Origin of the sequence: Paraburkholderia sp. UCT2 (genome assembly GCF_014397665.1) — a bacterium.
Lineage (GTDB): Bacteria > Pseudomonadota > Gammaproteobacteria > Burkholderiales > Burkholderiaceae > Paraburkholderia > Paraburkholderia tuberum.
The window spans coordinates 1-57,671 of record NZ_VZQO01000035.1 but is presented as its reverse complement, the minus strand read 5'-3'; the positions used below and the strand labels follow the sequence as shown (position 1 = coordinate 57,671).

General features: G+C 62.4%; 50 protein-coding genes and 2 pseudogenes (1 of these 52 running past the window's edge). 42 read left to right on the top strand and 10 right to left on the bottom strand.

The features are described 5' to 3' along the window. Nucleotides 1-369: the beginning of an SMP-30/gluconolactonase/LRE family protein gene (locus tag F6X39_RS25315; RefSeq protein ID WP_187618598.1), read on the bottom strand. Its footprint begins 786 nt before the window's first position; the window shows 369 of its 1,155 coding nt (coding positions 1-369); the start codon lies at nt 367-369; the stop codon falls past the left edge of the window. Nucleotides 370-719: 350 nt separating this feature from the next. On the opposite strand from F6X39_RS25315, the gene F6X39_RS25310 reads away from it, so the two are divergent. After that, entirely contained in the window at nt 720-2,405 is a 1,686-nt protein-coding gene (locus F6X39_RS25310; protein WP_187618597.1) for an FAD-dependent oxidoreductase, read from the top strand. Nucleotides 2,406-2,410: 5 nt separating this feature from the next. After that, nucleotides 2,411-2,602: a DUF2783 domain-containing protein gene (locus tag F6X39_RS25305; protein ID WP_013094246.1), complete on the top strand. Its 192-nt coding sequence runs from the start codon at nt 2,411-2,413 to the stop codon at nt 2,600-2,602. A gap of 10 nt (nt 2,603-2,612) precedes the next feature. On the opposite strand, the gene F6X39_RS25300 is transcribed toward F6X39_RS25305, so the two are convergent. Together F6X39_RS25300 and F6X39_RS25295 are read right to left on the bottom strand one after the other, a co-directional pair. After that, a complete protein-coding gene (locus F6X39_RS25300) occupies nt 2,613-3,467 on the bottom strand; it encodes an IclR family transcriptional regulator (protein ID WP_184073859.1) in 855 nt (284 codons plus the stop codon). A 5-nt stretch (nt 3,468-3,472) separates the two neighbouring features. Further along, complete coding sequence (locus F6X39_RS25295; protein WP_187618596.1) at nt 3,473-4,276, bottom strand: IclR family transcriptional regulator; 804 nt, start codon at nt 4,274-4,276, stop codon at nt 3,473-3,475. 204 nt (nt 4,277-4,480) lie between these two features. On the opposite strand from F6X39_RS25295, the gene F6X39_RS25290 reads away from it, so the two are divergent. Together F6X39_RS25290 and F6X39_RS25285 are read left to right on the top strand one after the other, a co-directional pair. After that, nucleotides 4,481-5,440 (top strand): MBL fold metallo-hydrolase, encoded by a 960-nt coding sequence (locus tag F6X39_RS25290; RefSeq protein WP_187618595.1) that lies wholly within the window; start codon nt 4,481-4,483, stop codon nt 5,438-5,440. Between the two features lie 87 nt (nt 5,441-5,527). Continuing rightward, entirely contained in the window at nt 5,528-5,680 is a 153-nt protein-coding gene (locus tag F6X39_RS25285; protein ID WP_187618623.1) for a hypothetical protein, read from the top strand. Here F6X39_RS25285 and F6X39_RS25280 read toward each other — a convergent pair. Further along, nucleotides 5,677-6,720, bottom strand: a complete 1,044-nt coding sequence (locus F6X39_RS25280; RefSeq protein ID WP_187618594.1) for a hypothetical protein — start codon at nt 6,718-6,720, stop codon at nt 5,677-5,679. The two genes, F6X39_RS25285 and F6X39_RS25280, sit on opposite strands and share 4 nt — an antisense overlap. A 661-nt stretch (nt 6,721-7,381) precedes the next feature. Further along, the gene (locus F6X39_RS25275) at nt 7,382-21,574 is read right to left on the bottom strand and encodes a LysM peptidoglycan-binding domain-containing protein (protein ID WP_187618593.1); all 14,193 of its coding nucleotides are present in this window, start codon (nt 21,572-21,574) and stop codon (nt 7,382-7,384) included. A gap of 284 nt (nt 21,575-21,858) precedes the next feature. On the opposite strand from F6X39_RS25275, the gene F6X39_RS25270 reads away from it, so the two are divergent. The 33 genes and pseudogenes from F6X39_RS25270 to F6X39_RS25110 all read left to right on the top strand — a co-directional run. Then, entirely contained in the window at nt 21,859-23,037 is a 1,179-nt protein-coding gene (locus tag F6X39_RS25270) for a tetratricopeptide repeat protein (protein WP_187618592.1), read from the top strand. A gap of 259 nt (nt 23,038-23,296) precedes the next feature. Next, a complete protein-coding gene (locus F6X39_RS25265) occupies nt 23,297-23,539 on the top strand; it encodes a flagellar biosynthetic protein FliQ (RefSeq protein WP_260321071.1) in 243 nt (80 codons plus the stop codon). 4 nt (nt 23,540-23,543) lie between these two features. Next, a complete protein-coding gene (locus F6X39_RS25260) occupies nt 23,544-24,296 on the top strand; it encodes a flagellar biosynthetic protein FliR (RefSeq protein WP_187618591.1) in 753 nt (250 codons plus the stop codon). Between the two features lie 2 nt (nt 24,297-24,298). Further along, nucleotides 24,299-25,369: a flagellar biosynthesis protein FlhB gene (locus F6X39_RS25255; protein WP_187618590.1), complete on the top strand. Its 1,071-nt coding sequence runs from the start codon at nt 24,299-24,301 to the stop codon at nt 25,367-25,369. Further along, nucleotides 25,366-27,468: a flagellar biosynthesis protein FlhA gene (locus tag F6X39_RS25250; RefSeq protein WP_187618589.1), complete on the top strand. Its 2,103-nt coding sequence runs from the start codon at nt 25,366-25,368 to the stop codon at nt 27,466-27,468. Before F6X39_RS25255 ends, F6X39_RS25250 begins: the two co-directional genes overlap by 4 nt. A gap of 47 nt (nt 27,469-27,515) precedes the next feature. Next, on the top strand, nt 27,516-28,238 hold the full coding sequence (locus F6X39_RS25245; RefSeq protein ID WP_187618588.1) for a flagellar hook-basal body protein: 723 nt from the start codon (nt 27,516-27,518) through the stop codon (nt 28,236-28,238). 2 nt (nt 28,239-28,240) lie between these two features. Continuing rightward, a complete protein-coding gene (locus tag F6X39_RS37415) occupies nt 28,241-29,014 on the top strand; it encodes a flagellar hook-basal body protein (protein ID WP_187618587.1) in 774 nt (257 codons plus the stop codon). 57 nt (nt 29,015-29,071) lie between these two features. Continuing rightward, a complete protein-coding gene (locus F6X39_RS25235) occupies nt 29,072-30,253 on the top strand; it encodes a transferrin-binding protein-like solute binding protein (protein WP_187618586.1) in 1,182 nt (393 codons plus the stop codon). A gap of 90 nt (nt 30,254-30,343) precedes the next feature. After that, a complete protein-coding gene (locus F6X39_RS25230; RefSeq protein WP_187618585.1) occupies nt 30,344-31,045 on the top strand; it encodes a hypothetical protein in 702 nt (233 codons plus the stop codon). A 7-nt stretch (nt 31,046-31,052) separates the two neighbouring features. Next, nucleotides 31,053-31,640 carry a flagellar basal body L-ring protein FlgH gene (locus F6X39_RS25225; RefSeq protein WP_184058964.1) on the top strand — a complete coding sequence of 196 codons (588 nt, stop codon included), beginning with the start codon at nt 31,053-31,055 and terminating at the stop codon, nt 31,638-31,640. Then, entirely contained in the window at nt 31,640-32,782 is a 1,143-nt protein-coding gene (locus tag F6X39_RS25220; RefSeq protein WP_262414810.1) for a flagellar basal body P-ring protein FlgI, read from the top strand. Before F6X39_RS25225 ends, F6X39_RS25220 begins: the two co-directional genes overlap by 1 nt. A gap of 14 nt (nt 32,783-32,796) precedes the next feature. Next, a complete protein-coding gene (locus F6X39_RS25215; protein ID WP_184058966.1) occupies nt 32,797-33,162 on the top strand; it encodes a flagellar basal body rod protein FlgB in 366 nt (121 codons plus the stop codon). Nucleotides 33,163-33,166: 4 nt separating this feature from the next. Continuing rightward, nucleotides 33,167-33,640, top strand: coding sequence for a flagellar basal body rod protein FlgC (gene flgC, locus F6X39_RS25210; protein ID WP_187618584.1), 474 nt, complete (start codon nt 33,167-33,169; stop codon nt 33,638-33,640). Next, the gene (gene fliE / locus F6X39_RS25205; RefSeq protein WP_187618583.1) at nt 33,640-33,975 is read left to right on the top strand and encodes a flagellar hook-basal body complex protein FliE; all 336 of its coding nucleotides are present in this window, start codon (nt 33,640-33,642) and stop codon (nt 33,973-33,975) included. The genes flgC and fliE overlap by 1 nt, the downstream gene beginning before the upstream one ends. A gap of 13 nt (nt 33,976-33,988) precedes the next feature. Further along, nucleotides 33,989-35,533 carry a flagellar basal-body MS-ring/collar protein FliF gene (fliF, locus tag F6X39_RS25200; protein ID WP_262414809.1) on the top strand — a complete coding sequence of 515 codons (1,545 nt, stop codon included), beginning with the start codon at nt 33,989-33,991 and terminating at the stop codon, nt 35,531-35,533. Continuing rightward, nucleotides 35,520-36,086 (top strand): hypothetical protein, encoded by a 567-nt coding sequence (locus tag F6X39_RS25195; protein ID WP_187618581.1) that lies wholly within the window; start codon nt 35,520-35,522, stop codon nt 36,084-36,086. Before fliF ends, F6X39_RS25195 begins: the two co-directional genes overlap by 14 nt. Beyond that, nucleotides 36,083-36,796, top strand: coding sequence for a FliH/SctL family protein (locus F6X39_RS25190; RefSeq protein WP_187618580.1), 714 nt, complete (start codon nt 36,083-36,085; stop codon nt 36,794-36,796). The genes F6X39_RS25195 and F6X39_RS25190 overlap by 4 nt, the downstream gene beginning before the upstream one ends. Then, nucleotides 36,789-38,117, top strand: a complete 1,329-nt coding sequence (locus F6X39_RS25185; RefSeq protein ID WP_184058978.1) for a FliI/YscN family ATPase — start codon at nt 36,789-36,791, stop codon at nt 38,115-38,117. Before F6X39_RS25190 ends, F6X39_RS25185 begins: the two co-directional genes overlap by 8 nt. After that, complete coding sequence (locus tag F6X39_RS25180) at nt 38,053-38,580, top strand: hypothetical protein (protein ID WP_187618579.1); 528 nt, start codon at nt 38,053-38,055, stop codon at nt 38,578-38,580. The genes F6X39_RS25185 and F6X39_RS25180 overlap by 65 nt, the downstream gene beginning before the upstream one ends. Beyond that, entirely contained in the window at nt 38,577-39,341 is a 765-nt protein-coding gene (locus F6X39_RS25175) for a hypothetical protein (RefSeq protein ID WP_187618578.1), read from the top strand. The genes F6X39_RS25180 and F6X39_RS25175 overlap by 4 nt, the downstream gene beginning before the upstream one ends. Further along, nucleotides 39,331-39,753, top strand: coding sequence for a flagellar hook assembly protein FlgD (locus F6X39_RS25170; RefSeq protein WP_187618577.1), 423 nt, complete (start codon nt 39,331-39,333; stop codon nt 39,751-39,753). The genes F6X39_RS25175 and F6X39_RS25170 overlap by 11 nt, the downstream gene beginning before the upstream one ends. A 12-nt stretch (nt 39,754-39,765) precedes the next feature. Further along, the gene (locus F6X39_RS25165) at nt 39,766-40,959 is read left to right on the top strand and encodes a flagellar hook protein FlgE (protein ID WP_187618576.1); all 1,194 of its coding nucleotides are present in this window, start codon (nt 39,766-39,768) and stop codon (nt 40,957-40,959) included. 134 nt (nt 40,960-41,093) lie between these two features. Further along, nucleotides 41,094-41,786, top strand: a complete 693-nt coding sequence (locus F6X39_RS25160) for a FliM/FliN family flagellar motor switch protein (RefSeq protein WP_187618575.1) — start codon at nt 41,094-41,096, stop codon at nt 41,784-41,786. After that, nucleotides 41,783-42,112, top strand: coding sequence for a flagellar motor switch protein FliN (gene fliN / locus F6X39_RS25155; RefSeq protein ID WP_262414808.1), 330 nt, complete (start codon nt 41,783-41,785; stop codon nt 42,110-42,112). Before F6X39_RS25160 ends, fliN begins: the two co-directional genes overlap by 4 nt. Next, nucleotides 42,109-42,480 (top strand): flagellar biosynthetic protein FliO, encoded by a 372-nt coding sequence (locus F6X39_RS25150; protein ID WP_187618574.1) that lies wholly within the window; start codon nt 42,109-42,111, stop codon nt 42,478-42,480. Before fliN ends, F6X39_RS25150 begins: the two co-directional genes overlap by 4 nt. Further along, complete coding sequence (gene fliP, locus F6X39_RS25145) at nt 42,477-43,280, top strand: flagellar type III secretion system pore protein FliP (protein WP_262414807.1); 804 nt, start codon at nt 42,477-42,479, stop codon at nt 43,278-43,280. Before F6X39_RS25150 ends, fliP begins: the two co-directional genes overlap by 4 nt. Beyond that, a complete protein-coding gene (locus F6X39_RS25140; RefSeq protein ID WP_187618573.1) occupies nt 43,277-44,056 on the top strand; it encodes a sigma-70 family RNA polymerase sigma factor in 780 nt (259 codons plus the stop codon). The genes fliP and F6X39_RS25140 overlap by 4 nt, the downstream gene beginning before the upstream one ends. Nucleotides 44,057-44,105: 49 nt before the next feature. After that, a complete protein-coding gene (locus tag F6X39_RS25135; protein ID WP_187618572.1) occupies nt 44,106-44,642 on the top strand; it encodes a tetratricopeptide repeat protein in 537 nt (178 codons plus the stop codon). Between the two features lie 14 nt (nt 44,643-44,656). Beyond that, nucleotides 44,657-45,025: a hypothetical protein gene (locus tag F6X39_RS25130; RefSeq protein ID WP_187618571.1), complete on the top strand. Its 369-nt coding sequence runs from the start codon at nt 44,657-44,659 to the stop codon at nt 45,023-45,025. 121 nt (nt 45,026-45,146) lie between these two features. Beyond that, nucleotides 45,147-45,353, top strand: a complete 207-nt coding sequence (locus F6X39_RS25125; RefSeq protein ID WP_184055610.1) for a hypothetical protein — start codon at nt 45,147-45,149, stop codon at nt 45,351-45,353. 137 nt (nt 45,354-45,490) lie between these two features. Further along, nucleotides 45,491-47,386 (top strand): FAD-binding monooxygenase, encoded by a 1,896-nt coding sequence (locus F6X39_RS25120; protein WP_187618570.1) that lies wholly within the window; start codon nt 45,491-45,493, stop codon nt 47,384-47,386. A 27-nt stretch (nt 47,387-47,413) separates the two neighbouring features. Further along, complete coding sequence (locus F6X39_RS25115) at nt 47,414-47,854, top strand: MarR family winged helix-turn-helix transcriptional regulator (protein WP_018422184.1); 441 nt, start codon at nt 47,414-47,416, stop codon at nt 47,852-47,854. Between the two features lie 171 nt (nt 47,855-48,025). Further along, a pseudogene (locus F6X39_RS25110) lies at nt 48,026-48,405 on the top strand (sulfonate ABC transporter substrate-binding protein); the annotation flags it as partial. A 33-nt stretch (nt 48,406-48,438) separates the two neighbouring features. On the opposite strand, the gene F6X39_RS25105 reads toward F6X39_RS25110, so the two are convergent. Then, entirely contained in the window at nt 48,439-49,839 is a 1,401-nt protein-coding gene (locus F6X39_RS25105) for an MFS transporter (RefSeq protein ID WP_187618569.1), read from the bottom strand. Between the two features lie 287 nt (nt 49,840-50,126). Between F6X39_RS25105 and F6X39_RS25100 the strand changes: the two genes are divergently transcribed. From F6X39_RS25100 to F6X39_RS25080, 5 genes are all read left to right on the top strand, one after another. Then, a complete protein-coding gene (locus F6X39_RS25100) occupies nt 50,127-50,675 on the top strand; it encodes a DUF488 family protein (protein ID WP_187618568.1) in 549 nt (182 codons plus the stop codon). A 45-nt stretch (nt 50,676-50,720) separates the two neighbouring features. Beyond that, the gene (locus tag F6X39_RS25095) at nt 50,721-51,347 is read left to right on the top strand and encodes a uracil-DNA glycosylase family protein (protein WP_187618567.1); all 627 of its coding nucleotides are present in this window, start codon (nt 50,721-50,723) and stop codon (nt 51,345-51,347) included. A 291-nt stretch (nt 51,348-51,638) separates the two neighbouring features. Next, nucleotides 51,639-52,748 carry a sugar ABC transporter substrate-binding protein gene (locus F6X39_RS25090; RefSeq protein WP_187618566.1) on the top strand — a complete coding sequence of 370 codons (1,110 nt, stop codon included), beginning with the start codon at nt 51,639-51,641 and terminating at the stop codon, nt 52,746-52,748. Next, complete coding sequence (locus tag F6X39_RS25085; protein WP_187618565.1) at nt 52,748-53,752, top strand: ABC transporter permease; 1,005 nt, start codon at nt 52,748-52,750, stop codon at nt 53,750-53,752. The genes F6X39_RS25090 and F6X39_RS25085 overlap by 1 nt, the downstream gene beginning before the upstream one ends. Further along, complete coding sequence (locus F6X39_RS25080; protein WP_187618618.1) at nt 53,752-54,582, top strand: ATP-binding cassette domain-containing protein; 831 nt, start codon at nt 53,752-53,754, stop codon at nt 54,580-54,582. The genes F6X39_RS25085 and F6X39_RS25080 overlap by 1 nt, the downstream gene beginning before the upstream one ends. Before the next feature lie 34 nt (nt 54,583-54,616). On the opposite strand, the pseudogene F6X39_RS25075 reads toward F6X39_RS25080, so the two are convergent. From F6X39_RS25075 to F6X39_RS25060, 4 genes and pseudogenes are all read right to left on the bottom strand, one after another. After that, nucleotides 54,617-54,790, bottom strand: a pseudogene (locus F6X39_RS25075) (hypothetical protein); the annotation flags it as partial. A 45-nt stretch (nt 54,791-54,835) separates the two neighbouring features. Then, nucleotides 54,836-55,984 (bottom strand): hypothetical protein, encoded by a 1,149-nt coding sequence (locus tag F6X39_RS25070; RefSeq protein ID WP_187618564.1) that lies wholly within the window; start codon nt 55,982-55,984, stop codon nt 54,836-54,838. A gap of 82 nt (nt 55,985-56,066) precedes the next feature. Further along, nucleotides 56,067-57,305 carry a lipopolysaccharide biosynthesis protein gene (locus tag F6X39_RS25065; protein ID WP_187618563.1) on the bottom strand — a complete coding sequence of 413 codons (1,239 nt, stop codon included), beginning with the start codon at nt 57,303-57,305 and terminating at the stop codon, nt 56,067-56,069. Between the two features lie 68 nt (nt 57,306-57,373). Beyond that, the coding region (locus F6X39_RS25060) for a tyrosine-protein kinase family protein (protein ID WP_410450364.1) at nt 57,374-57,671 on the bottom strand (298 nt) is incomplete at its 5' end.

Genomic DNA, 57,671 nt, shown 5'->3' with positions numbered 1-57,671 from the left:
GCCGCTGCGCGGGTCCAGCCGCCCGAGCGCTCCCCGCGCCTGCGCGGTGTACCACACGGTGCCGTCATGCGCCGGTGCGACGTCATGCGGTGCGCTGCCAGCCGGGACGGCGAAGCTCTCGAACGACGGCGGCTGTGCTTGAGCCTGCGCGAGGCCAAGCTTGTCTGTGCTGATCGCGCAAGCGATGGCGTAAAGAGCCAGGGCAATCGCAGACCGGGCAGTCGATTGCGGGGCAAGCTTCGGAAAATGTTTGAAGTCCAAGCGGGCAAATTCCATCATCGCACGAAGTCGCTCGAGCGCCGCATGCCCCGGATGGATCGCGAACATCCACCAAAGAAGCCCCACAAGTAACAGCAGAGGAATCAGCATGGGTGGTCTCCATCGCTGCTTGTGCCAGCTAACGTATCACGAATGCCACTTGCCAAGGTCAACCCGACGTTTCAATGCTTGGCGGCGCGCTACGCGTCTGCCTTCAGCCGATCTCGACCGCCGTCTTCCCTGCCTGCCGACGCTCCTCTAGCGCGACATGCGCTTCCTCGACGTTGTCGAAAGTGCGATTCGCCGGGATATTCGTTGCCGGGTTTGCGTGCAATGGAACCGCACCAGGGTAAATACAGATTCGATCGCTCAAAAAGCTTTATAGAATGGCTAATATTAGCAAGGAGCAATACTGCTTGCTATAGATTAATAAAAGACATCCCGCAGAACCCGGAGACGCCATGCAGATCGACTACCAAACGATGCGGTTCGACTACGAGCGAGCCGCCGACCACGATGCCGGTGCACCGCTCACCTATCCGGTCGTGGTGATCGGCGCTGGCCCGGTCGGGTTGTCAGCGGCCATCGATCTGGCCCAGCAGGGCGTTCGCACCGTGCTGCTCGACAATGACGACACGCTGTCGAGCGGTTCGCGCGCAATCTGTTTTGCGAAGCGGACGCTGGAAATTTTCGATCGACTCGGCTGCGGCAAGCAGATGGTCGACAAAGGCGTGAGCTGGAACGTCGGCAAGGTGTTCCTGCAGGATGAACTGATCTATACGTTCAACCTGCTGCCCGAGACAGGCCACGCGCGCCCGGCATTCATCAATCTGCAGCAGTACTACGTCGAGGGCTATCTGGTAGACGAGGCGAAGCGAACCGCGAATCTGCAGATGCGCTGGAAAAGCAATGTGATCGGTGTGACCCAGCAAGACGACCACGTCGAGTTGCGGGTCGAAACGCCCGACGGCATTTATCCGATGCGCGCGCAATACGTGGTCGCCGCCGACGGCGCGCGCAGCGCGGTGCGCAAGGCGCTCGGTCTCGACAGTCATGGTCGCACCTTCAAGGACCGCTTCCTGATCGCGGATGTGAAAATGAAGGCGCCGTTTCCGACCGAACGCTGGTTCTGGTTCGATCCGCCCTTCCATCGCAATCAATCCGTACTGCTGCACAGGCAGCCCGACAACGTCTGGCGCATCGATTTCCAGCTCGGCTGGGACGCCGATCCGGTCGCCGAAAAACAGCCTGAAAAAGTGATTCCGCGCGTGAAAGCGCTGCTCGGCGACGATGCCGGGTTCGAGCTCGAATGGGTCAGCGTCTACACGTTTTCGTGTTTGCGGATGGACAGTTTCCGGCATGGCCGCGTGCTGTTCGCGGGCGATTCGGCGCATGGCGTGTCGCCGTTCGGCGCGCGCGGCGCGAATAGCGGCGTGCAGGATGCCGACAATCTCGCCTGGAAGCTGCGGCTCGTCGTCAACGGCGACGCGCCGCCGGCGCTGCTCGATACCTATGCATCCGAGCGCGAGTATGCGGCGGACGAAAACATCCTGAACTCATCGCGCGCCACCGACTTCATCACGCCGAAAAGCGCGGTTTCGCGGATGTTCCGCGATGCCACGCTTAAGCTCGCGAAAGAGTGTCCGTTCGCGCGGCGCATCGTCAACAGCGGCCGTCTGTCGGTGCCGGCGGTGCTGCGCGACTCGCCCCTGAACACGCCCGACGCCGACGCGTTCACCGGTGCGATGGTGCCCGGCGCGGCCAGCACCGACGCGCCGGTCAGGCTCGCTGGCGAAGACGCCTGGTTCCTGAATCAGACCGGACATGGCGGCTTCACGGGTGTGCAATTCTGCGGCCCGGGAGACGACCTGACGAAATGCGCCGAACGGCTTCGCGCGCTCGCATGCCTCGCGGTGCCGGTTCACTCGTTGATCGTCGTGCCGCGTGGCGCGGCCGTGACCGCTCTTCCGGAGATGCCTCACGTCACGGTGATCGAGGACGTCGAAGGCATCGTCACGCATCGCTTCGATGCGCGGCCCGGCACCTTTTATCTGCTGCGTCCGGACCAGCACGTCTGCGCGCGCTGGCGCGCCCTCGACACCGCATCGGTCGCCAAGGCCGTGGATCGCGCAACCTGCAACGGATAACCATCATGACCAAGCTGAACATCGAAACGAATATGGCCGATCCCGATGCGTTCTATGAAAAGCTCATCGACGCGCACAATGGACTGACCGACGAGCAAAGCCATTTCATGAACGCAAAGCTCGTGCTGCTGCTCGCGAACCACATCGGCGATGCCGACGTGCTGCTCGAAGCGCTGGCGCTGGCGCGCGCGGATTGACGACCCAGGCTCAGCGCCCGATCCAGCCGAACCGCCACGACAGCCGTCGTGTCGTGGCGAGCAGCCTCTGCGCGGTCGTGCCGTGCGTGCTGAAATCAAAGCCGCCCGACGGACCGATCACCGCGACCACCAGACTGACGCTGCCCGTATGATCGAACACGGGCGCGGCCAACGCGCCGATGCCCGGCACCGGCGCATCGAGTGCGTCATCGATGCCGTCGCTCACAACCTTCGCACGACGTGCCAGATAGGCCGGGGCCAACGACGGCGGGCCCTTTTTCGGCGCCACGAGCACTTCCGCAACCGGCGCGCCCGCGAGTCTGATCGATTCCTGCGACAACAGCCCGACCAATACGTCGTCCGCAAGATGCGCGGCGAACACGCGCCCTATCGCCGTGTTGACGAGCGACATCACGGTGCCCACGCGCAGGCTCACGTGTTGTGGTCTCGCCGATTCTTCGAAACGGATTACCGTAGGACCCAAAGGTCCAAGAATCGCCACCGCGACGCTCATGCCGGACTCCGCCGCAAGCGTGACGATCTCCGGTTCGGCATCGCGAATCGGCGACATGCGCTGCAATGCGATCAGGCCGAGCTCCATGCCGAGCGGTCCCGCACTGAAAAGACCGGCGTCGTCGCGGCTCAGCAAGCCGACCTTGAGCAGACTCACCAGATGCGGAAACGCCTTGGCGGCGGGCATATCGGCGGCCGCGGCCAGATCGCGCAACGACAGTGGACGGCCGGCGGCAACGAGTGCCAGCAGGAGTTCGCCTGTGTTGTCGAGCGCGCTGATTCCGCGCTGAGCTTTCGTGTCGTTGAGTTGCGGCGTGTTCGCGTCGGACGCGTCCGGGGTTTCGATCTGCATGATTCTCAGCTGGGTGTGCCCAGCGCTTCGGTGATGCGTCGGGAAGTTTCGAGCAACTGACGCGCGACCACACCATCCCACGCGACTTCGATCGAGCCCGACGAGCCGATCGCCGTCAACGCGAGTTGCATCCGTTGATCGCCATCGAACACCGGCACGCTCAGACTGCTGATGCCCGGACTCGGCGCATCGATTCCTCGCTCGATGCCGCGCGCGCGGATCTCATCGAAGCGTTTGCGCCACTCCGCGCTAGTCGGCCCTTTGGCGGCGCGGCCGCGCGCCGGCGTCGGGTGCGCCGAATGCGCCTGGCTTCGCGCCATTTGCGCGACCTGCTCGGCAGCGCAGAACGCGCAGAATACGCGGCCCGTCGATGTCGCTTCGAGCGACATCACCGTGCCGATGTGCAGATTGACATGCAGCGGCGCACCGCTGCGCTCGTATCGGACGATGGTCGGGCCCTGCACGCCCGCCACGCAGATCGCCACGCTAAGACCGATCCGCTCCGCGAGCGAAGCCGCGTGGGCAGCCGCGATGCGATAGACCGGCTGCTGTTCGATATGCATGAGGCCAAGCCGCAACGACAGCGGCCCCGGCTCGTAGTTGCCGGTCAGGGCATCGCGCTTGACGAGGCCGAGGCGCGTCAGGCTCACGAGATAGGTATGCGCCTGCGCCGACGACAGTTGCGCCTCGCCGGCCAGTTCGGTCAGCCCGAGCGGTTCGCGCTGTCGCGCCAGCGCCTGCAGCAGACGTCCGCCGACCTCGACGCTCTGAATCCCCCGCTGTTTCTTTTCGCTTGTCGTATCAGCCATCGTGTTGTCCGCCCTTGACCCGAAGGAGATTCGGCCCGTCCGGTGTCGCCCGTGGAAGGCCTAGATGGTATCCGATCGGACCGTGCCGACCAACCAACGGAGTTTACCCTGGCTTAGTTAATGACAAGGTATTTTGTCATTGACAAATATCAGCGTGACGACGACTATTAGTCATCCCCAACGAGTCGTGAGACGGAGACAGACATGGCGAAGGCTTTCGCATCCCAGGCCGACCTGGAAGAGAAGAAGATCACGTGGACCCAATTGTCGGAAAACGCGTATGCCTACACGGCCGAAGGCGACCCTAACTCGGGCGTGATCATCGGCGACGACGGCGTGCTGATCGTCGACACCACCGCCACGCCGGCCATGGCGCAAGACCTGATCGCGAAGATCCGCAGCGTCACCGACAAACCGATCAAATACGTCGTGCTGTCGCACTATCACGCGGTACGGGTGCTGGGCGCGTCGGCGTACTTCAAGGAAGGCGCGCAGCAGGTGATCGCCAGCCGCGGCACCTACGAAATGATCGTCGAGCGCGGCGAAGCCGATATGAAGTCGGAGATCGAACGCTTCCCGCGTCTTTTTGCAGGCGTCGAAACGGTGCCCGGCCTGACGTGGCCGACGCTGGTGTTTGAAAAGGAAATGACGCTGTTTCTCGGCAAGCTCGAAGTGCGCATCGCGCATCTCGGCTCCGGCCACACGAAGGGCGACACGGTCGTCTGGCTGCCGTCGCAGAAGGTGCTGTTCTCCGGCGACCTGGTCGAGTACGACGCGGCCTGCTACTGCGGCGACGCGCAACTCGAACAATGGCCGGCAACGCTCGAAGCATTGCGCGCCCTGAACGCGGAGAAGCTGGTGCCGGGTCGCGGCCCCGCGCTGCTGTCGCCGGCGGAAGTGAACAAGGGCCTCGACTACACGAAAGACTTCGTCACCACGCTGTTGCAGGCGGGCCGTGACGCATTCAGGGACAAGCTCGATCTGAAGGGCGCGATGGCGCTCACGCGCAAGTCCATGGACCCGAAGTTCGGCAACGTCTTCATCTACGAGCATTGCCTGCCGTTCGACGTGTCGCGAGCCTACGACGAAGCGAGCGGCATCAGCCATCCGCGCATCTGGACCGCGCAGCGCGACAAGGAAATGTGGGACGCGCTGCAGAATTGATCGTTCTGTGCATTCGGGGAAAGGCCGTTCGGTCTTTCCTCACTTCCGTTTAGACCATGAAGGCGCGCTCCGCACGCGGAGCGCGACATGCAGCATTCCTTCGATGGCAACGCTATTGGCTGCGCCGCGCCCGTCGCGAGTGACGATTCGATGTTCAAGAAGGTCGCGTGGCGCGTCGTGCCGTTTCTCTTTCGAAAATGCAATGGATACGAAGTGCGCAACACCTACCGTGACCTCTAATCCGCATTGGGAGTAGCCGCTTGCGCCGATGCCTCAGATACACTCGCCGCTTGTCGCACTACGTCGAAGTTCGCCAGCGCTACCTCAAGGTTGGCGTTAAATTGCAGGGACCCATCAGGATAGCGCAGCAGCGACCCTGTGTTCCCCATCGATACTTGACTCGCGGCAATGCCGTTATCGTCCTTGACCTGAGTGTCGTTTCCGTTGATCTCATACTTGCGCTGCAGGCTCTCGGCCACCAAACGGCCCACCTGCGCAATACCATCATGCATGCTTGCTCGCAGCAGACGGCCATTGTTGTCATTCCATATCGCGACGTTCTGTGCCGAATCTTTGCCAGAGGTCACTAGCTTGGCGCGGTACGTGATACTGGCCCGGTACACTGAGTTCTTCGGAGCAACCGCTAGTCCGTTGTCGGGTGCCGTCGCTTGAACGATTGGCTGCAGTTTGGCCGCGGCGCGAGCCTTGGAGCTACGCGGAAACAGCAGACTGCGTGTCGAAAGCTCAAATGTGGAAAAATCAGGCGATAGGTGATAGTCAACAGTCACGAACATCACAGAGCCTGACTGCGAGGCGATGAACAATTCATTATAGGCTTGGTCCTTTACATCCTTAGTCACTTCAACGCGCTCGACTTGCATCTCCGGCGCTTCTCGAAGCGCATTCAATATCGATTCGCGCATCTGTTGGTCGAAATTTAGCTCGACCAGTTGGTCCTTTAGAGGATGGATCGTTTCCTCAGCGCTCTTAGCACGCGAAGCATTGATACCTGCGTCCACCGCGCCGAGAGCACCGCCACAGGCAGCGGCCAGTAGAATGCCAATGCCGGGAATCACCCCACAGGTCGCGGCCGCAGCCAAGCCCGTGGTCGACGGGACGAACGCCGCATACAACTCTGGTTGCGCGATACCCACCCGAACTTCGACAGGTTGCATGGTTGTCAGAACATCGTGCTCCACAGACTGGGTGAGCGGCGGGCGAGCACACCCGGTAAGAACAACGAGACTCGCAAGCATTGTGACAGCACGGATTTTCTTCAAGATACTCCCTTTTCTTTGATTTATATTACAAATTCAAGCTCGATCGGCTGCGCGAGTTGCTGCCCGTGAAGCTAGTGATAGAGGAAACAACCTTCGAGAAACCAGCGGTACCCGAACGCAGGCCGGGCTAATGCCTACGCCCGAGGAAACGACAAACCCACCTGGTATTCTTCACAGATAAAGCCATCCCGGCCGGATTGTGCGGTGTCCGATCCGAAGACCAATACCGCAATACGTCTTTTTCGCAAATTTTTCGTTGAGCCAGCCCATACGTGCATCGTTCTGTCCGCCCCCGATATCGCCCAGTGTGTAAGAGATCGACACCGCAAATGGCCCAAAGAACACTATTCAGCTCTTGTTTTCGCATCCTTTTACTCTGAGCGAGCGACCACATTTTGCACAGGCTCTCGGGTTGAGATCGATAAACCGGATGAAACGCCCCCGTGGAATCGTTCCACAGAATGGACACTTGTATTGGATTGCTACGAGCACCATTCCGAGTATCCATGGAAAAAACATGTACACCGCAAGTGAGTCATAGTGTCCCGCTCCATAGAATTTCACGAGAACCATCAGTCCTAGCCATATCGCGATACCAAGAATCAAAGTCCATCTGATCATATTAAATCGGTGAACGCGTTGCAGATCGGATCTCACTGACTCATCTCCATTTGTAATCAAATTCAATGATATTTCCCTTGAATTCAAGGCCCAGTCCAAGCGAGGGAGTGAGGGCCATGCCATTCTTGAAGTACGCGTACGTTCCGGCTTTCGGCGTTTGCATGATGTTGGAATAGCCGCCGATCCCCGCCGAACCCAACTGAAACGACGCAGGGCCAACTACTGCGTTGGCGCCCAGTGACGCGCCGATCCGATAATCGCCGACTTGGAGATTGCTATCTCCCTTGGAAATGAAATCGACAGAAAAGCCTTGCGCGGAAGAGCCTGCCGCTTTCAGATATCCGTGAGCACCCAATCCGACACCGATACCAAGTCTCACTTCGCTTGGGACTATGCCGTTGAACGTCATCTCGACTTCACCGCCGACACCAAGATACGCGCCGACTGAAACCGAATAATTGGGTGCCACGAGGCTAGTCACGTCGAATTTGGCACGTCCGGCGGTACTGTTTCCGTATTGATCGAAGCCACCGCGAACGTCGGTCGATGACGATGTAGCCTGGAGTGGCAGTTGAGTGAAGGACTTCGACACATACTGCGTCGGCGGCGGATTGGTGGATGTACTGACTGGCCTCGCATTGGAGGTAAGGCCGTAGGCATATTCAATGTCTGCGGGGCTAAACGCGTCGCCATTGCCTAGCGGATTTGCGGCTGAAGTCTGGAAGCTGGCTAACTGCTCTGATTGTCGAGGCGATTGCGTGTTTAAAGCTCTCTGGGCGCGCTGTACAGAAAGGGCCTGATTCGCGGAGCTTGCGAATTCACTGCCGAGTTGCTGGTTGATCGCGATATCTTGCGCGATTGCATCGTTTGCCAAACGACCAAACTGATCCTGCAAACCACCGACGAACGCCTGCTCGCGAAGTTCTCCCTCTAACGACAGATCCCAGTTCGCCATGCTCGCGAACTGCTTGCCCGGATCGGTCGGATAGGCGGCCTGCACCATCCTGTCGACGTCGCCACCTACCCCGTACAGTGTGCTCGTACTGGTTGTCCGACTCGCGACGTTGTCGACCACCATATTCCCGATGGTGCTCGCGACGGCATCCATCGAGATTGCGCCAACATTGCGCCCAAGGCTCCCACCGCGCACGATTGTACTAGCCGCACCTGCAGCAACCCCCGCGCTCACGCCCGTCACAAATCGACCGCTGTCGGACTGCATATTGAAGCCAAAGTCCGCCCCGACACTGCGCACTGCGGCGCCCACGCCATACGCGACTCCCGACGCGATCGCAGAAGCAGCTACCCCCTTCCAGTCGAAGCTGTGCTGTGCGCCAGTCAGCACGCCAATACCCTGCGTAGTTACCGACCGGATTGCTCCTTGCGCGGCGGCACCGGCAAACTGGCTGGCGGCACTTCCGCCGAACGCGCTACCGACCGCCGTGCCAACTCCGGTTACGCCAAGAACGCTCGAGCCGACCGCTGCGCCGACAGCGCCCATCGCCACCCCCTTCCAGTTGAAGCCGCTCTGCTCGCCAGCCGCGATCATGACGCCCTGGGCCGCTGCCGCTCCTACGGCACCGCCGATCACAGACGCCGCTACCGCAGTACCGAAGCCCATCGCCGCACCGCCGCCTACCAGCGCGGCGGCGCCCGCAGTCATCGCGCCACTCACGGTCAAGCTCGACAGCGTCCCGGCCAGCGCCATCGATGCCGCCCCTGCAGTGAACACCGTTGCCACCGCCGCAACCACGACGGCAATGATCGCCGCCACCGGACCACATCCCCCATCCTTGCTCGGCGGCGGCGGCGGATCCGGCAACGTCGGCTGCGTATTGCCGATCGCCTTGCCCGGGTCATACGGCTTGAACGTCGTCGCCGTATTGTGCACGTTCGTGACCTGGTTGGGCACCGTCAGCATCTGCCCGGCCTTCAGCACGTCATCGCCCTTCAGCCCGTTCGCGTCCGCCAGGATGTACCACAGCGTCGCATCCCCCCACAGCGACGACGCGATCGACTGCAGCGTATCCCCATCGCGCACCGTCCAGGTACCCGGGCTCACGCCCGGGTACACCCCGTTGATCGCCATGAAGTTCTCGTCGAAGTCCGCGCTGCCCACCGGCGTGAACACCTTGTACTGACTCTCGCTGCCCTTCGCGAGCTTGCCCGCGAGTTCCTGCACGTAGTCGACCGTCTCGACCCCGTCGTTGCCCTGGTTGCCCACCCGGTTGCCGTTCAGGTAGTAGTAATTGTGTTTCCTGTCCCCCGTCGCGCCGCGGATCGTGCCCTCGTCCGCCACCGTCACGCCCACCAGTTCGTCGCGCCGCTGCACCTGGCCGCGCAGATCCGTGTAGTACGTGAACGCGCGTGCGCTGCCCGCCTGGCCGCCACCATCGTCGTAGGTGGCCTTCAGGTTGCCGTTGACGTCGTAGTTGAAATAGCTCGATGCCGGTCTCCAGCCCGGCGCGTCCGGGTTGCTCCCCTGCGCCAGGATCTGGCTCTGTTTCGCGCTGTCCCACCATTCGTACGAATAGGTGGATGTCAGGGTCGTGCCGCTGCCATTGTCGGGACGTGTGGCAACCTGCCCGAGCGTGCCATCGGCCATGCGCGTATAGGTCGTCGTCGTACCTTCGATGTTGTCATGCTCGGACATTAACTGGCTGTCGGCGTCCCAGTCGCGCGTCACCGCCGTCACGATCTGACCGCTGCTCCTGTCCCGTTCGATGGTCTCCGTGACGCGCCCCAGCAGATCATTGGTGCGCTGCTGGATCATCATGCCGTCGACCGTCTGCGTCGCCAGCAAGCCGTTCGCGTCGTACGTGTAGTACTCCGTGCGTCCATCCTTGGCATAGACCGCCATCGTCCGCTCGCCGGCCGCGTTATAGCCAAGCTGCACGCCGTCGCCGCCGGCCGCGCCCGCCACGATATGCACACTGGTGTCGTCCGGATCGGTGGCGCGCGTGCCCGACAGCGATCCCATCGAGACCGTGAAGCGGTTCAACGCGTCGTACTCGTACCAGTACTCCTGCTCCGTCGCGTGATAACCCACCATGTCCGTGTACGTCGCCATCATCCGGCGGCGATTGCCGAGCGCGTCGTACTCGTAACCGACCTGATAGCTGTTGTCACGGATCGCCACGACGCGATTCAGTGCGTCGTATTCGACCCGCGACTGCGCGAACACGTACGAGTTGCCGAAGTCCGTGAAAAATTCCGCCGTACGGTTGCCGTCGCCGTCGTATTCGTAGAGCGACTGGGTCTGCGTGCCGTAATCCATGATCGAGCGCACCAGACCGTGCGAGTAATAGCTGTATTCGACATGCTGGCCACTCGTGCCTTCCTGTTTTGTCAGCAGACCGGCCCAGTTGTACGTGTACTGGAACACGTGGCCACCAAGATCGGTATGTTTCGTCACCCGGCCGAACAGATCCACCTCGTCGACCATCGAGCGGCCGTTCGCATCGATCGTCGTCTTTACCCATCCACCGCTCGCGACCGAGCCGATCGAGCTGATCGTGCTCGCCCAGCGGTAGTCGTACTGCACCGTGCGGCCCGCCGCGCTGACGGTCTTCACGATACGACCGTCGGCGTCGTAGTAGATGCGTTCGCGTCCGCCCAGCGCGTCTGTGTGGGCAATGCGGTTACCCGCACCGTCGTACTCATAGCGGTCGATGCTGCGCTGCCCGTTGGCTAACACCGGCCGGGCGATCTCGATCAGCTGGTTGGCCCTGTCGTACGTGTAATCGGTGCGTCGTCCCAGCTCGTCGGTCGACACGCGCAGATTTCCCACCGCGTCATACGAGAAGTTCTTGCTATACCCCATCGCATCCCACGACTGCGCCACCGCCGGCTGCGCGAGACCGTAGTTCCACTGCTGGGTGCTCAGATGACCGTTGGCGTCCTTCAGCCCCACCAGGTTGCCGGTCAGATCGTAGTAGTACGTGGTGAGCGGCGCCATCTCTATCTGCGCCCCGTTCTCCAGCGTGACCATGACAGTCGGCTCGCGTTTGAGCGTGAGAGAACCCATCGTGTTATACGACGAGTAGGTCCAGTTGCCGCGCCCGTCCCTCTCCGCCGACACCTCACCGAACGCGTCGTGCTGCTGCAGACGGTCGATCGTCATGTCCTTCGCCAGTTCCTCGATCACTCCGACGATGTCGACATTGGTGACCGGGTTATTGCGCGTGCCGGTCAGGAAGTAGCTCTGGCGCTCCATCAACACGTTGCCGGCGGCGTCCATTGCGAGGTAGCGGTACTCGTACTCGACGTTCGTCGGCAGATCGCCCGCGTCGAACAGGAAGCGACCGGCGGCGTCGCGAGTGAGCGTTATCGTGCTGAAAGTCCGGTCGTAGTCGACATCCTGCTTTGTCGATTCGCGGTAGTACAGCGTGATCGTATCGACGTTCGTAAGCGGCGCGCCGCTGCTGTCCGTCGGCGAAAACTGGAAAATCGACGGCAGTGCGCTACCGGTCAAAGTCACTTCGGACGTCGCGTTGACACCGATCCTGATATCGCCCTGCCCCATCGAGAGCGGCCGGCCCGCCGTGTCGTAAGCGGTGAACCTGATCGAATAGACCGAGTCAGGCTGCAATCCCGCTTTCGTTGTGTCCCACAGGAAGTCGCCCGCCATGCCGGACAACGTCGTGTACTGCGTGGTGCCGTCCTGCTCCCACGACACGACCATGTGGTCCGTGCCGGCCGGTTGGCTATGAAACACCACAGTCGATTTCAGGTCCACAAGGTAGCCGAGCGCAAACGACGGCGACTGGCCATTGCCCGGCAAATTGATCGTGCCGCGCAGTGCATCGATCTGTGCACCGGCCGAGTCGAACAGGTCGAGCGATATCTCATAGACTCCGCCGCCTAGCGACGCCATGTCGATCTGGAACCCGCCGGTAATCGGATTGCGCCAGACCGGATAGTCAAGCTGCCAACCTGGATTATTCGGGTCGCGCAGGCGCACGACGATATAGTCCGCCAGCTTTCCTTCTGTGCTTCGTATGCCAAAGATATTCAGCGACTGCGGTGCCGCCCAGATATAGTTTCCTGACGCATCGACGGTAAAGCCGGGACATGAGCTTGGCGACGCCGCAGGAAGGTCGGCTAATTCGATCTTCGGACCGTCGGTATGCGAAATGTGAAGCCTATAGCCATCGCGCCGAAGCAACGACCCCGCCTCGCCGTAACTACCATCGCTGACAGCAATGAAGATCACCTCATAGTCGTCGTCCGGCAGTCCGCTGGTGTCGACGGTAAACGAGTTTGGGAGGCTGCTCGAACTCTTTGGAAGCGGCAAAAATGTTTCTGTCGATCCCGCGCGACGGTAGTACAGCATGCCCGCAGTTCCTTCCGGGAGCGAATTGCGCGCGACACTCAGCAAGCCTGAAGCAACCTGCAGCGGAGCACTGGCGTCAAGCACATCACTGTTTCCAATCAGGGCCTGGCCGTTGCTGAAGTTGATGAGCTGCGCCGACTGCGAAACCGTACCCGCGAGCACTGGACCCGATCCCGCGCTGAGCGGCGTCACGTAGATTTCAGCGGTCCATGTAAAGGTCACGCTTGAATCGACAAAAAAGCCATTTAACCAAAGCTGACCCGAACGCCAGTTGACCGGTACGCTCACCTGCGTCGCATTCATCGGCACCACGGCTGACCAAGCCGTACCCGACGGCCTGCCGAATGGCTGCGCAAACGCTGCCTGATCCTGTCCACCACGGATCTGCCATTCGGATCCGGAGGCGGTATAGCTCACGCGAACCTCAACGTTATAAGCACCATACAACTGCGCAAAGTCAGGCAAAGAAAAATCCAGGCTGCTCACGCTGATATAGCCGTTATCCTCAGATTTGTCCACAGACCAGGAGCCTGTCACGCTAACCTTTCCGTCTGCATCCAGCATTCCCGCATCGCCGTTGACGAGCGGCAACGTCGGCCCGGTCACCGGCCGCGCTGACGAATCGATCCACCCCGAGATGCTCAATTCAGTATTCGCGAACACCCCACCATCGATCGGAATATCGACCGGGCTAAAGCTGATGGTCGGTATCCCGCCCGACGTCTTCGGCTGCCGAATCTGAATCACCTGATTCCGCTGGTCATAGCGCGTGTAAGTCTGCATCATGTCGACGCTCTGCAGCAGCGCGACGAGATCGTCCCCGGTCGTGATCACGCGATAGCGCAGATCGCTCTCCATCGACTCGACCTTCAGCGTCGCATTGCCATTGCGGTCATACATGAACAGATGCGACACCCCGTCATCAAAGTTCGTGCGCACCACCCGGCCGGCGTTGTCATAGTCCGCATATTCCTGCCATTCACCGTTCGCGCCGCCGCCCCCCGTACGCCGTCCTGTCACTTCGCCATACGCGTTGTAGCGCTGCTCGATCAGTGCACCAGTTGACACCCGTGCACCCGTCGCTGCGTCACTCGTTTGGGTGACGCGCGAAATTTCGCGGTTTTCCGCGTCATAGGTGATTGTGGTGGAGTCGAGCCGCTGGTTCCCGTCCACATCGCTGCGTAGATAGAAGACGCTCGTGACATTGCCCACGGCGTCATACCGAAAATTCGTCGCCACACCCAGCGCGTTGACTTTCGAATGAAGTCGACCACCCGCGTCGTAGAGGTACGTGGTCACCTGGTCCGACTCACCCTTGCGGGTTTCCCTGACGACATTGTTCAGGCCGTCGTAGTCGTATATCGTGGTGACGCGCACCTGCCGGTTCTGATAGTCGGCGAACTGCGGCAGCATCTCGCCCGTCAGACGTCCGAGCGCGTCGTAGGTGAAGTCGTACTGGCTGCCGTTCGCGTCGACCTTGCGCAGCAGGTGCCCCTCTCCGTCGTATGAATAGTTCGACGTGGCGTCACCGGTCGACTGCACGAGCTTGCCGTTGGCGTCGACCTTCGCGAACTCAACGCCGACGCGCGACTCGCTCAGCAACCGGCCGTTGTTGTCCCAGGTGTAGTTGGTGATGCGATCGTCGGCGCTGCGGGGCCACGCGCTGACGATGGTATTGACGGAGGCGCTCGCCGAAACCGGGTCCGGGAACGGCAGTGCAAACCGCGTTTCCTGCGTGACGTTGCCTTGCGCATTCACCGTGTACGCGATGCCGAATCCCTTCGCGTCGATTTCGAGCGTCTTCTGTCCGGCCTTGTTATAGAAGTACGTTGTGCGATTGCCGGCCGGATCGACGGTCGCGGTAACCTGGCCGCAACCATCGTATTCCCACGTCGTCACCAGCTCGCTGCCAGACGTGATGAAGTATTCGCCCCGCGCGTCGTCACCCGCGCTCGGATCGAAATAGCCTGTCGCTACGTTCTGCACGCGGGACTGAGTGAGCCGGTTATCCGCGTCGTAGACGTATCGCGTTTCGCGCACGTTGGCCGCATCGGCAGGCGCAGGCGGTTGCGAACCAGGTTGCGCCACGACCGGATCCGCGTAGACCTTTGTCGCGATGACATTGCCCACCGCATCGCACGCCCATAGCGTCAGCGTGCCGGTCGGGCTGACCTGCGCAGTCTTCCGGCCCGCCACGTCGTAGTACAACGTGGTGGTATGTCCATTCGCGTCGGTAATCGATGTGAGATTGCCTTGCGCGTCATAGACCCGTGTCTCGGTCGTGCTCGCAGGAAAGCCAGCCTGGTACACCGACACGCCGGTCAGCGTGATCTGCCGGTCAAGCAGGTCATACCCATAGCGCGTAACACGCTCCTCTTTGAGCCCCTGCGCTTCGATCGTCGCGATGCGATTGCCGCGCGCATCGTATTCGAACGTGTTGACAACCGCCTTGCCACCCGAAGTAACCGGTAGTGTTTCCGACAGCATCAGTCCACGGCGATCATACGTATAAGAAAACTGCCCGCCGACCTTGTTCGTATAGCCGGTGCGGTTGCCGAATGCGTCGTACGCGTAGATTTCGCCGTAGCCCTCGGCGTCGGTCGACCTCACCAGGTGGCCGAGCCGGTCGTACTCCATGCGGGTGACCGCCTTCGTATCCTGCGTCACCTTGACCGCATCGCCAAACGCGTCGTATTCGGTCAGCACGATGCTCGCCGTCGGCGAGACGACCCGCACCGCGCGGTTCAGCACGTCGTAGGAGATCTGGGTGATGTTCCTGTTCTGGTCGGCCGCCGTCACCCTGTTGCCGAAAGCGTCATAGGTGTTACTGGTTATATAGCCGAGCGCATCGGCCGTAACCAGTAGATCACCCCTCGCGTTGTAGATATAGCGCATGCGATACGCCGCCTGCAGATTGCTCCGCTGGCTGGGGCTGAGCGCTGCTGCCTCGAGCGCCTCGCCATTCGCGTCGACATAGCCACGCGCCTTGCGCTCGGCAAGCGCCCAGGCGGTGTCGCTTTCGGAAAGCTCCACCCCGCGTGGATCGGTCTCAGCGGTCACTCGTCCCATCCCGTCATACGTGTAACGTGATGTCGCAGCGACTGACGTACCGTACGCGCGGGTCTGTTCGATCATGCGCCCAGCTGCGTCGAATACCGCATGTGTGACGCTCTGTTCGGGCAGACCATCGGCGACGCTCGTGTTCACCGCGCGTCCCAGCGCGTCAAGTTCATAGCGCGTGACGACGCCTGCCGCATTCGTCGTGCTCGTCAGACGTCCGGCGCTGTCATAGTCGTATCCCGTCGCGGCCGCCGAAGCCGGAATGATTTGCGGCAGAAGAGCGGCAGCCTGTGTCTGGCTGGCGCCGCGCGCCGCTTCGTATCTGTCCGCGTAGCGGATGGTCGTCAGCAGATGGCCCGCTGGATCGTAACGTTGCTCCGTGACGTAGCCTTCGGCATCGATCACATAGACCGGCCGGGTGGCGGCATCATAAATCCACGTGGTCGTGCGATCCCCGGACGGCCTCCCGACGCCAGGTGAGGCGAGCCAGAGTTCCAGCGCCGAGGCGTCTGGAATGCCGGCCTCCGCATACGGCGTCTGGTACTGCGTGCGTTCGAGGAGATTGCCGCCGGCGTCGTAACGGTTGGATGTGACGAAGCCGAGCGCATCGATACTGGCTGCCACCCGGTTTGCCACGTCATAAACCATGCGCGTCGTGCGATCGCTCGCATGCGCCTGAGCCGATTGGGCGCTCAGCGCTGTGGCAACGGCGTCGACGGTGAGGGCACCCGCTATATTGACGGGGCTTGCATACGTGATCGTGCTGATCACATTGCCGTTGGCGTCGTAGACGTTCTCGGCAACGTAGTTCAGCGCGTTCACCACGTAGCGCAAGCGGCCGTCTGCGTCATACACGTATTGCGTGGTCTGGTCGAGCAGCGGCTGAAGCGTTTGACTTCCCGTGATGTACGCGTCGGTCAGATTGTCCGGCGAACCGTCCAGAGGGAAGGCAAACGCCGTTCGCGCGACGACACGCCCTGCGGCGTCGTACACGCTCCTGACGAGCGCGCCGGTCGGTCCGACCGACCATATCTGCCGCCCCTCCTCATCGTAAACGTAGCGCGTGACGCCGCCCGCCGCATCGGTCACCGAGACAACATTGCCGTTGCCGTCGTAGCCATAGCTCGTCGTGAGTTCAAGCTTGCCGGGATCGACGGTCGTGCTGGTAAGACGGCCCGCCTTGTCGTACACGTTCCGCGTGACGCGCGGGTTGCAGCCGCCGGCGCCTTCGGTCACGGTGAGGACGTTGCCAACACCATCGTAAGCAAACGTCGTCAACAGGTTCAGTCCACCTACGTCGGCCGTCACGGAAACCGTGTGTCCGGCTGCGTCATAACGGGTCTCAGTCACGACGCCAGACGGGTCCGTCACGCGGGTCGCCTGACCCTTGCCGTCGTATTCGTAGCGGGTCGTGAGATTCAGGCCGCTCGGGTCGACTGTGCAGCTCAGCACGCGGCCCGTCGCGTCGTAGCTATACGTGGTGCGAACACCGCGCGCGTCAACCGTATCGATCAGATGGCCTGCGTGATCGTAGTTTTGCGTGGTCGTCGCACCGGTTGCATCGGTCGTGGTGACCAGGTTGCCGTCACGGTCGTACGTGTAGCCTGTCGTGTTGCCGCGCCCGTCGGTCAGCGTCACGATCTGGCCGGCGTCGTTGTACGTCAATGTGGTCCTGATGCCCTCGGCGGTCGTCACTGTCACCGCGCGGTCGAACTCCGAGTATGACCATGTCGTCGTGCTGCCCGTCGCGTCGGTGCGGGTGAGCATGTTGCGGAACGCGTCGTACGTCATGTGCATACGCGCGCCAGTGCCGTCGGTCACCACCACCACATTGCCGTTGCGATCGTAGTCCTGGCGGCGCAGCACACCGTTGGCATCGATCGATTCGATCACACGCCCAAACGCGTCGTAGATTGCCTGAGTGATCAGGTTGAGGCCGCCCGCGTCGGACGTATGGCGGATCGCCTGACCGAGCCGGTCGTAGTCGATCGTGTCTCGCACCTGAACATTGGAGGCAATGTCACGAACGGTGGAAATCTGCTCGCCAAACGTGTTGTAGGTATAGCGTGTGCTCAGACCTAACGCATCGGTACGCTGGACGAGGCGGCCGGCGGCGCTGTAAGTGAAAGCGGTGCGCGTGACGTCACTATCATCGCCCAGCACCGCGAGTGTGCTTCTGAGCGGGTCGGACAGGAGACCACCTACCAGACTGGCCAGTGTGTCCGCTGCAACGCGCGTCGCGTAGACCAGCGTCTCCGTCACGTCACCGAATGCGTCATACTGGTACTCGACGACTTCGCCGATCGGATTGACAACGTGGGTGAGGTGGCCCGCCACGTCGTAGTAGTAGTACGTGGTGTTGCCGTTCGCGTCCGTCATGGAGGTGCGCAGGCCCGCCGCGTCGTACGTGTAGCTCACCCCCCACGATTGCCATACGGCATCGATCTGTGCAAGCGTTGCGTTCGCGCCAAGCGCTGCGAGCGCCGTGCTGCCTTCGCCGCCCAGCTGCGCAATCAGCCGTCCCTGCAGATCGTAGCGGTAGGTCGTCGTGCGCCCAGCGGTCGTCTCGCTGGCCACGCGGCCCTCGTCGTCCCAGGTCCAGCTAGTGGAGACATTGCCGCCCATACCGTCCTGCGAATACGTCGTGCGGCCCGTGAGCCGTCCCATTGCGTCGTAGGTGTAGTAGGTGAACTCCATCTGCCCGGGACGACTTGTCCACGCGAGCATGGCGTCGGCCCGCAGCACATAGCGCAGGCTTTGCTGCGAGGGGTTACCGCCTACCGGCGTGCTCAGCTCGTCAGCCTTGCTCAGCCAGGATGCGCCAAAGGTTGCGGACCCTATCGAGAGGCCGCTGTCCGCCGGATAGCGGAACTCGATCGTATGATGCGCAAGCGGCACTACGTTCGGTACGTCAAGCGTACCGGTGGCGAAGCCTCCGAATGGTAAGTCGAACGTGAGCGCTCCCGCCTGCACGCCATCGATCCAGATTTCAACACTGCCGCTTGAACCCAGCGTCCCGGTCACGTTAATCGTGACCGGGATCTGCTGTGGCGCCTGCATCGAGCCGAGATCGACTTGCTGGCCGTGCACGCGCTGTGTGACGTTGCCCCACGCATCGTAGCTATAGTGCGTCACGTAACCTTCGGCATCGACTTCTGCACACAACAGGCCGCGCGAGTCATAGAAGTAGCTCAGGTGAGCGTCTGCGTCGCTGCTACCGGGAACCAGCTGCGCAAACATGCCCTGACTGCGCAACGAGGCGTCCGTTGCCGTGGCATAACGAACCGTCTCAACACGCTCCCCTGCGCCGTTGTACCGGTATTCGGTCAGGAAACCTTCCGGGTCAAGTTCCCCGCGCAACAAACCATCCTGATCGTAGAAGTAGCGCGTGACGCGATCGTTGGCCGGATCGGCATCTGGTAAGACCTGTGTCGGCGCCACGCTGGTGTCGACCCGGTTCGCAAAGACCGTCTTCACCACGGGACGTCCGCTGCCGTCGTACTGAACCTGGGTGACGGTTCCGTCCGCGTCAACGGTATGGTCGATGAAGTTGTTGAGATAAAAAGCCCATACCGTCCGGTCGTCCACCGATGCAGGCGGGCGCAGCTTCGAGGAGTCGAGCGTCAGCAATGCCCCCGATTTCAGCCTTTCGGCGGGTGTCCCGTCGGCGTTGGTCAACGAGGCGAGTTGCGCGGCCGTAAGCCTGGTTGCATAGGTGAGCGTGCGCAGCGGCCTCGCGAATGTGGTGTCGTAGACATACTCCGTCAATGTTCCATCAGGGGCGATCTGTGCGACACACTGGCCACGCCCGTTGTACAGGTAGTGCGTATTCAGTCCATTGGCATCGGTCGTCATCTGCAACCGGCCGTTGGTGTCGTAGTAGTTCCTGATCTGCGACTGCACTTTGCCCTGCACCGAATCGACCACGGCGACCAGTTCCCCCGCGGCGTTATACGTAGAGGTACGCGTCAGCCCGTTGCTGAAGGTGACTGAAACCGTGTGGTGCGCATCGTCGTACTGATACAGCGTTGTGACGCCGTCGAACTGAATCGCGCAGAGGAGGCGGCCGAGCCCGTCGTACGTGAAAGTTTCAGCCTTCTCGTTGCCCGGACTGCCCGCAAAACGCTGTAGGAGACGACCGGCAGCATCATAGACGTACCGTGTCTGGATGATTGCTCCCGTCACATCGCCTGTGCCGTCGGCCAGCAGCTTCTCATAGCGCGTGACCGTTGCGAGGTTCCCACGGTAGTCATACGTCGAATCGATACGGATCGCCTCGCTGGGATTCACAAGGCCCGCCGCCCATGCATTCAACGTCGCCTCCGACACTGCATCGGTGTTGCTCAAGGCACTGACGTCGAATGCCGCCGATGTGTACTGGATCTCGCTGACCTTCTGGCCCGCCGCGTTGTACCTGAACTCCGTGACGCGGCCCGCCGCACTCACCACGTATCGCAGATGCCCGGCTGCGTCATAGACATAGCGCGTCGTCAGGTACTGGTTCGCGTAACCATTGGCAAAATTGCTGGTCTTGTCAAAGACCGTCTCGGTCAACAGTTCATTGTTCGACCCGTACGTACGGGTAACGTCGGCTGAGCTGTCCGATTGGCTGATCAGATTGCCCGCGGCATCGTAAATAAAGTAGATCGGTTTGCCCTTACCATCATTCAGAATCCGCAGGTCGCTGTCGCCGTTGACGTTATACGTAAAGTTCAGGTTTACCCACTGTCCGTCCAGAGACGAAGTCGACCGGATGCTGGTCAACCTGCCGGCATCGTCATACGTCAAGACCTTCCTGTAGCCAAGCGGATCGGTCACCGTCGTCTGCCTGTTCGCGGTGTCATAGCTAAGCGTGGTGATCCGAAACACCCCGTCGTCGGCCTTTTCGCCAATCGTCGCCACCCGGTACTCGCCGTTCACCTGAAGATAGGTGAACATCACCTGGGATCCATCCGACTGGGTGATCGAGGCGATCCGGCTGCTCGTGCCGTCGTACGTATAGGTCGTCGTATAGACGTGAGCGTCGGCGATGCTGTTGTCTTCCGGACTCAGGTCGACTGTCACCCGCGACAGTCGGCCCTGTGTGTCGTATGCGTAACGGATCGTGGTCGACGTGACCAGACTGTTACCCATCCCCCGGTAGACCGAGCGCAGATCCGTCAGTTGACCGGCTGCGTTGTAGTCGAGATAGGTGACGTCGCCCCCTGCAGTCGTTACCTGCGCGAGCTGCCCTGCGGCGTTGTAGGCGTAGCCGACCGTATTGCCGTCCCTGTCGCGGGTTGACACGAGCCTGCCGCCTCGCGTGGCATCGTAAAGCTCGCTCAGCCCGTTGTTTCCGTCGTTCCACTGCCAGTTGCGGGTCGCCTCATCAAAGGACAGCGTCGCGTACGCCCCTGTGCCAGTAGCATCGGCATAGCCGGGCTCAAAGTCGCCTTGGGCAACGCTGGCGCCAAGCCACGCGGTCGACACATACAACTGGCGCGACGCATCGTACTCGTACACCGTACTCGAACCATCCCAGTCTGTCAGGGTTACCGTACTGCCTATGCTATTCAGCGTCCCAGTGAGGCCATCCACCGTGCGCGATCCGCCTGGGCGCCAGTTGTCTCCAGCAAACTGTCCGAGGCTGTTATAGGCGCGGTAGATCGAACTGTTCACCCCCTGGCCGAGCAGCAACTGGTCACGATCCTGAATCACCAGATTGCCGTTCGCCGCGTTCACATAGAGCTGCTCTCCGGTCTGCCCGAATGCCGCATTGCCGACCTGGCCATGGGCTCCAAGCCCCAATGCCGACGACGACTGCAACCCCAAACCATTGCCCGTGACGATCGCTACCATCTATGCCCCGTACTTGTTCGTTAAGCCTTGCGCGATTGGTTTCCCGAACCGCTTCCGAACAAGTTGTCCGAAGATTTTTAGAACTGTTTAGCAAAAATCTCAGGCGCTCAGGATCTCGTGCGTCCTTGCGCGCGATAAAGCATAAATTGTGGCGGCGATTGCCGGCCTGATCTCGCAATAAGGATCCCGCAGCAATTCCAGACTGCTATGCTAGAAAAGGGCTACTCACTTCCGATCCCTCACTCTCGGCTTTGTCCACCGACGCAGCGAACACCCGACGCCAAATGAACTCCACTTCCGAACACGCCGTTGCTTTGGCATCCGCCCGACTAACCCGGCTGCTTGCGTTCCTTGAGTCCGACCCCAACAACCTGTCGTTGCTAGGAGACGCCACCGCGTGCGCATTCGACGCACAGCAATTCGAACGGTGCGATGAACTGCTCGCACGTCAGCAAGCGCTCGGTGCGGTGCCGCCGGAGTCGATGCATCTGCGTGGCCTGTGTGCCATGGCTCGTGGCAAATTCGAGGACGCGCTCCGGGCATTCGCCGCGTTACCGGACGGTGAAAGCCATCCCGCGATTCGCTATAACAAGGCTTATGCGCACGCCATGCTCGGCGCTTTCGACGAAACGCTAGCGCTGCTGGATGAAGGCGTGCTGACAACGATTCCGCAAGCCATCACGCTCCAAATGCGGTCGCTTCACCATCAAGGGCGCCTTGACGAGGTCATCGAAGTTGGCAAGCGGTATGCGGATCATCCGGAGACCGGCATCGAAGTCTGCGGACTCCTCGCCGCTGCCTTGTTCGATGCCGGACATCCCGACAGCGCGCAACAGTTCGCGTCTCTTGCAAAGCGCTCTCCCGACGGTCTCGCCATAGCTGGTTTGCTGGCACTCGGCGAAGGCCGCGAGTTCGACGCTATGGCGCTGTTCGCGGAGGCACTGCGCAGCCAGCCGGCACACAGCCGCGCGCTTCTCGGCACAGGGCTCGTGCTACTCGAACAGCACCGCTTCGAGCAGGCCGCGCAACACATCGACGCCGCATCCGAATCGTTCGGCACCCATGCGGGCTCCTGGATTGCGGCCGGCTGGGCCCATTTGCTCAATGGCGATCTACAACTGGCGCGGTCGCGCTTCGAACAAGGCGCTCACATAGATCGCGGTTTTGCCGAAGCCCCAGGCGCACTGGCCATCGTGGCGCTGCGCGAAGGCAGACTCGACGAGGCGCGTGCGCATACGAAGGTGGCGTTGCGGCTGGACCCCGAGTGTCTGTCCGCCGCGCTTGCGAAGAGTCTGCTCAGCACCTCCGCAGGCGATCAAACTACAGCGAGTCAAGTCCTTGATGCGGCATTGAATCGGCCCTTGGACCCACAAGGCAATACGCTTGCAAAAGCGATCGCGAGAAAGGTGACCCGGAGCAATAAGACCCCTCCCTTTAACAAATCGTCACAAGAACTGGAATAGGCAAACGCCTAACTTTTCGCGAATGGTCGATCATCTGCGAAATAGAACTTGTCCTAAAAATACGTGACGATCGACTATTTTGATATAAGCACCTACCTCTCTGATTACATTCGTTTTTGATTCGTTTGCCTCACTATTTTCATTCGTTTGCCTCACTATTTTTTTCAATTTCACAACTTCCAATTCGAAAGAAAACTCTTCATAATGCGGCCCACTTAAACACGGGACCTCATCCATGTCGGCAGACCAGGCACTCCAAATGATGACGCAGCTGTTCTGGAACAGCTTCCTCATTGCGGGGCCAATTGTTATTGCCACGCTCGTGGTCGGTCTGCTGATCAGTGTCTTTCAGGTCGTCACGCAGCTGCAGGAAATGAGTCTGAGCTATGTGCCGAAGCTCGCGGTCGCCGTCATCGTGACGGTTTCGCTCGCCCCGTGGATGCTCGCGCGTCTTACCGGTTTCGCAGCGTCGCTTTTCCGCAGCATTCCTGATCTGGGCTAACGCAATGACAATCGAAGCCAGCACGAGCTGGACGCTCGGCGTTCTTCTTCTTTCGTTGCGAATCGGCCCGGTGTTCGTTCTTGCGCCGCCGTTCTCACAAACGCAGGTGCCCGCGCGGGTCCGCGTGTGCTTCGTGCTGGCGCTCGCCGCATGTCTGGCACATAGCGCTGCACCCGAGGTCTACATGGACGGCGCAGCGCTACTCATCGCCGCTGCAGCCGAATTGATGCTGGGCCTCGCGATCTGCTTCGCGTTCCAGGCAGCGTTTGCCGCGCTAACGTTTGCTGGCCGCGTGCTCGACGTCCAGGCCGGTTACGGTCTCGCGATGGTGATCGATCCGGGTTCGCGTGCACAGGCGCCGCTGTTCGGCACGATACTCACGCTCGTCGCGGGCCTGCTGTTTTTTGCTTCGGGCGGTCATCTCGAGCTGGTACGGCTTTTGATGGCGCTAACGAGCGTCATACCAGTCGGCTACGCGCGAGTCGCCGTCACTCCCGATGCGCTGATCGGCTATTTCGGCATTGCGCTCGGCGTGGGTCTGTCGGTCATCGCGGCCGCAATGGTCACACTGTTTCTAATCGATGTAGCGATCGCCTTTCTCTCCCGCGCGTTGCCGCAAATGAACGCACTGATGTTGGGTCTGCAAGTCAAAGTCATCGCGACGCCCGTCATGATGGCGCTATCAGCGGGTCTACTCGCACCTGCGACATTGCGTTTGCTGACGCACGCATTGGCTTTCGTACCGTCCCTGGATTAGTCATGTCGGATACGGAACAGAACAAATCGGAACAGGCCACCGCTTACAAGCTCGAGCAGGCGCGCAAGAAGGGCATGGTGCCGCGCAGCCAGGAACTCGGCATGGTGCTCGGCCTGCTTGCGAGTACCGGCTACCTGTCAGTGTGGGGCGGAGAAATGGCGGCACGTCTCGCTTCGCTCGGCGCTCATGCGCTGAGCGAAGCCGCGTCACTCGACGCAAGCGGCCGTGCGATGCTGGTCGCGTGCGCGGCGCTGCTGCTGCAGGGCGCGCACGCGGTTGCGCCACTGATTGCGATTGCGATGGGTAGCGCGCTACTGTCAGCGCTGATGCAGACCGGCTTCCTGTTCGCCCCCGGCGCACTCAGGCTGGACACCAGCAAGCTGAATCCGGTGCAAGGTCTCAGGCGTGTTTTCTCGATACAGACGCTGATCGAAGCCGCCAAGGCATGCTTCAAGATGGTCGTCTATGTGGCGATCATCCGTTTCACGATCGTCGATGCGGCCGTCTCGCTCGCACATGAGGACCTGTCCGCGGTACGCATTGCGCAGACGCTGCTCGCTAGCGGCGTCCACCTGCTTTTCATGCTGCTCGCGGCCGCGTCGGTGTTCGCGTTGCTCGACCAGGTGCTGGTGCGACGCTCATTCGCGAGAAAGATGCGTATGAGCCGCTACGAGCAGAAGCAGGAAATGAAGCAGCGCGAAGGCGATCCGCGCATCAAGCAGCGGCGCCGCCAGTTGCAGCGCGAATTGCTGCAGCGTTCGCGCAGCATGAAGGCGGTGCGCAGTGCGGACGTGATCGTCGCGAACCCGACGCATTATGCGGTCGGTCTGAAATACGATCCGTCACGGATGGCCGCGCCGCATGTCGTCGCCAAAGGGGCCGGCAATTTTGCACTGCGTCTGAAGAAGCTCGCCTTCATCTATGGCGTGCCGGTCATCGAGTCGCCACGTTTCGCCCGCGCGCTCTATTTCAAGGCAGTGCTCGAACGCGAGGTGCCGGGCGATCTGTATCGCGATACCGCGGCGATGTATTTGCAGGCGCGACGTGCGCCGTCGCAGGTGATGTCCGCATGACGCTTCGATCCCGCCTGCGCAATCATTCCGACCTCGCGCTCGTCTTCGCCGTCGTCGCGATCCTGTTGCTGCTGTTTACACCGATTCCGGCAGGGGCGCTCGACCTCTTCATCATCGTCAATTTCGCATTCGCGTTCACGATCCTGTTGATGACGTTTTACGTGTCGCGACCCGTCGAGTTCTCGACGTTCCCTTCCCTGCTGCTGATTGCGACGCTGTTCCGCTTGTCGCTGAACATCGCCGCGACCCGTCTGATCCTGTCCGGTGCCGAAGCGGGCCAGGTCATCGCGGCAATCGGCGCATTCGTCGTGCAGGGTAACTTCGTCATCGGCCTGATCGTCTTCTTCATCCTGATCGTCGTGCAATACGTGGTGGTCACGACCGGCGCGCAGCGCGTGTCGGAAGTCGCCGCGCGCTTCGTACTCGACGCGATGCCCGGCCAGCAGATGAGTATCGACGCCGACCTCAACATGGGTCTCATCGATCAGGACGAAGCGAAGCGCCGACGCAAGGCGCTCGAAAAGGAAGCCGGCTTCTACGGCTCGATGGACGGCGCGAGCAAGTTCGTCAAAGGCGATGCGGTAGCCGGCATCATGATCCTGCTGATCGACATTCTCGGCGGCTGGGCGGTCGGCGTCGCGCAGATGGGCATGCCGCTCAGCCAGGCAATGCAGACCTTCACGCTGCTGACGATCGGCGACGGCATCGTCACGCAGGTGCCCGCGCTGATCATTTCCGTCGCGACCGGCATCATCGTCACGCGCTCGTCTGCGGACGGGGAGCTCGGCAACGAGGTGCTGCGTCAGCTCGTGCAATTCCCGAAGATACAGATCCTCGTCATCGTCGCGCTGACCGGCCTGCTCGCGCTGCCGGGCATGCCGAAATGGCCCGTGCTGATCCTTGCAACGATTGCGGGTTGCGCCTGGTGGATCGCGCGCCGCAAACGAAGTGCGGCGCCGGATAACCAGGCCGCGACGGACGGAGACGACAGCGACGCGGCCGCGGCCACCCAGGCCACCGATCTGCCGGCCGTCGAAGTGTCGTTCGGCGCCGCGCTGACGGCCGCATGGATCCCGACGCAAAGCTTGCTGGCCGAACGCATCGCGGCGTTTCGCAAACAGTACGCGGCCGAGATGGGCGTGTCCATTCCGCCCGTGGTGTTCCGCGACGGCGCGCAGCTTGGCTCCAACGACTACCGGATCCTGCTGTTCGGAGACCGCTTCGGTCAGGCAACGCTGTATCCGGAAAAAACACTCGCCATTCACTCGTCGGACAAGGGTGAGAAGGTGCCCGGCATCGCCACTCACGATCCGGCCTTCGGGCTGCCCGCGGTATGGATCGATACGGCCGACCTGTCGCGCGCGCGCTCGCTCGGTTACACCGCGGTCGATCCGCTGACCGTGCTGATCACGCACGTCACCGAGGTGATCAAGGCCAACGTACCCGCGTTGCTGTCGCGCACCGAAGTCGTCGCGATGCTCGAAGGAGTGCGTTCACGCACACCCGGCCTCGTCGAGGAACTCGTGCCGAACGTGCTCGCCGTCAGCGATGTGCAGCACGTCTTGCAGAATCTGCTGACCGAGCAGGTCGCGATCCGCAATATCGGCCTGATCGTCGAAGTGCTGGTCGACGCGGGTCGCCATGAAAAAGACCCTGCCGCGTTGAGCGAGCGTGTGCGCCAGCGGCTCGGCCACGGCATCTGTCAGGCAATCCAGAGCGATCACGATGCGCTTGCGGTGCTGACGCTCGACCCCGCGCTCGAAAACGCGATCGTGCAGAACCTGCAGGGTGCTGACGGCGCAGGCGCGTTCGTGCTCGATCCGCGTCTGGCCGAAAGCTTCCTCGCCCGGCTCGCCGCGCAGGTCGACGCGATGATGCGGCAGAACCTCAAACCTGCGTTGCTGTGCCGCCCGGAAATTCGTCGTCATCTGAAAACCTTCACGCATCGTGTTGCGCCACGGCTCGCCGTGCTGTCGATGAACGAGGTTCCGCACTCGATCAGCCTGAGATCGTTCGCGATGGTCAGTCTCGACGCAACTGCGGCTCGGGCTCCCGCGCGCGCCGCGCAGCCCTCGAACGCTACAGCGCTCGCCGCCTGAGTGTCGAGCAGCTCGCCACCTGCCTGCCAAATTGAAACGGATTCCTGATGGATAACATGATGACTGTCGCGGCCAGCCTGATCTCGCACGAAACGCGCCGGATCGAAACCGCTGGGCAAAACCTCGCGAACGTGGCCACGCCCGGCTACAAGCGGCAGATCGCGTTCGACGACGTGCTCGCAGCCGGACGCAGCGGGACGGTCCCTGTGTCTGCCATGCTCGCGCCGCCGCCAACCGGCATCGCCACCGATTTCTCCGCCGGCAAGCTGGTCCACACCGGCAATCCGCTCGATCTGTCGATCAGCGGCTCCGGCTTCTTCGAGGTAATGACAGCGAGCGGTCCGGCCTACACTCGGCTCGGCGCATTCCAGCGCGATGCCGACGGACGTCTCGTCACGGCCCAGAATTGGGCGTTGCAAGCCGCGGGTGGCGGCGACGTGGTCTTGCGTTCGGGCAACTGGCAGATCGCCAGCGACGGCACGCTGATTGACGACGGCACGCCTTCGGCCGTGATACGCGTCGCAACTTTTACGGATCCGACCCAACTCGAGCGCCGCGCGGACGGCCTGTTCCATGCCACGGACGCGCAGGCCGTCGACGCCGAACAGCCGCACATCGCGCAGGGCTTTATCGAATCGTCGAACGTCGCGCTCGGCAACGACATGATGCAGATGATGGAGGCAATGCGCCGCGTCGAGTCCGGCCAGAAGCTCGTGCATGCGTACGACGACATGCTCGGCGCCGTTTTGCAGCGTTTGGGAGACATGTAAGCGTGAACAACGTTTTTTATATCGGCGCGATGGGCTTGAACGCGCAGCAGACAGCCGTCGACGTCACCGCGAACAACATCGCGAACATGAACACACCGGCGTTCAAGCGCGGCACGGTGTCCTTCAGCGAGTTGCTGACGTCGGCGGTCGCCCCACTCAGCCGCGCCCCGGCCAACGAAACCGTCACCATCGCCGCGGGCGTGGCGGCCGACCCGTCGCTGCACGTTTTCACGGCGGGCGAGTTGCGCCCGACCGGCAGCGCGCTCGATCTCGCGATTCGGGGCGACGGCTTCATCGAACTGGCGTCGGACTCGGGACCGGCCACGTTGTGGCGCGGCGGCACGCTGCACGTCGGGGCCGACGGTTATCTGACTGCGTCGAACGGCCTGCCGCTCAAAACGATGATTTCCGTTCCGCGCGACGCCTCCAGCATCACCATTTCGGCGACCGGCCAGGTGCAGGCGGTTCTGCCGAACCAGACCGACCCGATTGATCTCGGCGAAATCGAACTCGTGATGCCGACTGACGTGCGCGCGCTGCAATCGGCCGGCGACGGAATCTATCGCATTCAGGACGACGGGATCACTGTCAGCCGCGTGCGTCCCGGCGAAGACAACGCTGGGACGTTGGCGCAAGGATTCAGCGAAGCCTCGAACGTGTCGCTGTCGGATGAGCTCGTCAGTCTGATGCTGTATCAGCGTGCGTATGCGTCGAATGCGCGACTCGTGCAGGCCGGCGATGAGTTGATGGCGATTGCGAATGGGTTGAAGCGGTAATCAGCGCTGGAATGCATCGACCGACATTCAACAGTGAGACGAACCCAAAAACACACCATGCAATTTACGTTCAAAAAAACGCTGCTCGCAGCGTGTTGCACGCTCACTCTCATCGGCTGCGGGGGCGGAGGTAACTCGGACAATGCGAGTTCGTCCAACGCCAGCGAACAAAACGCGGCGTCGAATCCCGATCGCGATTCGGGCAGCGTCGACGCGTCCGCCCCGAAAACGTCTGCGGTGACGCTACCCGGCGAGCCAACCTCACCGCCCGACAACGCAGGCGCGACGCCCCCGCCCGACGCCGAAGTCGGGCCGCCGACGCCGGGCTACGTGAAGATCGCCGACCTCCCTCTCGGGTCCATCGAAGGCGTGCAAAGCGTCGCGATGAACGCTCGTTCGAAGCTCAGCTATACCTTCCCGCCAGACCCTGTTGCTGTGATCGATACGATTACGAACCCGGTTTCCGGGGATATCAAACTGCGGCTGGTTTCCAAATCATCGGTCACCGGCGGCTATCTTTCGCAGATCGGCGCAAGCATGCCGGCCACGGCCAGCGTCGACGGTGCACCGACCGCGCCGTCATTCGACGAACTCGTGGTTTCCCTGATAAATAGTCAGAAGCGGATCCTCGGCATCAACTACGACATCTCATCCGGCAATCCGTTGAGGTTCGCGCTCGTACGCGGACAGAACGGTAGCGGTTATGTCGCGGCCGGCGCCTGGGAGGCGAGCCGAACCGCTATCTACGTCACCGACTATTGGGTCACCTCGGGCGGATTCGCATTTGGCAGCCAGACTCGTCCGGAAGACTTTGGCCAGATTCACTCGCGCACGTATGCCGGAGCGTTGGTCGGCAAGTTGCGCTATCAGACCGACTGGGTAGGCTCGCCGAGCTATCCGCTCGCCGGGGCTGTTATTCAGGGCGTGGCCGATATGGACGCGAGGAAGATCTCTTTTCAGGTGCCGAAGGTGACCAAGATCTCAGTGGCAAATGACTGGAGCGTGGCGGAAGCCGAAATGTCACCGCCTCTGTTCACCTGCGACGCCCACATCGATGTGGTCAACAACGCGTTCTCGTGCGATCTCAAATCGAACGACGGCTATCCATCGACCGGACGGATCAGCGGCCGGTTCTACGGCCCCAAAGGCGAGGAAATTGGTGGAGTACTGAACTACACCAACTGGTCGACCTTTCCGTTCGGTGAGGTCGTCGCCGGCTTCGCACTCACGATCAGATAAGGCCGCCCCGTGTTCAATCCAGGCGTGCCCGATCTCATGTCGCCTATCCGTTTTCGCCGGCTCGACCCGTTAGCCATCGCGCTTGCCTGCATGGCGGCGAGCGCGGCGGTTCACGCGTCCAGTACAACGCTGACATTCCGAAACGTCGCCGACTTCGACAGCAGCATAGTGCGATTCGGCGATGTCGCGGAGGTGAGCGCTTTGCCTGTCGCCTTGCAAAAGCAGGCGGCCGATCTCGTCGTCGCAAGGTTACGCGAAGCGGATGCGAGTGTTGCCATCGAGCCGCGGCGTCTGACCGAAGCGGCCCGACGGCAGATTCCGGCTCTCACGCCGTGGCTTGCGACGCAGGACGGACAGCCGGCCGTCATCATCAGCCGACCTGTTCGCGCTACGCCTGATCCAGCGCGCGAAGTCCGGTCCGTGCCGGCGGCACGCTGCGTCGAACTGCTTCGTGATCTCTCGAAAGGAGATGCAATCACGTTCGACGGGGTGCGTGATATCGCGTGCCCGCGGGACGCGGTTACACGTGGTGTTCATTACGACGACAAAGCGCGCCTCGCGCGCGCGGCTCAGGACCTCACGCGCGGCGACGTAATAACCGGCATCCCCTCACAACGTCTCGCCCAGGTCATTCGCGGCGAACGCATTGTGGCCGTCGTACGAACGGGTGCCGTCACCGTCTGGCGAACCGGCATCGCATTAACGGACAGCGCGAGTGGCCGCGTAACCATGATCGCGACAGGCGATCACGACATCGTGGCCATTCCTGCTACCACCTCGCTGTCGAAGTAACTCAGTCATGCAACCCAAGATCCGTTCAACGCTGGCAACGATAGGCATCGCCTGGTGCGCGCTCACGCCCACCCACGCCGCCGACCTCTTCCACAGCGACGCCTACCAGTCGCTGACCTCGGACCGCCGCGCCTCGCGCCCGGGCGACATCGTCACGATCCTCGTCTATGAGAACTCGACCGCGAGCAATACTGCGGACACGTCGACCAAAACGAACGTGGCTGTGCAGGGCAACGTGTCGACGATGTGGGCCGGCAGCAATGCTGCGCAGATCGGCCTCGGCGATAACTACGGCGGACGCGGACAGATCCAGCGCACGGGCCGTTTGCTCGCGCAGATCAGCGCGCGTGTGGAGGCGACCGAGCCGAATGGTGACCTGATCGTCGCCGGCGAACAGGCCATCGACGTCAACGGCGAAAAGACGCGCATCCATCTGCAAGGCCGCGTGCGTCCGGTCGACATCGCCGCGAACAACACAGTGCAGTCGAACCGCCTCGCGGACGCGAAGATTGACTACGTCGGCGAAGGCTTCATCACCGATCGGTCGAGACCCGGCCTCATTCCCCGCTTTCTCGCATGGTTGGGCTTATGGTAATGCGGCTCTCTTCTCGCACGATGCGGGTCATCCAGGCGGTACTGCTGCTCGTATGCGCGATGGCCGCGGGCAGCGGTCCAGCGCACGCGGCAAATGAAGTGCGCCTCAAAGACCTCGGACGCTTTCTCGGCTGGCGCGACAACATGCTCGTCGGCTACGGCATCGTGTCGGGTCTCGCGGGCTCGGGCGACACGCCGCGCAATCAGGCCACGCGTCAGGCCATGATGAACATGATGTCGCAGTTCGATCTGAATCTGACCCAGGACCAGATCCAGAGCCGCAACGTCGCCATGGTCATGATTACGGCCTCGCTGCCGCCGACCGCCAACATCGGCGACCGGATCGACATCAACGTCACGTCGATGGGCGATGCACGCAGCCTGTCGGGCGGCACGCTGATCATGACGCCGCTGCGCGGCCCCGACCGCAAGACGTACGCACTCGCGCAAGGACCGATAACGGTCGGCGGCTACCGCTTCGACGCCAACGGCAATCTGCGCCAGAAAAATCATCCGACGGTCGGTACCGTGCCGCAAGGTGCGATCGTCGAAGTACCGGTGCGCGCCGAGCTCGTCACGCAGGACGGCTATCTGAACTTCGTCCTGCGCAACGCGGATGCGACCACGGCAGAGCGCATCGCACAGCGTATCAACCAGGCGTTCGGCGCCAGCAGCGCGCGCTCGCTCGACGCGGAAACCGTCCAGATCCGCGCGCCCGGTGAAGACAGCGCGCTCAACAGTTTCGTAGCGCGCGTGGAGACGCTCGGCGTCGTGCCCGATCAGGGCTCACGTGTCGTCATCAACGAACGCACGGGCACCGTGGTCGCTGGCGGCGACACGCACATCTCGCCGATCACGATTTCGCACGGCGACATTCGCGTGACGGTCACGACCGAATACTCGGCGTCGCAACCCGAGCAGATCGGCATTGCGGGCCGCGGCGTGCGCAGCCTCGTGATCGGCAACAGCGATCTTTCCGTCGACGAACCCGGCCAGACCGTCGCCGCAACGTTTCCCTACGGCTCGGTCGGCGAACTCGTGCAAGCGCTCTCGCGCAGTCGTGTCAGCACCCGCGACGTGATCGCGATTCTCGAAGCCATCAAGGCGGCGGGCGCGTTGCACGCCGACATCATCGTTCAATAACAGGAGGAACCGCTATGACGATCAACCTCGTCGCCGCCATCGCCGGCAAGGCCCTCGACGGGCTGTTCGCACGGCAAACGGCCACCGCGCAGAACGTGGCCAACGCCGGCTCGGCGAATTTCACGCCGCTGCGGGTGTCGTTCGAGGATGCCTTGCGCGACGCCGCCGCGTTGCACCCCGGCGACACGCCGGCCAGCGTGCTCGCGCGTGTCGCGGGCGTCGCGCCCCGCATCGACGCGCCGCTGCCGCTCGCCTCGAATACCGTGCGAATCGACGACGAAATTGCTACGGCATCTGAAACCTCGGCACGCTACGCGATGCTGGCCGGCATGCTCGATCGCACGATGCAGATCGAGAAACTCGCGATAGGCGGAGGCTGAACCGATGACCGATTCCATCTTCGCGATTGCGCGCTCCGGACTCGACGTCGAGCGCCAACGCATGGAAGTCATTGCGCAGAACCTGGCCAACGCGGGCACGACGCGCACGGCAAGCGGCGCGTCTTATCAGCCGCTGCGGCTCGTGTCGGGGCCGCGCCTGGCCGCAGGGGACTTCCCCAGTCTGCTCGGCAACGGCGGCATGCCCGGTGCGCACAGCGCCGCGGGACTTCCCGCCACGCATGGGCTCGGGGGCGTGCAGACGTATGGCATCGAGACGGTCGACGCGCCGCCGCGCCTCGTCTACGACCCGTCGCATCCGCACGCGGACGCGAAAGGCTTCGTGTCCTACGCCGGTCTCGATCATGCCGGCGAGATGGCGCTCATGGTGCAGACGTTGCGCGTGTACGAAGCCAACACGGTGATGTTCAACGCGGCACGCTCGATGTATATGCGTGCCCTCGAAATGGGGAGCCACTGATGAGCATCGCCGTCATCTCCGCGCTCGAACCGGGCTTTCTCGCGCCGACGTGGCAAACCGGCCTGGCGCCGTCGCTCGCGCCGCAAGTGAAGCAAGGCCTCGGCGCGACCACTCAACCCGGCTTCGGCGCTCTACTCGTCGATGGCCTGCAATCGGTCGACACGCAGGTCAGCACCGCCAATGCAGCGATTGCCGACTTCGCGCTCGGCGCGGACCTGCCGCCGCATCAAGTGATGATGGCGCTCGAACAGGCCCGCATATCGCTGCAATTCGCGTTGCAGATCCGCTCGCGCCTCGTCGAGGGCTACCAGGAACTGATGCGGATGCAACTCTGAAATGGAAGCCAGCATGTCCCGCTTCAAGTCGTTTTTTGCCGATGCGCCGCGCGAGCGGCAATTCTTGATGGTCGGCGCGCTATCACTGCTGCTGTGCGGCGCGATGGCAGCCGCGTTCTTCCTGTCACGGCCCGGCTATCAGGTCCTGTTCCGCGATCTGAAGCCGCAGGACGCGTCCGCGCTCGTGGCCGAACTCGACAAACAGAAGGTACCCTACCGGATCGACGACGAGACCTCCGCGATTCTGGTGCCCGCCGGCGATACGCGCGCACTGCGTCTGAAGCTGATGAGCAGCGATCTGCGCCTGCACGGCGCGGTCGGCTTCGAGCTGTTCAATAACTCAGATCTCGGCCTCACCGAGTTCGCGCAGAAGGTCAACTATCAGCGCGCGTTGCAAGGCGAACTCGCGCGCACGATCATGACGCTCGACGAGATCGACCTCGCGCGCGTGCATCTGACGCTGCCCGAGTCGTCGCTGTTCCGGCGCGATGCGGCGCGGCCCAAGGCCTCGGTCGCGCTGTTCATGCGCGACGGCCAGGCGCTCGCTGCCGAAACGGTGCGCGGCATCCAGCGGCTCGTGGCCGCAGCGGTGCCCGAGCTGTCCGCCAACGACGTCACTGTGCTCGACCAACGCGGCGGCGTCGCGGGCACGAAAGCCGGCGAAAACGCGATGACCGACGACCCGCATTTCACGTTGAAGCAGGCGATCGAGCAACGCTACGAACGTAAGATCCTTACGCAGATTGCGCCGCTGGTCGGCGACGGTCATGTGAGGGTCAGCGTCGACGCGGCGCTTGACTTCGCGCAGACGCGCACGACGCGCGAGTCGGGTGTCACCCGGCCCATCGTCAACGCCGACGGCGCGGCCAGCACCACCCCGCCGCTACCGTCAACGAAAAATGCAAATGCGTTGCCGCCCGCTGGCACGCCACCGCTGCCCGCAATGCCCTCCGTGGAGGGCACAAAGACCGATCGCCGTCTCGAGCAGATCGTGTCGGAACCCGGTTCGATCCGCCGGCTATCAGTCGGCATCGTGCTCGACTATGCCTTGCCGCAAGACGATATGGCACGCATAAACGCGATGCTGGGCGCGTCGATCGGTTTCGACGCGGCGCGCGGTGATGTGCTGTCTATCTATGTGCGTCACTCCGGCGACGTAGCGACGAGTGTGGTTGCGCAAACGACGCCCGCGAACGCCGGCGTTGCGGCACCAGTCGAGCCCGATGCGAGCGCGGATCTGGAGGCCGGCGCCACGATTCGCGACGCATCCGAACCCGTCGCATTGGCCGTCGCAAATTCCGCTGCACACGACGCCGACGCACGGCGCGTGGAGGCTGTGGTCCAACACCTCGCGCAATGGATGGCCAGTCATCCGATCGCCGGTGTTTGCTCTGCCCTGTTGCTCGTCGGCATCATTGGTGCGTTGCTCGCGATGCGCCGGCGTCGTGTTTCCCGTCGCTCGTCGTCACGTGCTTTGAGTCTGCATCAGCGCGAAGCCTACGTGCTGCGCTTGCGTGCACTGCTCGCCGAAGAAGGAGAGCAGCATGACCACGCCTGAGTGCGACGCATCGCGCGAACGCCGTCTGAGGCGCGCGGTTGCCGATCTGAGCGGGCTTGCGATCGACGATATCGAGGCGATCTGGAGCGCGCTCTCGCACGACGAGCGCGCGCGCTTGCGACCGCTGCTCGCTGACGCGGCGCGCGTCGCACCCGGAAATCTGGTGGCGGCGATGACGGCCCCGGCGACAGATGACCGCGTTGCGATTGCCAGCGACGGCCATTCGCCTGAAGACGCGCGACTCTCCGCATCACGGCTTGCGCGTTTCGCCGAGACCTTGCCGCATGAACTGCTTTGCCGGTTGATGTCTTGCGTGAACGCACCGACCCGCGAGGCCGTGATCATTGCGTTGCCGCCCGAGCGCCGCGCAATGCTCGCGCCACATGGTCGTGCATATGACATCACGGAGCGCGCGCGTACGGCGTTGCAGGCCGCGGCGCTCACAGCCAGCGCGCAACTCGGCGATATCTCACATGATGACGGCAAGCCGCCGCAGGTCGAACCATTGCGGCTCCACCAGAAGCTGCGCCGCTGGATGGGGCGGTCCGCATGAGTCTGCTGCTGAAAGCCGCGCAGGTCACGCTGGGCAGCGGACGCAAGACGCTCGGTCGAGCCACGCTGGTTGCCGTAGCCGCCGAGCCGGCCGAACACGTGCCGGGGCAAGTTCAGCACGCGTTCCAAACCGACGCACAGATCGACGAACTCAGACGCGAGCTGGCGGAACTCGCGCAAACGCATGCCGAGCAAATCCGCGACTTCGAGGAACGGGAACGCGCCGCCTATCAGCGAGGCATCGAAGAAGGCATCGAAAAGGGGGTAGCGCGCGTCAAGCTCGATCACGTGCAGCGGATCGAAGCACTCGCCGCCGGTATCGACGCGGCGCTCGCTGCGTTGCGCGACCGCCTGCAAGCAGTCGAAAGCCTCGCGCTCGATGTCGCACAAGCCGCGCTGCGGAAAACCCTCGGCGACACCACTGCGTGTGCGGCGCTCGTCGTGCAAACCGCGCGCCATCATCTCGCGCAGATCGCGGCGGGGTCGGCGATCGGCGTGCGCGTGTCCGCGAAGGACTTTCCTGACGCCGATGCGCTGCGCGACGCATTCGCTACGCTCACGCGCGATACCGCACTGACGGTCGACGCCGATCCGCAATTGGCTGCCGGCGCGTGCCTGATCGATCTGACACTCGGCCGCCTCGACGTGAGCCTGCCGCGGCAGCTCTCGCATTTCGATCGCACGCTCGACGAACTTCGCGCCGATGACTGACCGTCCCTCGCTCCACCGCTATCTTGCCGCAATGCGTCAGGTCGATCCGGCGACCCGGGTCGGCGCGATCACGCGCGTAATGCCGACGTTCGTCGAAGCGGACGGACCCGGCGTGCCGCTCGGCTCGCGCTGCTCGCTCGGCGCGCCGGGTCCGCAGCAATGCGAGGCGGAAGTCGTCAAGGTCGAGGTGGGCCGCGTCACGCTGGCGCCGTACACGTCGACGGCAGGGATCTGCGTCGGCGACCCGGTGTGCGCGATGCGAGTGGGAGCAACGATCCCCGTTGGGCCACGCTGGCTCGGACGCGTCGTCGATCCCCTGGGCCGGCCGCTCGACGGCGGTGCACCGCTTCCCGCGAACGACGCCTCATGGCCGCTCGCCGGCGTCTGCACGCCGCCGCTCGATCGCCTGTCGCCGGTCGAACCGCTGGAGACCGGCATTCGCGCGCTCGACGGCCTGCTAACGCTTGGCGTCGGCCAGCGCGTGGGCATTTTTGCGGGCAGCGGCGTCGGCAAAACGACCCTGCTCGCGAGCCTCGCGCGCCACGTCGAAGCCGACGTCTGCGTGCTGTGCCTCGTCGGCGAGCGGGGCCGCGAAGCGGAGGAGTTCTGGCAGCGTGCGCTGTCCGACAGCGCGCGCGCCCGCTCCACGATGGTGGTCGCAACCTCCGACCAGCCTGCCGTGATGCGCGCCCGCAGCGTGCAGGTGGCGCTGTCGCTCGCCGAGTATTTTCGTGCGCAGGGCGCGCACGTGCTGCTGCTTCTCGATTCGGTCACGCGCTATGCCCTCGCGCTGCGCGAGATCGGCCTCGCCGCCGGCGAGCCGCCGACCGTTCGCGCGTACACACCGGGCGTGTTCGCCGCGCTGCCGAAAATCGTCGAGCGGTGCGGCGCAATCAGGAACAGTGGCGCGATCACCGCGCTGATGACCGTGCTCACCGAGACCGACGACATCGACGATCCGATGGCCGAGACGATGCGCGCGCTGCTGGACGGCCATATCGTGTTGACGCGCGAACTCGCCGAACAGGGTCACTACCCGGCGATTCAGGTGCCGAGAAGCATTAGCCGCGTGATGCAGTACGTCGCTGAGCCCAACGAACGGCGGCTCGCCGCCGAAGCCGTCGCGCAGCTTGCAGCGTACGAAGCGTCGCGCACGCTCGTCGAATCGGGGCTTTACGCGCCGGGCAGCAACCCGGCGCTCGATCGCGCGCTGCAACAGCGCGCCGCGCTAATCGATTTTCTGCGTCAGGCCCCTGATGCGACGACGCCGCGCGCGACGACCATCAACGCGCTCGCTGCTTTGCTTCGGGAAGTTGCATGACGAGTCATTCATGAAAAAACGCCACCAGTTTGAAACGGCACGAGAGATCGCCGACTTGCGTCGACTGCAACTGGAACGCGCGCGCCTGGATACCGTGCGAGTCATTCAACTCCATCAGCGCAGCCACGCACGCGAACAATCGCTTTGTGCGGGCCTCGACGCCCATGTCGCGCAATGGCGCGCCGCGTTGCAGGCGCCGGACGGCTTGTCGCCTGCGCTCGCGGCCAATTGGGCAGGCGCGCTCGCCTCGGCTCGCGCCGCCCATCTGCACGCGCAACAGGACACACGCGATGCCGCAAGCCGTGTCGAACGACAGCGCGCAGTGCTGGCGCGCCACGAACAGCAAACCGAGCATGCTTGCGGCGTGGCCGCCAGGGTCGAGCGGCAATTCGAACTGCAGCGCGACGAGCAGCGTGCGAGCCGGATCGAGGACATGTATCTGTCGCGGGAGGAGCGCCAATGAAGCTCACTGTATTTCCAACGTGGCGCAATGCGCCGATGTCCACAGCAAGTTCGCCCAAGCCCGACGCCAGGCATGCGGCGTTCGATCAGGTATTGCGGGTGATGGAGAAAGTCATGTGGCCGGGCGCGAAGGCCGGCGCGATGAGCGAAAATCCTGCGCCCGCACGACAGCTACGCACGCCAGCGGAACGTTACGACCACGCGCCGGCATTCGACGCCCGCTGCTGTGCTCGCGATAGGTCCGTTGACCATGCGAGCGAGCCGCGCGGCTGTGCATCGGCGAGATCCGTTCGCATCGATGTCGAATCGCATGCGCGCGACACCGAGCCTGCGCTCCCTGACCACGATGGCGCTCACGCCGAGCACGTCACCAGGTCGCCGATCACGGTCGCCAGTTCGTCTTTCTCAGCATCGGGCAGCACTGTTCACGACGCACTGTCGCGCGAACAGGCCGTACCGTACAGGGCTGCTCGTATCACTTCGTCCGCCGCACCGATCGCCTCACGAGCCGCCAATACCGAGAGCGGCGCCAGCGCCGGGAGCGCGCCAGCGCCCTATCGTCTGACCGTGATGACTGGCGAAGCCGGCGTGTCGATCGCATTACGCATCAACCATGCGATCACGAACGCGGACGAACCCGACGCCCGCGCCCAGCGCGCCCTCGACGAGCTGCGCCGCGCCGTACCGCGCGCGGTGCGAGTCGTCGTCAACGGCGTCGAACACATTTCGACTACATCGCAAGGCATCGCTCATGGCCACTAATCCGATCAGCTCGAGCAGCGACGTCGGCAACCGCATCGATTCGATCGGTCTCGACATGCAATCGCTGCTGCAGATCATCCTGACGCAGCTCACCTATCAGGACCCGCTAAAGCCCGTCGACAACTTCGAGTTCGTGTCGCAGCTCGCGCAGTTCACGTCGCTCGAACAGACACGCCAGATGACGGACAAGATCGACGACCTGCTGTCGGTTCAGTCAGCCACGCAGACGCTCGGCCTGCTCGGCCGCAACGTCGACGTGCAGACCGACACGGCGCTGCTGAGCGGCATCGTGAAAAGCGTGTCGTTCAAGGATTCTCAGCCGCAATTGACGATCGAAACCGAGAGCGGCGAATTTCTGACGAACGCCAATATTTCGCAGATCGTCGCAGTGCGCCAGACGAGTGGTTCTTAAAGGAGAGTTTCCATGCTGGAAAGCATTTACATCGGCATGAGCGGGTTGACGGCGTACGCGAAGGGCCTGCAAACCATCAGCAATAACGTCGCGAACCTGAACACCGCGGGCTTCAAGACCTCGACGCCGGGGTTCGCCGATCTGTATTACGGCCAGCAGTTCGCGCGGGGCGAACCAGGCGCGATGAACACGATGCAATTCGGCAGCGGCGTCGAGTACGGTTACTCGTCGTTGAATTTTGCACAGGGTGATCTGCGCGTGAGTAACGGCCAGCTCGATCTTGCAATTCAGGGTACGGGCTTTCTGACGCTGCTCGACGGCGACACCGCACGTTACGCCCGCACCGGTCAGTTCGCGCTCGGCGACGACGGCTTTATCGAGGACAAGGCGACGGGATTGAAACTCGCGGCCTTGACCGCATCGGGCAGCCTCGGTCCGATTTCGCTCGCCGGCAAACAGATCAGCCCACCGCAGGCGACGACGGTGTTCAGGTTTTCCGACAATTTGTCGACGGGTTCGACCAGCTTCTCGATTCCGGACGTTGACGTCTTTGACGCGAACGGCGGCAAGCACACGCTGACAATCGCGTTCGCGCCCGATTCGAGCATCGTTCCCGGGCGCTGGCAGGTGACCGTCTCCGACGAAAACAACATACCGGTCCAGCAGGGCACGCTGCAGTTCAACGGTGGTATTCCCGAGCCCGGACGCGACCGGATCGACTTCACGCTGACTTCCGCCGACGCGCCGCCGCTCACCGTCACACTCGATTTCTCGACCGGCGTCACCGGCTTCTCCGCCGGCAGCTTCTCGAGCCTGCGTGTGTCGGACAAGGACGGCTATGGGACCGGTACGTTGTCGTCGATGAACGTCGACGTCGATGGGCGACTGGTGCTGCAATACTCGAACGGACAAACCGATGAGCTCGGCACGATCGCGCTCGCGAGCTTTGCCAATCCGCAGCAACTGGTGCAACAGGGAAATGGTCTATTCGATGCGTCGCACGCGTCGCCGCCGCAATATCGCACCAGCAATGGCGCGGGCGTTGGGCAACTGCTCGCGGGCGCGACCGAGGCGTCGAACGTCGATCTATCGACGGAGTTTGGTCAACTGATCCTGATTCAGCGCGGCTTCCAGGCGTCCTCGCAGGTTATCAGTACCGCCAACGAAATGATCATGCAGTTGTTCCAGATGCGAGGTCAGGGATGAGCGTCGTGCCAATCCGCTGGCGGCCGCTCGGCGCGCGCGATCTCGCAGCCGGCGCGGCGTGGTTTGCGCGCGCAATCGATCCGTGGCGGCAGGCGTGGCTGGCCGCGCCCGAGCTCACTGTCGAAGCCGTGGACTTGCTCGATCCGTTCGACAGCGCGCTGCCTTCGGGCCAATGCGAGTCGTGGTCAATCGGCGACAACGTCTGGCTATTCACCGAGTCTCGGCAGATCGACATGCTGGTCAACGAGACGCTCGATCTGCCGAAGACATTCGCCCTGACCGACGACGCCCGCGCGCCCCTGCTCGCGGACGTCGGCAAGCAGCTTGTCGACGAACTGCTCGATGCGATCGGTGCGGCATTATCTCCAGGGCAACAGTCCGCTGTCCGCGTTTGTACGACAGGAAACACCGATACACCGCGTCTTCGTTTTGGCGGCGCCTGCTTCCGAATACGGAACACGAGCGGCGAGACCGTCTTGACGCTCGTCTGCGGCGCGCCGGCGCTGTGGTCGTGTTTGCCCGTCAGCAAGCCGACGGTCCATGGAGCGAACTCACCGGCCACCACGCGTCGCAGCACGGCCGTCGAATCGAGCCGCGTATCGCTCTGGGCGATGCTCGGGCAGTGCGAACTGAGCGTGCCGCAACTGGCCACGCTCGCCGTTGGCGACGTCATCCGACTCGACCGGACGATTTCCGAGCCGATCCCGTTGCTGTTGGCGCAGTCCGATTGCGGACGACTCACCCCCATCGCCGCCGGCACGCCTGGACAACACGGCGGCAAATTATCCATTCAACTGACTTCGATAGCCGGGCCCGATACCCCATGACTCTGAGTACCCCACCCAACCGACCGCTCGTCATGCGTGTCGATCTTCCCGAACAAGAACCGGTCTACGACGACCGCAACACGACACGCCCGCAGCTGGCGCTGCTCGAAGAAGTGAAGGTCACCGTCGACATCCGCCTCGGCTCAGCCGAGATGTCGATCAAGGAACTGCTGGCGCTGCAATCCGGCGCTGTGGTCGAACTCGATCGTCATCTCGGCGATGCCGTCGACGTGTTGCTCAACGAGAAGAGCGTTGCGCGCGCCGAGATCGTCGCGCTTGGTGAGCAGTTCGGCATTCGAATCACTGAAATCTCGACGCACCCATGACCGTTTCAACCCCGGCCTCATGGCTGCAAGGCGCAAGCGACGCGACCGCAGGCCAACATGCGTTATCGGCAACCGGCCTCGCACTCGCGGGGGTCGACGTCATGCGCGTCGGCATCACACTCGCGTGTTGCATCGCGCTTGGTATCGTTGCGATTCTGCTTTTGCGGCGAAGCCATCGGGTCGGCGCGTGCGGTTCGTCGTCGAGCCTCGCGCCGCGGATCACCGCAGCCGCATCGCTGCGTCTGGGCCCGCGCACGACGCTTCATCTGATCGAATACGATAGCCGCGTCGTCCTGCTCGCCTCGGATGCAACCGGTGTCAAGCTGCTGGACGCGCGCGATCGACCTGACGGAGCGCGCGAAGCATGATGCAACGAAGTCGGTTTCACGCTTGGCGCTGGCTGATCGCGCTGCTGCCAGGAGTCTTCTGCCTGTATGCCGGATTCGTCGACGCTGCGCCCATCGCGCCAATCGCGCACGGCGGTGACGCAGGCATGCTGTCGCTCTCCGGTTCCGCATCCGGAGTCATCGCGGACAGTAAGGGCGTATCTGAAGCGGTACGCATTGCGACGCTGCTCACGCTACTCAGTGTCGCCCCTGCACTGATCGTGTCGATGACGGCATTCATCCGCATCGCGATCGTGCTGTCGATGATCCGGCACGCGTTTGGCATGCCGGAAACGCCGCCGACACCCGTGCTGATCAGCCTCGCGCTGTTCCTGACCGCATTCGCCATGCTGCCGACGCTGCAGGTGATCAATCACGACGCGCTGCAGCCATTCATGCACGGCCAGATCGACCTCGCTCACGCTCTCGACAGCAGTACCGCGCCGATTCGCGATTTCATGCTGCGCCAGGTGCGCGAGGATGAGCTAAGGCTGATGTATGAGATGTCGCAACTGGCACTGCCGCAAACGCCGGCCGACGTCAGCCTGTTGCAGTTGACGCCCGCGTTCATCCTCAACGAATTACGCGTTGCGTTTCAGATCGGCTTCGTGATCCTGCTGCCGTTCCTGCTGATCGACCTCGTCGTGTCGAGCGTGCTGCTGTCGCTCGGTATGCTGATGGTGCCACCCGCAACGATCTCATTGCCGCTCAAAGTGCTGATGTTCGTGCTGGTGGACGGCTGGAGCCTCGTGTTGCGCGGCGTGCTGGGTAGCTTCAAATGAACTTGCCGGCGGAGTATGCGAATGCCGACGAGACCCACGGTGACGCCGCAGCGTCCGCATTGGAGAAGAGCCTATGGGCAGCGCTACGCGACGAAAGCGGTCCGCAAGCGCGCGAAGCCGTATTCGCGCACTTTCTGCCCTACGCACAGGCGCTCGCGGCGCAACTATACGCAGGCCGGCACCGCGACGACGTCGAGTTCAAGGACTTTCTGCAACTTGCCTGCGTCGGTCTGCTCGAAGCAATCGACCGCTTCGAATCCGGCCGCGGCGTGTCGTTTCGCACCTTCTGCACCCCACGCCTCAGAGGCAACGTTTTGACCGGCGTACAGCGCCTGAGCGATGCGCAGGAACAAATCGCGCTGCGCAAACGGATACGGCGCGAGCGTGTTGCATCACTAGAAGCGCCCGCTCGCACGAGCAAGCAGTCCGATACGTTCCAGGCTCTCGCGACGCTCGCCGCGGGCCTCGCGATCGGCTTCATGCTCGACGATACCGGCATCGTCGAGGAATCCGCCGCGCAGGCCGCGCCGTATGCAACCGCTTATCAAATCATCGCCTGGAGGCAGACAACGGAGAAACTGCATTCGGCCGTCGCACGATTATCCACGCGCGAGCAGAAGATTATCCGCTACCATTATTTTCATGGACTGGGATTCGAGCAAATCGCCGACATTTTCGGCGTAACCAAGGGCCGCATCTCACAGTTGCATCGCGGTGCGCTGCTCGATCTGCGCAACCTGCTCGGCAATACCCAGCATCTGCATATCACTGGCTAGAACTATGACTCATGAACACGATTCTCCTACGCACTGCAACGATGGCGTCATGTCGTCCGTCCTCTCCGCGATGCAGGGCACCGATGAACATGCGCTCGATGTGCTGAACGAGACGCTCGCTGGCTGGCCGCTCGATGCACGCCTGTGGTTCCTGCGCGGCTCGGTGTACGCCAACCAGGGTCGACACGGCGAAGCGCGTACTGATTTCGTTCAGGCGTTGACGCTCGTGCCGGATCTTCACGTCGCCCGCTTCATGCTGGGGCTTCTCGAACTGCAAAACGGGCTCGTCGCGCAGGCGTCGCGAAGCTGGTTGCCACTCGATCGCCTGGCTGAGTACGACGCACTGCGCGTGCTCAAAGATGGGCTGCTGAGGTTTGCCGACGATCAGTTCGATGACGCGCTCGACAAGCTCAATCTCGGCATGGAGCTCAATCAGCAGTATCCGTTGATCAACGCCTATGTCGGCGCGCTGATCGCGACATTGACTGCCGAGGCCGAGCCTGCGGATCAGGCGAAAGAAGGCTCCGCGGCGCAACACGACCATCTGCTGCTGTCGGGCTATCAGAACAATCAGACCCGTCACTGATTCGCGGCCGCGCCATGGACCCCATTTCGACGCTCAATCAGGCAATGCAGGTGCTACGGCAACAACTCGCCGAAAAGGAGCAGCGAGGCGAACGGACGGCCTCCGGCCGCAAGGGGGCATCTTCCATGCAGCCTGGCGGACCGCCGTCGACTGCCGAAAGTCTGCCTGATGCGATTCGAACGCGGATCGACACGTTACGCGCGGCAGGTGTCGACGACGAGCGGCAGTTCTTTCGTGCCGTGGTCGACCTGCTGTTGCTGCGCGAGTTCGGCGAAGAAATGGCCAACGATCCCTCTTTCCAGCAGATGAGCGAATGGGTCAGCGAGTGCCTGTCCGAACAGCTCGACACGCGTCATGTGCTGCGCGAGGTCATCCGTGATTAACGACGTGCATCGCTGACGCTGAGTTTCTGGGTGCCATTGCCGAGGACGACACTGTCGACATGGTGGCACGAGACGGCTGGACTGAATCTTGCGTCTCCTCAATGATTGGAGGAAAACGATCATGACCAGACTACTCTTTGCAATCATCGTGGCAGTCGGCCTGGCGGGCTGCGTCGTCGCCCCGCCGCCACCCAGCTATGGCTACGGTTATGAGCCAGCGCCCGCCTATGGCTATGCCCCCGGGTATTACGTCGCGCCGTCCGTGAGCCTCGGCATCGGCATTGGCGGCTACTGGGGTGGCCATGGGGGCCATTGGCACGGTCATTGAAACAGCCGTTCCCGAAAGTCCACGAGCGCTCTTCCGAACCAGGGTAAACATCCATCCTCCCACGAAGCACTTCAAAATGGTTGGGGTACGGAGTATATTCGCGTTCAGCAGATATCTACTGAACGGAGGAGGACGTCATGCAATTTCATCTCAACGGTTTCCGGGTCGGCGATCCGACGATCGAGCCAGTCATCGGCAATGCGCATGCGGCGCAGATGCCCGAGACGGTCGACGTGCTGATCGTCGGCAGCGGCCCTGCCGGCCTCGTACTGGCGGCGCAGCTGTCGCAATTCCCGTCGATCGGCACGCGCGTCGTCGAGCGTCGCGACGGACCGTTGCAGATGGGTCAGGCCGATGGCGTGGCGTGCCGTACCGTCGAGATGTTCAATGCGTTCGGCCTCAGTGACCGCCTGCTGCAAGAAGCCTATTGGGTCAATGAAACAGTATTCTGGCGACCCGATGCAAATGACCGCGGCGCGATCAGTCGTACCGGCCGAGTTCAGGATACCGAAACAGGCCTTTCGGAATTTCCGCACGTCATCGTCAATCAGGCCCGCATCCAGGAATATCTGCTCGACGTGATGCGCCGCTCCGCGCGACGGATCGAACCGGACTACGGCCTCGAAGTGGTCGACGTTCAGCGCGACGATACGCACGAATACCCGGTGCTGGTCACGCTGCGCCATACCGATCCCGCGCGGCTCGACGAGACCGTGTCCGTGCGTGCGCGCTATGTCGTCGGTTGCGACGGCGCTCGCAGCCGCGTACGCACCGCCATCGGACAAACGCTGCGCGGTGACGCGGCCAACCATGCGTGGGGCGTGATGGATGCGCTGGCGGTCAGCGACTTTCCGGATATCCGGCTGAAAGCGGCGATTCAGTCCGCGAGCAGGGGCAACCTGCTGATCATTCCGCGTGAAGGCGGATATCTGGTCCGCTTCTACGTCGACCTCGGCGATGTCACCCCGGAGAACCGCGACAGCATCAAGCAGATCACGGTCGATCGCATCATCGAGACGGCGCAGCGCATCCTCCATCCCTATACGCTCGACGTGAAAGAAGTGGCGTGGTTCTCGGTCTATGAGGTCGGGCAGCGCCTCACCGACCGCTTCGACGATGCCATCGCCGCCGACGGCACTTCGCGCGAGCCTCGCGTGTTCATCGCGGGCGACGCCTGCCACACGCATAGCGCCAAAGCGGGTCAGGGCATGAACGTGTCGATGCAGGACGGCTTCAATCTCGGCTGGAAGCTCGGCGCGGTGCTGGAGGGCCGCAGCGACGCCGCTCTGTTGCGCACGTATTCGGACGAGCGCCAACCTATTGCGCAGGAGCTGATCGATTTCGACAAGGAATGGTCGGCGATGATGGCCGCGCCGCCGAAGGATCCGAACCGGCCCGAGGCGGGCGGCGTCGATCCCGCGGAGCTTCAGGCGTACTTCGTTCGCGCTGGCCGCTACACGGCTGGCGTCGCAACGCGTTACCGGCCGGCCACCCTGACCGGTGAAGCGACGCATCAGGCGCTCGCCAAAGGCTTTGCGATCGGTACGCGCTTTCACTCGTCGCCTGTCGTTCGCCTCGCTGATGCAAAACCGTTCCATCTAGGGCATGCCGCGCAAGCGGACGGCCGCTGGCGCCTGTACGCTTTCGCGGACGCGTCGCGTCGTGCGCTGGATGCGCTGTGCGAGCATCTCGACAAGTCGCCCGATTCCGTTTTGAGGCTCTGCACGCCGAAGGACGCCGACGTGGACAGCGTTCTCGATCTGCGCGCGGTGCTGCAACAGCCGCATCGCGAAGTCCGCCTCGAAGACGTCCCCGCCCTCCTGCTGCCGCGCAAGGGCCGCCACGGCCTCATCGACTACGAAAAGGCATTTACGAGCGACGCGACGGCTGATATCTTCGACGAGCGCGGCATCGATCGCGAACAAGGCGCACTCGTCGTGGTACGTCCTGATCAATACGTGGCCCATGTTCTCCCATTGAATGCGTATGCGGAGTTGAACGCCTTCTTTCGGCCCATCTTTCGCGTGCGTTAAACCACAACGAAACCCAAACCTCCGAAATTGCCGATCAAACCCGAAGACGCCGGCGCGCTCCCCAAATTTACTGGCAGCCTGGTGCGCCGTGCCCAACAGCGCCATGCAGCGGTCTGGCTGAGCGAGGTTTCCGCGGAGATCACGAGCGTGCAGTACGCGGCGCTCGAGGTCTTGCACGAGACGCCTGGCGTCAGTCAGCGGCAACTCGGAGACAAACTCGACGTGGATCGTTCGACGATTGCCGATCTCGTTGCACGCATGGTGCGCAACGGCCAGATCGAGCGCGCGGACGATCCTGTCGACAAGCGCAGTTATGTGCTGTTTCTCACCACTGCCGGTAAGAAGCAGCTCTCGGCCTTGCGTCCGCGCGTCGAGCAGGTCGAGCGCATTCTCACTGAAAGGCTGACGGCAAGCGAATTGGCGCAGTTGCGCCGGCTGCTTTCGGCACTGTTGCCGCCGCGGGCTTGATGCGCTTGCTCCTGAAGACCGCCTGCCGTCGCGGTCTGCCAGACAGCGCCTCCATTTCGGCTCCCATAGCCCCCTCCCCGCCGCCGCCTGGTTAGAACCGGGTGCCTTTCCAGAACAAATGACGGACGACGCACGCGAGCCCGCACATTTGTTCCGGCACGCAACCTGAACTTCGCCGCGGCGGAGCAATCGCTCGGCGCTCGCGTGATTGCCGATGCAAGCGGCGTAGTCGGCAATCGGGCGTTCTACTTCTCGTCGCAGAGTTATGCGGCGAACAATCCCGACGTAATCCGGATCCTGATCGAAGAACTCGACAAGGTCGATCAGTGGGGCAAGCAGAACAAGGATCAGTTCGCCAGCGAACTCGCGCAGCTATGGGGTCTGCCGAAGCAGGTCGTGGACGTGGCGGTGCAGCGTAGCAGTTCGGCACGCAGCCGATTACCCGCGCGATTCTCGGCGAGCAGCAACAGATCGCCGATACGTTCCTCGATCTCAGCCTGATTCCGAAGCACGTCGACGTGCTGAAGGCGGCGCCTTCGAATCTCGCGTAGGCGTATGGGCGGCGGAACGACGCCGCACCCGCGTCAACGCTCGGAGAGCGGCCGCGTTGGCGTAGCCTGCTGTTCCGGCGGGGCGTCGCTGTGCTCCGTCATACGCCGCACCGAACTCACGCTGGCCGCGATCAACGCGAGCGCCGCGGCAATGCCGGCAATCAACGTGAGGTGCTGGCCATGCACGAGTCCGAACACGATGGACACCGCCACCGCGCCGCTCGACTGGCCGAGCAGACGACCCATCGATTGCAAGCCGGACGCGCCGCCGCTGCGATGCCGCGGCGCACTGCCGATGATCACGCGGTTGTTCGGCGACTGAAAGATACCGAAGCCGAGGCCGCAGACCGCGAGCCGCCACACGATGTCGAAACGCGTCGCCGTCTCGCCGAGCTGGCAGAGCATCGCGAGTCCGCACCCGAACACGACGAGCCCGACGCTGCTGATGCGTCCCGGCGCCCACCGATCGGACAGCCGGCCCGCGACCGGTGCGATCAACGCGGTCACGAGCGGCCACGGCGTCATCAGAATGCCGGTCTGTGTTTCCGACAGCTTCAGCGTCTGCTCGAAGTAGAACGGCAGCACGATGTACGCCATCGTCTGCGCCGCGAACGAGCAGATCGACGTCGCCATCGACAGTGAAAACACCGGCATGCGCAGCAGGTCGATGGGCAGCATCGGTGTCGCGAGCCGGCTTTCGCGTCGCACGAACAGCACGCCGGCCACCAGGGCGATCGCGACCATCACGGCGCCGCGCTGCGTCGCGCCCGCCTGGTTGAATGCCGCGAGACCGGAGATCAGCAGGCCGAATGTGAGCGCGTTGAGCAGGACGCTCACGCCGCTCAGGCGAGCCCCCGAGGTCGGCGTCGCGGGCAACGTGCGCGCGCCGATCGACAGCGCCAGCACGCCGAGCGGCACGTTGACGAGGAACAGCCACTGCCAGTGCGCGACCGACAGAATCGCCGACGCGATACTCGGCCCCGCCGCCGACGAAACGGCCACCACCAGCGACGAATAACCGACGCCGACGCCAAGCCGTGCCTTCGGGAAAATGAAGCGCACCAGCGCGATATTCACGCTCATGATGCCGGCCGCGCCGAAGCCCTGAAACACGCGAGCGACCGCAAGCACCAGCAGCGTGTGCGCATTCGCGCAGGCGAACGACGCCAGCGTGAAAAGCGCGAGTCCGTAGCAGTAGACCCGCTTGTAGCCGAGGCTGTCCCCTAGCACCGCGAGCGGCAGCAAGGACACCGTGATCGCCAGCTGATACGCGTTGACGACCCAGATCGCGTTTGCGGGCGATACCGCGAGGTCGTTGCTGATGGTGGGCAGCGCGACGTTGACGATCGAAGTGTCGAGCACCGACATCGTCATCGCGATGGCGATCGCGAGGTACGCAAACGCACGTTGGGGATTGGGCAGGCCGTCGGTCATGGTGCAAGCGGGTCGAAAGAAAATGCGCGGGCGACTGCGTGCGGCGCGGGCGCCGTCGCGGGTGCATTGTTGCAACTCCGACTCGCGGGAGCAAGGTTGCACTCGATACCGGAATGATGGCTACCCGGCTTGTCTCCCCGGGGTCTTGCGATTCGCGAGCGCGTGCATACGCGCGTTCGTCAGGCATGACACGTGCAACACCTGAATCGGGACACAGTTGACGTTACTGCGCCGCACGTTGTAAGTCTGTAGGGATCGTCGCCGCTATCGGCGCCGGCCAAGCACGCATGGAAACGAAACGCCCTTTTTTCACGATCGGCCACTCGACGCGTCCGTTGCAGGAATTCGTCGACTTACTGAAAGGCGAGCAGATCGCCTTGCTCGTCGACGTGCGCAGCATCCCGCGCTCGCGGACCAACCCGCAGTTCAATCGCGACACGCTGCCCGCCTCACTCGCGCCGGAGCATATCGACTACATGCATCTCGCCGCGCTCGGCGGACGCCGCAGCAGGCGCAAGGTTGACGCGCCGTCGCCGAATGCGAACTGGACGCAACCGGCCTTTCGCAACTATGCCGACTATGCAATGAGCGACGCGTTCCGCGAGGGACTGGCGCAACTTCTGACGCTCGGTCATCGGCAGCGCTGCGCGATCATGTGCTCGGAGGCGGTCTGGTGGCGCTGCCACCGGCGTATCATTACGGACTATCTGCTGATGCACGATGAAACCGTGCTGCACATCATGGACGCGCATCACACGAACGCCGCCACGATGACACCGGGCGCCGAGGCCCAGGCCGACGGCACGCTGATCTATCCGGCTCAGGCGCAGAACTGAGCCGACTCACGACACGACTGCGCACCAGTCACCTCGCACCGCTTTATGGCTGTTACCACCAAACGTCCGTCGAAACTCGACACGTCGCTCGACACGCTGCTTCGCGACATCCGCGCCTGCACGCTGTGCGCACCCATGCTGCCGCACGCGCCCCGCCCCGTGCTCGCGGCGTCCACGCGGGCGCGCATTCTAATCATCGGACAAGCGCCAGGCGCGCGCGTGCATGCGTCGGGGGTGCCGTGGAGCGACGCGAGCGGCGCGCGTCTGCGGACATGGCTCGGCGTCGACGACACGACCTTCTACGACGCTTCCAGATTCGCCATCGTGCCCATCGGCTTCTGTTTTCCGGGCCGCGGCGCGAGCGGCGACCTGCCGCCTCGGCCCGAGTGCGCCGGCCGTTGGCACCGCGAATTGCTCGCGCAAATGCGTTCGGTGAAATTGACGCTGCTGATCGGACAATACGCGCAGCGCTTTGGCCTCGGCGACGCGTTTGGCCCGACCTCGACAGAAACGCTCGTCAGGTGGGCCGAGTTTGGACCGCATGTGATGCCGCTGCCGCATCCGTCGCCGCGCAATATCGCGTGGTTCAAGCGCAATGCCTGGTTCGAGGGCGCGGTGCTGCCGACGTTGCGCGAGCACGTGGCGACGGTGTTGGCGGGCGGCGAGCTTTGAGCGCCGCGCACCCATCCGCACGATCAGCCGCTCGTGGTAAACACGCATCCTGACCCGGCGTCCCAATCTTCGGAACGGTTACGGGTATACATGGATTAGGAGTCGCTACCGCACTGCACTAACATTTTTGCGGTACCGCACGGCTCGTATCGAGCGCTTCCGAATCGGGGTTGCACGTCCCACGCCATACTCTCGCGCTGCCCCGCGAACTCCCGGTGCCGTCCAGCATCTGCACGCAATCGACGCAACGTCGACCACATCGACCAATGAAGACAAGAACCGGAGGATCAGATGGCACAGCAACGGGATGACGATCAGAAAGACAGCGGCAACGGTTTCAGCACGGCGCGGCGGGGGCTGATGCAGGGCGCTGGACTCGGCGCAGCGCTTTCGCTGATGGGCGCGCTAGGCGGCGCGGGCGGTCTGATCGGCACCGCGCAGGCAGCGCAGACGGCTTTTCCGTCGCACAAGAAGTGGAGGATCGTGTTCGTCAATCACGTCACCACCAACCCGTTCTTCGTGCCCACGCAGTACGGCATTCAGGATGCCTGCTCACTGCTCAACATGGATTATCAGTGGACCGGCTCGGCCACGTCCGATGCCGGCGAAATGGTCCGCGCCGTGAACTCGGCAATTGCCGCGAAGGCCGACGCCATCGCGGTGCCGATCGTCGATCCGAGCGCTTTCGACAAGCCCATCCTGGCCGCGCTCGACGCCGGAATTCCGGTGTTCGCGTACAACGCCGACGCGCCGCGCGGCAAGAAGAATCCGCGCCTCGCGTATATCGGCCAGGACCTGTATCTGTCGGGCTATCAGATGGGCGAGCGCATCGTCAGTCTGATCGACAGCGGCATGGTCGGGCTGTTCATCGCCACGCCGGGGCAGCTCAACATCCAGCCGCGTCTGGACGGTGCGAGCGACGCCATCAAGAAGTCCGGCAAGAAGATCGACATCCAGACCGTGGCCACGGGCGCGACCGTCAACGAGGAGCTGTCGAAGATCAAGGCGTTCTACCTGGGCCACCAGGACCTGAAAGGCATGTTCGCGGTGGATGCGGGCAGCACGCAGGGCGTCGCGCAGGTGATGAAAGAGTCGAACCTGCCGTCCAAAGGCGTGCACGGCGGCGGCTTCGACCTGCTGCCGAGCACGATCCAGCTGATCCACGAAGGTTTCCTCGACTTCACCATCGATCAGCAGCCCTACGTCCAGGGTTTCTATACGGTGATGGAGGCGTTCGTGTTCCTCAGCTCCGGCGGCCTCGTCGGCCCGGCCGAAATCAACACCGGCCTGAAATTCGTGACAAAGGATAACGTCGAGCCGTACCTGAATACCTCGACGCGCTTTGAAGGCAAGACCGACAAGGAGCAAATCGTTCCGAGATCCGGCCCAATCAAGTCCTGATGAATACAGTGAACGAAACCAGCAAAGCGGTCCGCGCGCCCCGGCGCGCGGGTGTTTCATTCGCGTCTCAATGGGCGGCCGAGCTGCGCATCCTGCTCGTGGCCGTGCTGCTGGCCGCCTACTTCGAATTCGCGAACCACGATTTCCTGCTCACCAACGCGAGCCTCGTCAACCTGTCGCAGTTCATCGCGCCGGTGGCGATCATCGCGTTCGGCGAAATCATGTTGATGATCGGCGGCGACATCGATCTGTCGGCGGGCATGGTGTTCGCGTTCGCGCCATTCATGATGGTGTTCGCGAATGACGCGGGCGCGCCGATGTGGCTCGCCGTGATCGCGGGGCTCGTGGCCGCGGGAATCGTCGGCTTCGTGAACGGGGCGGTGTCGGTTTGGCTGCGGCTGCCGTCGTTCGTTACGACGCTCGGCACGCTCTTTCTGATCAACGGTATCACGCTCACGATCTCGCGCGGCACGCCCGCCGCCACGCCGGGATCGCCAACCTTCGCCGCGTTCATGGGCGCGTGGGGCTACAGCGAGATCATCTGGACCCTGGTGATCGCGGCCGCGATGCACGTGCTGTTGCGACATACACGCTGGGGCCTGCATACGCAGGCCGCGGGTGCGAATCCGCTCGGCGCGAGCGAGGCCGGCATACATGTGAAGCGACTGCGCCTCGGCAACTTCGTCCTCGCCGCGGTGCTGGCGGGCTTCACCGGCATGCTCGAAGCCTTTCGCATTACCTCGATCGACCCGCAGGCCGGCGGCAACCAGATCATGTTCCTTGCCGTGGCCGCCGCCGTGATCGGCGGCACGCCGCTCACGGGCGGCTCCGGCACCATCGTGGGCGGGCTCATCGGCGCAGCGGTGCTCGGCATTCTGAACGACGGCTTTACACTGATCGGTATCAACGCGTTTACGTTCAACATCATTCTTGGCGCCGCGATTCTAGCGGCGATGATCTTCAACATCCACGTCGGGCGCATTCGCCGCAAGGGTGGACGATGATGGACCAATCGCAAACCTCCTCCGCGGGCGCCAATGCCACGGCCGCTGCGCGCAGCGCGCCGAACGCCTCGCTCGCGCTGCGCGGCGACAGCCTCGTCAAACGCTTCGGCGCGGTGACGGCGCTCGATGGCGTCTCGCTCACGCTCGGCAAGGGCGAGATCCTCGGCATACTCGGCGACAACGGCGCGGGCAAGTCCACGCTCGTGAAGATCCTCACGGGCTTTCATCAGCAAACGAGCGGCACGCTCCACATCGACGGCGAGGAGACGCTGTTGCGCTCGGTCGATCATGCGCGTTCGCTCGGCATCGAATGCGTGTATCAGGATCTCGCGCTCGCGAATTCGCTGAGCATTTACCACAACATGTTCCTGAACCGCGAAATCGTGCGGCGCGGGCCGTTCAGGCTGCTCGACCACAAACGGATGCGCGAGCGCGCGGCGCAATGCCTCGACGATATCGGCGTGCACGTGCCTTCGGTGGATTTGCCAGTGGAACGTCTTTCGGGCGGCCAGCGCCAGGCGATCGCCGTGGCGCGCGCCGTGCATTCGAACGCGAAAATCCTGTTGCTCGACGAACCGCTCGCCGCGATGGGCGCGCGCGAGGCGGGACTCATCATCGACCTTCTGATGCGCTTGAAGGAAAAAGGCGGCCTCTCGATCATCATGATCATGCACAACTATGCGCAGACGCTCGATATCGCGGATCGCATCATGTTGATGCAGCGAGGGCGCGTGACCTACGAGCAACAGAGCGCGCTGACTTCGGTGGCGGAGCTGATGGACATCGTGCAGCGCGAATACCGGGCCATGCGCGCCGGCGGCGCACAGTGAGCCCGCCACGGCCCGCGACACCGCGCAACTCAGATCAGAAATCGATCTTCGCGTTCACGCTGACCATGCGCGGATCGCCTGGCGCGATGTAGTCCGGGTACTGGAACATCCAGTAGCGGCGATTCGTGATGTTGTCGATCGCCGCGCGCAGCGTCACGTCGTACCCACCGATGCGCGTCAGATAGTTCGCCCCGATGTTTACGATCATGTGCTTCATCGACGGTCTACTGAATCAGCGGACCGTCATTGCGACTCAGGAGGCGCTGCGATGCTTCGACAACGCGGACTGGTGATGGGCGCCGTCGTTCACTCGCGACGCACTCTGCGCCGATACCGTTATATGTTCATCGTATGAGAGCCGCAGGACGAGAAACATGATCATCGGCGACACCGGCGAAAGATGCCGCAGAAATGACCCGTAGTCCGGCTCGAAAATAGCTTGCGTTGACAGGAAACTGACCAGAAAACAAAAACAAAGCGTCTCGAATCGGCCCACTGGAAATAGCGCCGCCGCGGAGCGATAACGCACAAACACAGTCGCAAAAGTGAAAAACACGCCAATGCCGCCCAACATTTGCAGCGGAGAACCCGACGTAATCAACCGCACCGGCAAAACGAAGGTCGCCAGCGTGATGGCGACGTTCGCCACGCCAATGAACATACCACTGCCTGGAATGAACTGTACGATCATCGACCCCACTTCCTCCGGGTCCCGCCACTCATTGGCGTTCTGCCTTGCGAAATCCAGTGATTCGCCATAGGCCTTCTGGAACACGAAGGCGACCATCACAAATATGGCCAGCGCGAAAAAGATCAATGAAACCGGCCTTCTGAAGCCGTTTGGCGCGAAATAAAGAATCACGGTTGCGGCCAGTGTAATGCCCCAGTACGATCTGAAGTACACGGCTACCAGCGCTGCCAGGACGACAAACAAAACCAATATCGCACGCGACGAGTTGTAAAACAGCATCAAAAGAACCAGAACCGAAATGATGATTTCTTTCGATGGAACGCCGATGTAGACGGTCTGATTGGCGAGCCAGAAGGCAACCAGAAAGAACTCGGCCGGTTTTAGCGAAGTGACACCGGAACGCCAGATCGCGACAAACATGCCGATAGTCGATGCGAGAAATCCTATCAAAGAAATGGAGAAACTCTGGAGACCGAAAAAGTTGAACAGCCACGCGAGATTGTCAAATGAGTCGCCAAACGCCCTGAAAGCCGTGACGGTCTTCATCCGGTCGAAGATCACCAGTTCATCCAACAGAAAACGCGCCGGCAACGTGCTGTCGTGAAACGCGGAGATCGCATAAAGCGCGATGAACAGAATGAACCAGACCGCGGCCGACACGCCCGGACTCGCATTCCTGCCGATGATGCCGGGGAGTTTTACAATGCGCATTCTCTTTCCCTGAACAAGTGAGCGACTCGTTTCGCGGTGGAGGAGCTAGCCTTGCAGCGTCGCTGATTTTTGAGCGCAGAGATCACTGCGCTTCAAAACTAGGTTGGCGATTCAAATAAGCGTCCGGCTCCTTGCCGATCTTGAGCGCCTGGTAAGTACCCGCACTTGCCACGATCGTTCCGCAGACGCTGAGCAGAAGAAGCGAGTGGATGAACCCGACGCCGAGGAATTGAGCCGTCGCAAAGATCAGGAAGATCGATACGGCATTGACTGCTTGAATCATCAAGTCGATCTTCAGCCGGTTCGCGACAATGAATACCTGAGCCATCGAGCCATAGATCGCCATCGTGATGAAATAGGGAACAAAGATCAGGTACACAGACATCGACGGTTCCCATTCGTCGCCCATCTTCATGTGGATAATCAGGCTAAGGCCTGCATAGCACGCTGCCACCAGAGAAATGCTGATAAACGTCAGCATAGTAAAAAACTGTTTCGACGGATTCACTCTGTCTTTTCTGTGGCCGTCGAAATAATCGATCAGATCGCGGCGGAAGACAGCGCCCAAACTTTGCGACAAGAGGGACGCAGGGAAGTACCCCACACGATACGCCAGCGCAAAGATGCCGGCTTCACGATGATCGAAGATCATCGGCATCAAAATGGCGGACGCATAGATCACGAATGAATTCAGCGTAGTGGTCGGCACACCAAATTTTGCATACTGGATCTGAAGCGCGGAGAACCTGATGAAGGCCAACGGGATCATCCGGCGCGCCGAGTAAATGCAGATCGCGGCGGGCACAACGGTCGAGGCCAGAAAAATCCAGCTATAGATGTTGAATACGGTGGTGCCTGTGCACTCCCCTTTCGAAAACATCATGATGCAGACGAAGTAGACGGCGAACGCGGCATTAGGGAAGAACCGGATCGTCGCGATTTGCGCGTACTTTCTTTCGGTGGTGAGTGCTCCGCACAACGCCTGTTGCAGGAACACGCCAAGTGCCAGACCGATAACAGGTATGTATTCCGTATGCCCGGCCGCTGCCGTGGCCACCACGAGCGCCACGCCGATCCCTATGGCGACCGCACTGGAACTCGTCATTGCGCGCACCGCCTGGGCCTTGTCCGCCGCCATGCACGCAACCTCCAGACGCAAGCCGATCACCGACCCGATAAAAAGACCACCGGCCATGAGCTGGCTGAAATACCCGAGAGCCGTCGGCCCGCAGAACTTCCCGATCAATAGAATCGAAACGAAATTGAGCGCCTGACTCAGTACGACTCCGGCGATACTGACGATCGAATGTTTGATATTCACAATTTATCTATGTCGAAGTCCGGGTGAATTTTTCATCGCTCTACACGACGATGGTTCTCGTCTGAAGGCTAGCCTTTCTGCGTCTTTCCGCTGGCGGGCAATGCATCGAGATAGGAAGCACTGCGATAGAGGCCTGCGCGTGCGCCCAGACTATAGCGATAGACATCCGTATCGATCCCGTTGAAGATCACGCCCTTCACCCGGGCATTCGCCTGCTTGAGCTGCTTGGTGGCCTCCAGCACCTGCGCAATGGAAGTGGTCTCGAAGCGGGTCACCAGCAGCACGGTGCCGCAGCTATCCGCAAGCGCGGTCGCGTCGGATACGGCGAGCACCGGCGGCGTGTCGATCAGCACGATGTCGTATTCG

Coding starts and splice junctions, on each gene's coding strand:
- F6X39_RS25310 (WP_187618597.1), top strand. CDS start 720: ATGCAGATCGACTACCAAACGATGCGGTTCGACTACGAGCGAGCCGCC.
- F6X39_RS25305 (WP_013094246.1), top strand. CDS start 2,411: ATGACCAAGCTGAACATCGAAACGAATATGGCCGATCCCGATGCGTTC.
- F6X39_RS25300 (WP_184073859.1), bottom strand. CDS start 3,467: ATGCAGATCGAAACCCCGGACGCGTCCGACGCGAACACGCCGCAACTC.
- F6X39_RS25295 (WP_187618596.1), bottom strand. CDS start 4,276: ATGGCTGATACGACAAGCGAAAAGAAACAGCGGGGGATTCAGAGCGTC.
- F6X39_RS25290 (WP_187618595.1), top strand. CDS start 4,481: ATGGCGAAGGCTTTCGCATCCCAGGCCGACCTGGAAGAGAAGAAGATC.
- F6X39_RS25285 (WP_187618623.1), top strand. CDS start 5,528: ATGCAGCATTCCTTCGATGGCAACGCTATTGGCTGCGCCGCGCCCGTC.
- F6X39_RS25275 (WP_187618593.1), bottom strand. CDS start 21,574: ATGGTAGCGATCGTCACGGGCAATGGTTTGGGGTTGCAGTCGTCGTCG.
- F6X39_RS25270 (WP_187618592.1), top strand. CDS start 21,859: ATGAACTCCACTTCCGAACACGCCGTTGCTTTGGCATCCGCCCGACTA.
- F6X39_RS25265 (WP_260321071.1), top strand. CDS start 23,297: ATGATGACGCAGCTGTTCTGGAACAGCTTCCTCATTGCGGGGCCAATT.
- F6X39_RS25260 (WP_187618591.1), top strand. CDS start 23,544: ATGACAATCGAAGCCAGCACGAGCTGGACGCTCGGCGTTCTTCTTCTT.
- F6X39_RS25255 (WP_187618590.1), top strand. CDS start 24,299: ATGTCGGATACGGAACAGAACAAATCGGAACAGGCCACCGCTTACAAG.
- F6X39_RS25250 (WP_187618589.1), top strand. CDS start 25,366: ATGACGCTTCGATCCCGCCTGCGCAATCATTCCGACCTCGCGCTCGTC.
- F6X39_RS25245 (WP_187618588.1), top strand. CDS start 27,516: ATGGATAACATGATGACTGTCGCGGCCAGCCTGATCTCGCACGAAACG.
- F6X39_RS25235 (WP_187618586.1), top strand. CDS start 29,072: ATGCAATTTACGTTCAAAAAAACGCTGCTCGCAGCGTGTTGCACGCTC.
- F6X39_RS25230 (WP_187618585.1), top strand. CDS start 30,344: ATGGCGGCGAGCGCGGCGGTTCACGCGTCCAGTACAACGCTGACATTC.
- F6X39_RS25225 (WP_184058964.1), top strand. CDS start 31,053: ATGCAACCCAAGATCCGTTCAACGCTGGCAACGATAGGCATCGCCTGG.
- F6X39_RS25220 (WP_262414810.1), top strand. CDS start 31,640: ATGCGGCTCTCTTCTCGCACGATGCGGGTCATCCAGGCGGTACTGCTG.
- F6X39_RS25215 (WP_184058966.1), top strand. CDS start 32,797: ATGACGATCAACCTCGTCGCCGCCATCGCCGGCAAGGCCCTCGACGGG.
- flgC (WP_187618584.1), top strand. CDS start 33,167: ATGACCGATTCCATCTTCGCGATTGCGCGCTCCGGACTCGACGTCGAG.
- fliE (WP_187618583.1), top strand. CDS start 33,640: ATGAGCATCGCCGTCATCTCCGCGCTCGAACCGGGCTTTCTCGCGCCG.
- fliF (WP_262414809.1), top strand. CDS start 33,989: ATGTCCCGCTTCAAGTCGTTTTTTGCCGATGCGCCGCGCGAGCGGCAA.
- F6X39_RS25195 (WP_187618581.1), top strand. CDS start 35,520: ATGACCACGCCTGAGTGCGACGCATCGCGCGAACGCCGTCTGAGGCGC.
- F6X39_RS25190 (WP_187618580.1), top strand. CDS start 36,083: ATGAGTCTGCTGCTGAAAGCCGCGCAGGTCACGCTGGGCAGCGGACGC.
- F6X39_RS25185 (WP_184058978.1), top strand. CDS start 36,789: ATGACTGACCGTCCCTCGCTCCACCGCTATCTTGCCGCAATGCGTCAG.
- F6X39_RS25180 (WP_187618579.1), top strand. CDS start 38,053: ATGCGACGACGCCGCGCGCGACGACCATCAACGCGCTCGCTGCTTTGC.
- F6X39_RS25175 (WP_187618578.1), top strand. CDS start 38,577: ATGAAGCTCACTGTATTTCCAACGTGGCGCAATGCGCCGATGTCCACA.
- F6X39_RS25170 (WP_187618577.1), top strand. CDS start 39,331: ATGGCCACTAATCCGATCAGCTCGAGCAGCGACGTCGGCAACCGCATC.
- F6X39_RS25165 (WP_187618576.1), top strand. CDS start 39,766: ATGCTGGAAAGCATTTACATCGGCATGAGCGGGTTGACGGCGTACGCG.
- fliN (WP_262414808.1), top strand. CDS start 41,783: ATGACTCTGAGTACCCCACCCAACCGACCGCTCGTCATGCGTGTCGAT.
- F6X39_RS25150 (WP_187618574.1), top strand. CDS start 42,109: ATGACCGTTTCAACCCCGGCCTCATGGCTGCAAGGCGCAAGCGACGCG.
- fliP (WP_262414807.1), top strand. CDS start 42,477: ATGATGCAACGAAGTCGGTTTCACGCTTGGCGCTGGCTGATCGCGCTG.
- F6X39_RS25140 (WP_187618573.1), top strand. CDS start 43,277: ATGAACTTGCCGGCGGAGTATGCGAATGCCGACGAGACCCACGGTGAC.
- F6X39_RS25135 (WP_187618572.1), top strand. CDS start 44,106: ATGTCGTCCGTCCTCTCCGCGATGCAGGGCACCGATGAACATGCGCTC.
- F6X39_RS25130 (WP_187618571.1), top strand. CDS start 44,657: ATGGACCCCATTTCGACGCTCAATCAGGCAATGCAGGTGCTACGGCAA.
- F6X39_RS25125 (WP_184055610.1), top strand. CDS start 45,147: ATGACCAGACTACTCTTTGCAATCATCGTGGCAGTCGGCCTGGCGGGC.
- F6X39_RS25120 (WP_187618570.1), top strand. CDS start 45,491: ATGCAATTTCATCTCAACGGTTTCCGGGTCGGCGATCCGACGATCGAG.
- F6X39_RS25105 (WP_187618569.1), bottom strand. CDS start 49,839: ATGACCGACGGCCTGCCCAATCCCCAACGTGCGTTTGCGTACCTCGCG.
- F6X39_RS25100 (WP_187618568.1), top strand. CDS start 50,127: ATGGAAACGAAACGCCCTTTTTTCACGATCGGCCACTCGACGCGTCCG.
- F6X39_RS25095 (WP_187618567.1), top strand. CDS start 50,721: ATGGCTGTTACCACCAAACGTCCGTCGAAACTCGACACGTCGCTCGAC.
- F6X39_RS25090 (WP_187618566.1), top strand. CDS start 51,639: ATGGCACAGCAACGGGATGACGATCAGAAAGACAGCGGCAACGGTTTC.
- F6X39_RS25085 (WP_187618565.1), top strand. CDS start 52,748: ATGAATACAGTGAACGAAACCAGCAAAGCGGTCCGCGCGCCCCGGCGC.
- F6X39_RS25080 (WP_187618618.1), top strand. CDS start 53,752: ATGGACCAATCGCAAACCTCCTCCGCGGGCGCCAATGCCACGGCCGCT.
- F6X39_RS25070 (WP_187618564.1), bottom strand. CDS start 55,984: ATGCGCATTGTAAAACTCCCCGGCATCATCGGCAGGAATGCGAGTCCG.